This window comes from Aquibium carbonis (assembly GCF_003970795.1).
Classification (GTDB): domain Bacteria; phylum Pseudomonadota; class Alphaproteobacteria; order Rhizobiales; family Rhizobiaceae; genus Aquibium; species Aquibium carbonis.
In genome coordinates this window covers 53,440-108,735 of record NZ_RWKW01000034.1, presented here as the reverse complement: position 1 = coordinate 108,735, position 55,296 = coordinate 53,440, and the positions used below count along the sequence as shown (strand labels likewise).

Here is a 55,296-nt window from a genome sequence, read left to right as displayed (position 1 = left end):
TGTGTCAGAACTGGACATCCATCTCCTGATGAACCATTCGCTGCCCGGCGTGAATGCGGGCTACATCACGCGCGATAGCCTGCTGCGCGATCATCTGCGCAAGCAGCAGGAGCGTATATCCAATGTCATCATCGACAGCGCCAAGGGCAAGGCCGATGGACCGGATGTGGGATGGCTCCATCAGGCAAAGGTGGCGCCCCTGCCGGTACCGCCCGAGCAAGAGCTGAAGGCCGCCGCCTGAGCAGTCGACGATTGCGTCGAGGATTGCAGGCAAGATCGGCCAAAGGACCGGCCAAATCCGGCATCCATAACTGCTCGGCGTTAGCAGCCGGCCTTCTTCTTTGTGTCGGCCGGATAGCCGAACGGCAGAAAGAAGTGCGACACCCGGATATGACCATGTGTGGGCGCGAGGGCTGTATCACGCTCGTGCTCGGTATCGAAGTCCGCGCCTGCAAACAGCAGCGATGGCCGATCGAAGGGCGAACCAGTGGCGTTGGGCCGTAGACGGAGAACCGTCGCCAGCGCCTTGTCACTCAGCGCCCTCCGGATCGGTGGAACAACCTCGGGTTCGGGGTCGAGCAGGACGCCGACCATCGCGGCGACGGCTTGGCGGCGGCTGTAGATACCTGTTACGAAGCGCGCGAGGCCGCGATCGCGCAAATAATGGTCTCGATGGCTCTTCTGTTTTCCGAGGCGCTTGAACTCGAACACCAGCTTCATATCCCGAGCTTGGTCGTTCCAGCCGTAGGCGATGTCTGTTCGGCGCTCTTCGAGCATCTCGCCAGTCTCGGGATCGATTTCCCCGATGATGTCTTCAGCCACCCACATGCCCAGCAGCCCGCGTTGCCGAGCCGTGTAGTTTTCGATGTAGACCTTGAGCCGCTTGGTGAGCGCCGGTTCCTTCGTCTTCGGATTGAAATTTGGACGAGGCCGGGCAGCAAGCTCGGACCAGGCTTGCCGGAGCGCCTCGACAGCTTCGGTGGCTGGTTGGATCGGGAAGGCAGCTAACCAATCGGAACTCGTCGTCACGCAGGCACCCCTTGTGTCCTGGGTGCCGCTCGGGACTGGACTGTCCTCACGATGTGTTCTGCGTCGCGTAATGCTTGGCGGACAGTCCAGCTTCGTTGCGTTAGCGGCCGAACCAAATAGAGGGAGCCATCGATCCACAGATGCGCATCAGGGACGAGCGTCAGCGAATCTCCGCTGGGGATTGCCCGAAGCCCTGAGGCGCGAAGTTGTCCCAAGGTCTGAAGAACCAAATCGTCGTTCACCTTGGTGTTGACGACAGGTCCCGCAGTCGGTTTTTCTGCATAGGTGATGCGCACGATGCCGGCCGGCCCGGCGCGGTTCGGATCGCTCGCAACCACATTGACGCTGAAGCGGCCTTTGCCGCCGGTTCGCGTTCGCCAGGAGGTCAGAGATTCGGCGAGGGCATGAGCATATGTGCTGAAGTCATTACCGTCCGCAGCCTGTTGGGCCGGTGTATCCAGGCTCTTGAAGCTTCTTGGCCGGATGGACGGCATAAGGATGGCGACCGTCTCCTCGACGAGGACTTTCTCTTCCGGGGTCAGCCCGAAATAACGGAACACCGCCTGGTCGAGGTCCGATCGAAGCTCGTTGTATCGTGTCGTCTGGCTAAGCTCGGGCAGGCCCGCAATTGTTGCGATGTGGCGCGCAACGGTTGCCAAAGCCTCCGCAGCGGCGTCCGAGTCCGGCGCGTCCTCTGGGACGAAGAAGGGGAACGCCTCAACATCCTTTAGGTGGACGCCGTTGCGTTCGCAAAGCATCTTCCAGCCTCGCATCATCAGGAAATAGCGAGCCAGTGTCGAACGTAGATAGACAGCGACAAACTGGAGGAGCGTAGCGTCCTCATCCTTCTTGCCAGCAATGACGCCGACACTGTGTGTGAACGTCGCAGATTTGTCGTAATAGACAGCGCGGATGTTCTGCTCCTCTTTCGAGAAGCCGTCCGGAAACAGGACGCGCGGGCCGTCGAATACCGCAAGCACAGCGTCATTCAAGCCAACGACCGTGTCCTCGTCTTCAGGCCATTTCTTTAGGAGGTCCCCGTGAAGGACTGGAGAGCCCGCGCTCAATGCGGCAATTGGCACGAAGGGCGTATCGCGCAGCGGCGCGGCACTCACCGCCTCGCGGCTCCTGTCGTGCAGATGGATGCCCTTGCGGTAGACCCATCGGCGAAACTCGCGGGGACCTTTCCAGAAGTCCGCGAAGGTTCCACGAGCCGAGAGTCGCGTCCACAGCGCGAGGTCGTTTGCATCACCCCACATCATCGTGACGAGGAGCTGCGGGTCTTCGGAGACAGAACGGGTCTGGAGGCGATGCTTGTCGGCCGACTGCATGGTGAGTCGTCCGAGCGCCAAGCTCATGTCCGCTTTCGGCACGCAATATTCGAATGTCTCGTCAAAAGGAATTTTGCCAGGCAGGCGTTCCGGCCGACGCTCTCCGAGAAAGACATGGCAGGTGTTTTCGGCGCTGGGGAACAGAAGACCCTGCAGGTCGCCGAAATTGATGAGACGCGATGGCCGGTAGTCCTCGAGGAGATACGAAACGAAATCGGAGCTCGATGGGCCAAGGAATTGCCCGATGGGCAGAATGAGGCAGATGCGCCCACCGTCGGCGAGGAAGTCACAGGCGCGAAGTGCGTAGGCGCCGGCGATCTGGCGCCGCACGAACGGAACTCCCGCGCGCTCCGCCCAGTCATCGGCCGACGTGCGCGTTTCCCCTTCCGGTTCGGCCCAGGGCGGATTGGAAATAATCAGAGAAAAACGCCTGCCATTGAAGGCATGCTCGTTTCGGAAGAAGTCCGCCCTGTCCTCACCGTGGACGAGGTTGGTGTCGTTGAGGGGAGGCAGCTTGGCGTTCTCTTTTTCCTGGGCCTCCATGATGTCGGCCGGATCGAGACCTTCCAGCAGCGAGAGATAGAGGCTGAAAGCGGTGACGCGGCAGGCCATGAAGTTGATGTCGCCGCCAAAAATGCGCTCCTTCAGAAGCTCTCCGCGTTCGCGGAAACCGAGCTTGCGCCGAGCGCCGGCTTCCGACAACGCAATGAGGCGGCGATAGGCGGTTGTCAGCAGGATTCCCGACCCGCACGCACCATCGAAGATCGTCTCGGCGAGCGGATCGGAAGAGCTTGCGAATGCCTGATCGACAGCAAGCATCGCGAGGTGACGAGGCGTATAATAAGCGCCTTCCTTCGCTTGCTGCTCGGGCGAAAGGAATGACTCGTACAAGCCGGACAGAAGCTCGACAGGGATAAAGCTGAAGTCATAGTTCCAGAAGTCACCCTGTCCCGTTCGCATGTCAGTACGGCGCAGGAACCGACTGAGCAGGTCGAAGCCATCACTGCTAAGGGCGGTCCAGGGATCATGCCGATCGTCGCCCAGGAAGTCGCCGTTGAAGTCGGACCGAAGCCGGTCGATCAGCGTGCGCATTCCGGCCCGATCGGTGCGTGCGATCAGGCCGTGCAGGTCTTGGACCCCTCGGCGTTGACGATAGGTAGAACCGACAATTTCCCGGTGTTCGAGGTAGGAAAGGAACAGCACCTGGCCCATGAGGAGTTCGGCCAAGCGCCTTGATTTCTTCTTGTCGGATATGCCGGCGAAACCCTCCTCCGACAGTGCCGCTACGACGGTGGAAAGATTGGCGAGAAGCTTGCGGTCGACCCGCGCCTTGACATCGAACCAGCTTGGCGTGCGACGCGAGAGATTGGCCGAGACCACATCCAAGGCAGAGAACGGCCCGTCTGCACGAGCCTCTTGCAGCGACAGATGTTCCCCCGCATCGCGGAGTCTGCGAGCGGGCAAAGCCACGGCGCGGTCGCCCTTCACCTCGATGACCACAGTGGCGAGATTCTGGTTCCAGATGCGCTTCCGGGCCTCGTCGAGGGCCTGCGACGTCAGCGGCTCGTCATCATCGCCGACGAAGACGACGGTCGGAACGCCTTCCACGTCGAACACCGCCTGAGCGCGTATCGCGCCATCGGGTTTCAGCAGAGTCCTGATCTCAAGCGCATATGGATGCGACTCAGGCACCGCCTCGTCACGGCGGTGCAACACGGCCGGCTCGGCCGCGTAGCCGAGCTTTTCCAGCCAGTCTTGTGTCGCCATTGTCGTCACTGACGCGATCCTGCCGCTTCGCCATCCAATGAGAACATATCGGGAACATATGGCAAGAGCCATTCTCTTGATGTGGCGGGCGCTTTCATGCCGAGCGCCTTTGCCGGGCTTGGGCCATCTCGCCTGTACCTGCGCCGTGTTTCGCGCCGTGAAGGTTCGGGAGGGAAAAAAGCTCAAGCTGGCTGCGACCTGAGAGGGTGTCCGCAAGAGCGAAGCCGTCGCGCAAAATCTCTAGGTGCGGGTCGAGCCGAACGAGAAGAATATCGTCTTGCGGGAGCGGCGAGCTATCTTCGGTGAGGGTCCACCCCTCGGCGCTGAGGGAGAGACGCTGCCCCCAAAGGCTAATGAACGACTTCCTGTGAAGCTCGCGACGGAGGCGGGCGAACGATGCCTTGTGGGCTTGCAGTTCAAGCTTGAACTGGTCGCGCAGAAGCGCCGCAATTCTCAGGATTAGCACCGTCTGCCAACTGAACTTGGCCGGAGAACCCTTTCCCTTTGGACGAACGTCAGCAGGCACCAGCGCCCGTCTGCTGGTCCATTCACGGAGCTTCTCCGTCGAAAGCCCGGTCAGTTGTGAGGCCACGGGGGTCGTAACGAAGCGCAGATCAACTCCTCCTTCAAGAACGGGTATAGCACCCGATCTTGCACAGAAAACGGGTATCATACCCTACCTGTCGGGTAAAGGAGCCAGCGGGATTTGAGGCTGTTTCGCGCCATTGCTTCGCTGCTCTTCGCGCGCGCTTGGCCGCCTGTAGGCGGTTCACACTTTCGCTCTCGACGAAGTTGAGATACCTGCTTGCCTCTCTTTCCGGAACCCCTTGTCGGTTGCCATGAAGCGCTGGAGCATTGGCGCGACAAGCTTGGCTGGATCGGCCGGTGCGGCGTCGCCGGAGGTCCGTGCAAGGATCTCCGCATAGGCGACGAGATCGCGATGGACGGCGGCCGGCAGCTCGACGGTGATCTTGACCGGCCGGTCGTCGGGAATGGCGGAGAGCTTCAGCTTCGTCATGATGGTTCCCTCGGCGCACCGTAGGGCTGCATCACAAGATCGCGCTGGACGACCACGCGGACGGGGAAGCCCGGCCGGACGGTGAGCGTCGGCTGGATGTTGAGCTGGCGGCGCACGATCTGCTGGCCGATGTCGGAGGCGCTGTCCTGGGCGCTTTCGCGGATGGCGCGAGCGATGTCGCTCTCGTCGCCGATGGCGAGTTGGGTGCCGACGCCGAGAAGGGTGGACAGCGCGGCCGCGCGGAAGAGTTGGCCCCAATGATAGTCGACCTGATCCTCAAGGCCGGAGAAGCCCTGCGGGTCGGTGCCTTGCAGGCGTTCCAGCACGATGGAGGTTCCGTCCGGCATGACGATGCGGTTCCAGACCAGCAGCACGCGGCGCTGCCCGAAGGCGACCTGACTGTCGTACTGGCCAATGAGACGCGCGCCCTGCGGGATCAGGAGATGCGATCCGGTCGGGCTGTCGTAGACGTGTTCCGTCACCTGTGCCGTGACCTGCCCCGGCAGATCGGAGCGAATGCCGGTGATGAGAGCGGCCGGGATCACAGCGCCGGCCTGCACGACATAGGGCGACGCCTTGTCCTGCACGCGGTCTGCGCTGACGGTGCGGCGGTCGGTCTCGGCGTTGACGAAGGCGAGCTTGCGGTCCTGCATGTTCTGCGCGGAGCCGGAATCGAGCGGCGGCGGCTCGGCCGGGAGGGTGAGCGCGCCCGTATCGAGGCCGGGAACGGTCGCGCCCGCGATCCGCTGGCCGGTGCGTTCGCCTCGGCTGTCGGTGAACAGCCTCGCGGTGCGGGCGGCCTCGATCTCTGCAAGGCGGCGCTGCTCCTCCGGATCGGCCTGCGGGGTCTGGATGGTCGGCGGCGCGACCGGCTGGCCGCGCTCCTGCGCGCGGCGGATCGGACGGCCGAGGTCGCCGGGCAGAGCCGGCCCCAGCTCCGGCACGTCGGGGCGCGGTAGGCCGGTATAGTCGCGGGGAAGGTTCTGCAAGCCGTCCGCCGTCGAGCGGTTCTCGGTGCTGTAGAGTTCGGACGGCTGCTGGCCGCCGCGCCGGTTCGTGTCGAGTGCCCAGACCAGCGCGCCGAGGACCGCGACCGCGCCGACGCCGCCAAGGCCGATCAGCACCTTCCGCGAGAGCCGCGTGACGCGCGGCGGCTCCGGCCGCAGGCGCAGCTCGGCGCGGATGTCGCCGCCGGGAGGGGTCTGGGCGTCGGTCATCGCCCTTCTCCCCTGGCGAAGATCGCCGGACGGCGCGCCGGCTGCCGGCCGTCCGTTCGCACGATGCGGACGCGGCGCTGCGCGTCCTTGTCGCCCATGCGCAGCTCGGCGGCCGCGAACAGCCGATCGACGACATAGTAGTTCTGGCGGGCGCGGTAGTTGACCAGCTCGGAATTGCCCGAGGAGCCGATGACGAACAGCGGCGGCATCTCGCCCTGGGCGATGCCGGACGGGAACTCGATATAGACCTTGGAGCCGTCGTCGAAGGCGCGCAGCGGCTTCCACGGCGCGCTGGCGCCTTCGATCGAATAGCGGAAGTTGAGCTTCGAGATGTCGACGCCGCTCGCGACGGGCTGGACCTGGGCGGCCCGCGCGTTCTGGCGGCGCAGGGCGATGAGCTGGTCCTGCGGATACTGCCACGACACGGACGCCATATAGGTCGAGGGCGTTGAGCGCAGCTCCATGTGATAGGTGCGCCGGTCGGTGTTGATGACGAGGTTGGTCTGAAGGTCCGGCCGCGTCGGCTTGACGAGGATGTGGACCTGCCGCCTGTCACCGGCCCCGCTCTCGGTGTCGCCGATGATCCAGCGCACGGTGTCGCCGGCGGCGACCGGGCCTGAGCCGACGAGCTGCTCTCCGGGCTGGAGCGCGATGTCCGTGACCTGGCCGGGTGCCGTGTAGACCTGATAGAGCGCGCCGGCGGACCAGGGATAGACCTGCACGGCGTTGATGAAGCCGTCGCGGACCGGCTGCATGCGGGCTGCCTCGTTCGCCTGGATGATGCGCTGGCGGGGATCGGCCGGCTCGGGCTTCGCCGCCGCGCCGTCGACCGGCTTCAGCTGGCCGGGCAGCGGCAACGGCTTCGGGGTCTCGACAATGCGGACCGGACCCGGCGGATCGGCAGTCAGCACGGCGGGCGCTGCGTCGTCATAGTCGATCTCCGGCGGGATGTATTTCCGGGCGCAGCCGGCGAGTGCCGCCGCCGACACCAGCACGACCAGCGGTAGCGAAGTCCTTGTCCTGTAGGCCCCCTTCATGATCCCATCTCCCTCGACCAGTTGATTGCGTTGACATAGACGCCGAGCGGGTTGGCCCGCAGGCGTTCGGCGGTGCGCGGCTGCTGGATCACCACGGTCAGGATAGCGGTCCAGCGCTCGGTGGCGGCAAGCTGGCCGTTCTCGTAGCGGCGCTCCGTCCAGGCGATGCGGAAGGAATCCGGCGAGGCACGGATAACGGACGAGATCTCGACGGCGACCTGCTGGCGGCCGACGCGCGTGAACGGGTCGTTCGATCTCGCATAGTCGTTGAGCGCGACCGCGCCGCGATCGGTGGTGTATTCGTAGGCGCGCAGCCAGTTCTGGCGCACGATGATCGGATCGGCCGGCAGGCTCCTGACCTGCTCGACGAAGCGGCCGAGATGCCATGCGATCTGCGGGTCGGTGGGCCGGTAGTCGGCGACGGCCGAGGCCACGGCCTGCGCCTCGCCGAAGCGGTCGATCTGCACCACCCAGGGCACGACGGTCCCGCGCGTCGACTGCCAGACGAGCGCGGCGGCAAAGCCGCCGGCGAGCAGCAGAGAGCCGAAGGCCATCAGGCGCCAGTTCTTCGCCTGCGCGCGGGCCGAGCCGAGCCGCTCGTCCCAGACTTGTGCGGCCTTCTGGTAGGGGGTTTCGGGTTCGGGCGTGCGCGCGTAGCGCACGGTCGGTCTTTTGAAGGGGTTCATCCGCGGTCGTCCTGATTGAGAGAGACATTCATGGAGCCGCCGCCGGAATCGCCGGAGCGGACGGCATGGGCGGCGGCGGTGGCGCCGTGGCTCATGGTCTGGCCGCGCTTCATGCGTGCGGCCCATGCAGGCTGTCCGGAGGGCGCGGCGGATGCGGCGGTGCTGCCGGCCCCGGCGGCCGCCATGCCTGCGACTTGCGACTGGCCGCCGGTGGCGGTCCATGCTCCTGCCTGGCCGGAGCGGTAGCTGGAGCTAACCGACGCGGCCGCGCGCGACATGGCCTGGCGGACGGGCTGTGCAGCGGCCGATGCCCCGGCCTTGGCGACGCCGCTTAAGCCCGCGGCAACCGCGCCCGCGCCGGTCTGCCCGGACGTGGAGGCGGCGAGGCCATAGGCGGCCGAGGTGCTGCCTGCGATATTCGCGCCACCACGCGCAGCAGCCGCTGACATGCGGCCACCGGCTCCGACCGCTCCGACAGCGCCTCCCGCTGCGGAGCGCGAGCCCATGTAGCCCGCCGCTCCCATTCCGGCCACCGCGAGGCCGGTGCCGACCGCCGCGCCCGCGCCGAGCTGCGGAGCGCCGGAGACGAGGCCGGTGGCGATGCCGGGACCGAAGATCGACAGGCCCATCAGCGCCAGCGCCCCGAGCGCCAGCGACATGGCGTCGGTGACGGTCGGCTCGTCCGGGAAGCCGGAAGTGAACTCGCCGAACAGGCCGGAGCCGATGCCGACGATGACCGCCAGCACGAGGATCTTGACGCCGGAGGCGACGATGTTACCGAGAACCTTTTCTGCGAGGAAAGCGGTCTTGCCGAACAGCGCGAACGGGATCAGCACGAACCCGGCGAGCGTCGTCAGCTTGAACTCGATCAGCGTGACGAAGATCTGGACGGCGAGGACGAAGAAGGCGATCAGCACGATCGCCCAGGCCGTCATGAGCACGACGATCTGGATCAGGTTCTCGAAGAAAGACAGGTAGCCCATGAGATCGCCGGCCGCCTCGAGTATCGGGTTGCCGGCGTCGATGCCGACCTGGGCGACGCGGCCGGGCTGGAGAAGCTCGGCACCGGAGAGCGACGATCCGCCGGCCTGAAGGCCGAGACCGGAAAAGCTCTCGAAGACGATGCCGGCGAGCCAGTTGAAGTTGCCGATGATGAAGGCGAAGAAGCCGATATAGAGGGTCTTCTTCACGAGCCGCTGCAGCACGTCCTCGTCGGCGCCCCAGGCCCAGAACAGGCCGGCGAGCGTGATGTCTATGACGATCAGCGTGGTGGTGAGGAACGCGATCTCGCCGCCGAGCAGGCCGAAACCAGAGTCGATGTAGCTGGTGAAAACGCTGAGGAAGCGGTCGATGACGCCGACATCGTTCATGGTAATGGCGCCTCGTCACTCTCGGTGTCGGTCGGCGTCGCCGGGCCGGGCTTCTCCGTATCGTCCGCCGTGGAAGGATCGGCGGGCGGCGTGACGGAAGGCGCCGAGCCGCCGAAGCGCTCCGGCTTCGGATCGGCAGGCCGCCTCGGCTCGCGGGTCTGGAAAAAGCGCCGGCGATGCTCGGCCCATACCTTCTTGCAGGCTGCATCGTCGGCGGCCGCCATGCCGAGGTCGCGGCAGTGGACCAGCTCGGCATTGCCAAAGGGGGCAAGGACAGGCTCGCCGCCCGGATCACGGAGGCGAGTGGCGGGCGCGGTATCCTCCGAGCCTGCCTCGCGCAGCGCAGCGACGGCAGCAATCATGACTGCGCCGAAGGCGAGGACGGCGATCATCCGGGCGGCGATCTTCAGGTCCATCGCGCGCGTGTCCTCAGTCGTTGAACATGCGAACGGTGGACGGGCTGTAGTCGCGGCCGGACATGAAGCGGCCGAACTGCTCGCGGGCCTGTTCCTGCGCGGCCGCGCGACGGGACTGCTCCAGCGCCTCGGCGCGTCCCTGCGCGGCGAGCATGGCGGTGAGGTCGGCGATCTGGCTCGCCTGCACGGCGAGCAACTCGTTGCCGGCCTGTGTCGCCTGAAGGATGCCGACCGCCGACTGGCTGGCGCCGACCAGCGAACGGGTCTGCGCCTGCGTTCCGTCGATATTGCCCACGGCCGTCGCGCCGGCCTTCAGCGAATGCTCATAGGCCGAAAGCGACTGCTGCCAGCGCTCGCGGGCGGCGGCGACAAGCTGCTCCGCGGTCTTGTCGCCGACGAAGTCGCGATAGGTCGAGGCGAACTGACTCTCGATGTCCTGCACGCTGTAGGCGAGCCGCTCGGCCTCGCCGAGCAGGCTCTTCATCTCGGAGAAGTTGCCTTCGATCTCGGAGATCATGGAGGTCGGCAGGCTGGTCAGGTTCCGCGCCTGGTTGAGCAACATTTGCGCTTCGTTGGCGAGCGACGTCACCTGATTGTTGATCTGCTCCAGCGCGCGGGCGGCCGAGAGCAAATTCTGGCTGTAGTTGGTCGGATCGTAGACGATGCGGCCGCCGAAGAACTGCGCGTGGGCCGGCACGGGGACGCCGACGAGGACCGGCGGGACGATCGACAGCGCGAGCGCGCCGGCTGCAACAGCGTGGCGAAGGCGGATATGTCGGGGCATGGTCAAATCTCCTCTTCGGATGACGGATGGTCGGGATCGGAATCGGGCGCCGGGGCGGATTTGTCGGACGCACCGGCGGCGGCCGCCGCGCCGGGCATCCCCGGCACATCGGCGGGCGCGGACTGGTCGATGACATTCGTGAGGTCGGGAACGAGATCGGCCGCCCAGGCGAGGCCGTTGGCGTGAAGCCAGGCTTCGAGGAAGTAAGGCCGCGAACCGTCCCGCAGCAACTCGTCGATCAGTGCATGCGCGGGTTTGTCGGACGACGCGCATAGCGCCAACGCGATGTGGCCCAGGCCAAGCTCGAACAGGCGGTTGCCACGCCGGGACTGGCAGTAGTAGTCGCGCTTCGGCGTAGCGCGGGCGACGATCTCGATCTGGCGGTCGTTGAGGCCGAACTGTCGGTAGACGGCCGCGATCTGCGGCTCGATGGCGCGCTCGTTGGCGAGAAAGATGCGGGTCGGGCAGCTCTCGACCAGCACCGGCGCGATGGGCGACGCCTCGATGTCGGCCAGAGACTGCGAGGAGAACACGACGCTGACATTCTTCTTGCGCAGCGTCTTCAGCCATTCCTTGATCTTGTCGGCGAAGCCGCCATCGTCGAGCGCGCGCCACCCTTCGTCGATGATGAGAAGGCTTGGCCGTCCGTCGAAGCGGGCCTCGATCCGGTGGAAAAGGTAGGAGAGCACGGCAGGCGCGGCTCTCGTGCCCACCAGCCCCTCGGTCTCGAACGCCTGAACATCAGCCGAGCCGAGATGTTCGTGCTCGGCGTCAAGCAGGCGGCCGTGAGCGCCGCCGATGCAATAGGGTCGCAACGCCTGCTTCAAGGCCGAAGACTGCAACAGCACCGTGAGGCCGGTGATGGTGCGCTCCTCGACCGGAGCGGAGGCAAGCGAGGTCAGCGCGGTCCAGAGATGCTCCTTCACCTCCGGCGTGATGGTCACGCCCTCGCGCGCGAGGATGTCGACCAGCCAGTCGGCCGCCCATGCCCGTTCCGGCGTGTGCTGGATGTGGGCGAGCGGCTGGAGCGAGACCGAGGACGAGACGGCGTCGTCGGAGAACGAACCGCCCAGATCCTGCCAGTCGCCGTCCATCGCCAGTGTGGCGGCGCGGATCGAGCCGCCGAAATCGAAGACGAAGACTTGGGCTTCGGGATAGCGGCGGAACTGGAGCGCCATCAGCGCCAGCAGCACGCTCTTGCCCGCGCCGGTCGGGCCGACCAGCATGAGATGGCCGACGTCTCCGACATGGAGCGCGAAGCGGAACGGGGTCGCACCTTCGGTCCTGGCGTAGAACAGAGGCGGCGCGTCGAGATGCTCGTCCTTCGCCGGACCGGCCCACACCGCGGAAAGCGGAATCATATGGGCGAGATTCAGCGTAGAGATCGGCGGCTGGCGGACGTTGGCATAGAGCTGTCCTGGGAGGGAGCCGAGCCAGGCTTCGATCGCGTTGACGCCCTCGACGATGCAGGTAAAGTCGCGGGACTGGATCACCTTCTCGACCAGCCGCAGCTTCTCGTCGGCGATGCTCGCGTCGGCATCCCAGACCGTCACCGTGGCGGTGACGTATGCCTCGCCGACCTGATCGGAGCCGAGATCCTGAAGCGCTGCGTCGGCGTCGGCCGCCTTGTTGGCCGCGTCGGTGTCCATCAGCACCGACGCCTCGTTGGTTATCACCTCCTTGACGATCGCTGCAATCGACTTGCGCTTGGCGAACCATTGCCGCCTGATCTTCGTGACCAGCCGCGTGGCGTCGGTCTTGTCGAGCATGATCGCGCGTGTCGACCAGCGGTAGAGGAAGGCAAGCCGGTTGAGGTCGTCGAGGATTCCAGGAAACGTCGAGGTCGGGAATCCGATAATCGTCAGCGTGCGCAGATGGAAATCGCCGAGGCGCGGCTCCAGCCCGCCGGCGAGCGGCTGATCTGCGAGCAGAGCATCGAGATACATCGGGGTTTCCGGCACGCGCACGCGATGGCGCGACACCGAGATCGTCGAATGCAGGTATGTCAGCGTCTCGCCGTCATCGAGCCATTCGGCCTCCGGCACGAAGCCCTCGACCAGATTGAGCACGCGGTCGGTGCGATCGACGAAGCCCTTCAGCAGTTCCCACGGATCGACGCCGGAGCGCTCGCGGCCTTCGTAGAGCCAGCTTTCCATGCGCGAGGCTTCCTCGGCTGGCGGAAGCCAGACGAAGGTGAGGAAGTAGCTAGACTCGAACAGCACGCCGCTGTCCTCGAACTGCTCGCGGCGCTCCACGTCGACCAGCCCGGATGCCGAGTCCGAAAAGTGGCTCTCGGGATAGTCGGTGGCGGGATTGCGCTGCGCCTCGACAAAGATCGCCCAGCCGGAGCCGAGCCGACGCAGCGCGTTGTTGAGGCGCGCGGTGGTGCCGACCAGCTCGGCCGGCGTGGCGCTGTCGAGGTCCGGCCCGCGAAAGCGGGCCGTGCGCTGGAACGAGCCGTCCTTGTTGAGCACGACGCCGGGCGCGACGAGTGCCGCCCAGGGCAGGAAGTCTGCGAGGTTGGCGGAACGCTTGCGGTATTCGGAGAGATTGAGCATGACGACCTCACACGCCGAGATGGGTCGGGTAGCGGAGATGCCGGCGCACCACATCGACGAACAGCGGGTCGCGCTTCGCCGCCCAGACGGCGGCGAAATGGCCGATCGCCCAGATGGCGAGGCCGGCGAGCCAGAGCCGCAGGCCAAGGCCGACCGCGCCGGCCAGCGTGCCGTTGAGAATCGCGACGGCGCGGGGCGCGCCGCCGAGCAGGATCGGCTCGGTCAGCGCGCGATGCACCGGCGCGAAGAAGCCGCGAACGTCCTCGTCCTGCATCAGACCAGCGCTCCGCCGCCGAAGGAGAAGAAGCTGAGGAAGAAGGAGCTGGCGGCGAAGGCGATCGACAGGCCGAAGACGATCTGGATCAGCTTGCGGAAGCCGCCGCCGGTATCGCCGAATGCCAGGGTGAGGCCGGTGACGATGATGATGATGACGGCGACGATCTTGGCGACCGGCCCCTCGATGGATTCGAGGATCTGCTGCAACGGCTCCTCCCAGGGCATCGAGGAACCAGCAGCATGAGCCGGCATCGCCGTCACCATGACGACGGAAGCCAGCATTGCGGTGCGGGAAAGCCGGTCGCGGGCGTGGCGGACAGGCAGGGTCATTCTTCTTCTCCTTTCGAGAGAGGTTGGGGATCGGTTTCGAGCTTGGCGTTAAGCGTGCGGTAGTCGCCGGTGGCGGGATCGAGCCCGTCGACAAGGGCGATCTCGGCAAGGCGGCGGACGGAGCCGCGTCCGGAGAGGACGGCGATGATGTCGATCGTCTCGGCGATCAACGCGCGCGGGACCGTAACCACGGCCTCCTGCACGAGCTGCTCCAGACGCCGGAGCGCGCCGATCGCTGTGTTGGCGTGAATGGTACCCATGCCACCGGGATGGCCGGTGCCCCATGCCTTCAAAAGATCAAGGGCCTCGGCGCCGCGCACCTCGCCGATCGGGATGCGGTCGGGTCGAAGCCGGAGCGAGGATTTCACCAGATCGGACAGCGAGGCCACGCCGTCCTTGGTGCGCAGGGCGACGAGATTGGGCGCCGCGCATTGCAGCTCACGCGTATCCTCGATCAGCACCACGCGATCGGAGGTCTTGGCGACTTCCGCCAGCAGCGCGTTGGTCAGCGTAGTCTTACCGGTCGAGGTGCCGCCGGCGACAAGGATGTTCTTCCGCCTTTCGACGGCGAGCCGCAGCACCTCGGCCTGGGTGTCGGTCATGATGCCGGCGGCGACGTAATCGGCGAGTGTGAATACGGCGACGGCCGGCTTGCGGATGGTGAAGGCGGGTGCAGCGACGACTGGGGGAAGCAGGCCCTCGAAGCGCTCGCCGGTCTCCGGCAGCTCGGCCGAGACGCGCGGGTTGCCGGGATGAACCTCGGCGCCGACATGGTGCGCGACGAGCCGGACGATACGCTCGCCGTCGGCCGGGATCAGCACGTCACCGGTCGCGACGAGACCCTCCCGCAGCCGATCGACCCAGATGCGGCCGTCCGGGTTCAGCATCACCTCGACGATGGATGGATCTTCGAGATAGCGGGCGATGGCCGGACCGAGCGCGGTGCGCAGCATGCGCGCCCCACGCGACAGACCTTCATTCTCGTGACGATTTGCCGGCATCCCGTCCCCGCTTCCGGCCATCCGCGAGACGGGCGGGTGGCAACGGGGACAATCAAGAAAGGCACAGATCGCGTGCCGGCAACAAGATTATTCGGCATTTCGTAGCCGCTCGTAGTGGAGCGAAAAAATACTTGAAATCTTCGGCGGCCGATCGGCCCCCTATTGTGCCCTTTCTATCGCCAAAACCGAATCAGCCCCTTTGCTCCACGGCGTCGAGAAAAGTCTGCAGCGTCGGATTCGTGTTCTCCGGCCTCCAGCATGCAATATAGCCGAGGCGTGTCGCGCCGTTTCCGTCATGCAGCGGGCGGAACGCCACGCCAAGGCTGGTGAGGCCAACCGCGGATTGGCATTGCAGCGCGATGCCCTGACCGCTTCCAACTTCCAAAAGGATGCTTTCGCGACTCAGGTGCCGCATAACAATCTCGGGATGGTCCGACGGCGCTGCAAGGTGGCGGAGCAGGATATTGCGGATATCAGGGCCGGGATCGTGATGGCTTATCAGGAAGCGCTCGCCCTTGAGTTCGGGCCAATAGACGACCGATTTCTCAGCAAGATGATGGCCCTCCGGAAGCGCGACGACAAGAAGCTCCGTCCAGAGCGCCAAGGAATTGAGGCTCTCGCATTTGCCCGCATCGCCAAGGATGACGGCAATGTCGATCGTGCCGGCAAGCACACCAGCCGTCAGCTCGATGAACGGCGACTCGATCAGCTCCACTTCTATCTTGGGATATCGCTGGCGGAAACTGCGCAATGCGGCGCGCAGTCCCCCGGAAGAAAGCGACTTGTAAAAGCCCACAACGATGCGGCCAAGCTCTCCCTCACTGCGGGCCTTTGCGCGTTCTGCCAGCCGCTCGACATCTTCGACTATGCGACGGCACGATATTACGAACTCCTCGCCAGCCAGCGTCAGCCGTGCACCGGCAGTAGAACGGTCGAACAGTTGCGTGCCCAACTCATCCTCCACCTCCTTGATGCGTTTGCTGACGATTGGCTGTCTAACATTTAGTTCATGAGCTGCTGCGCTGAAGCTACCGTTGCGCGCGCTGGCAATGATGTAGCGAAGATGGCGCAGTTCCAACGATTCCTCCTTTTAAAACATCCTCCCATCTGTCTTTCGCTCCTTCGTCTGGCAGGACAAGCATTCCGCTTTGGGAGCCTTAGGGCTCGTAACACCTCAAGCCCCTTGAGATTCAAGCCTCAAGGCTCAGAACTCGCTCGAAATGCTCGGAAGCAGCGCATTCGAGGCCCCGGTGTCAGGCCATTCAGGTTCGAGTTTGGAGAAACGATGCGAAGATCAGCAACAGGGCGCCAGACACAACGGCCACATCAGCGATATTGAAGGCAGGCCAGTGCCATGAGCCGATATGGAAATCTATGAAGTCTGTGACGCGGCCCCTCTCGATTCGATCGTATATGTTTCCGGCGGCACCTCCCGCCAACAACCCAAGTGCTGCGGTCTCAACGCGGTGCGTGGCTAAAATCATCCAGATTAGCATTGTCAGTGCAATCGCAGATGATAGATATATTAGTAGAAAAGGCCTCTGTCGAAAGGTCTCAGAAAATAATCCGAAGCTGATTCCCTCATTGTAACCCAGTGTTATGTTGAGGAAGTTCGTGATGTATATGACCCGAGGCGGTTGCATGATGATCTCGACAATCAGTGTCTTAGTAATTTGATCGAGCGAGAATGCGGCGAGCACGCAGAGCGCACCTAGCACAATGCGAGCGCTGCGGGAGTTTTGCTTCATGGAAAGTATTCCTCAGGTCAAAGAACGTTGATCCTCCTCCCTCTAGTGGGGTGAGCTTCAAGGCCTCGGTTTGCTCGTACTGTGAAATTTTGTGCGGCCGAAAGCTCACGACCACACGGAAGTGTTGCGGCCTTGCAATAGACCGCGAGCGAAGGAGTTGTTAGGGTTTCGGTAACAAGTGTTAACAGGGCGCGTTCGGGGGACCACATGCTGAAGCGTTTGCTGAACCTTTTTGCGGTCATTTCGACGGTTGCCATGTCGGGATTTGCGGCGCAGGCACACCCTTCAACGATGGTCACAGGCAGTTTGACGTCTCAACCGATTGGCCATTACGAATTCTGCAAACGAAAGCCGGCTGAGTGTTCAGTCCGTTCGCGTGATCTGACGCCGTTGAATATGTCGGATGCACTTGTGCAGCGACTGGAAGAACTCACCGTATCCATTAACAAGGCCGTGAAACCCAAGAGCGATCAAGAACTGTACGGTCAGGCGGAGTATTGGACCTATCCGGTTGATGCCGGTGATTGTGAAGATTATGTGCTGGCCAAGCGCCGGACACTCATGAAGGATGGAGTTTCGGCATCAAATCTGTTGCTGACGGTTCTGCGTCGACCAAATGGCGAGGGTCACGCGGTTCTCACCGTTCGCACCGATCTCGGCGATGTTATCCTGGACAATCTCACGGACCGTGTTCTGAATTGGGATGAAACTGGATACATCTATCTCAAACGGCAAGCGACCAATCATACCGGGCGCTGGGTGTCTATACGAGAAGGAGATGCGCCGTTGGTTGGATCGCTTCATTAGCGCAAGTTCACGGAACGCAAGCATCGCTTGCGCGATCCGATGTCGTTCGCCGAGCGTCGACGCAGCAGAAGCGCAGCCAGCCTAGACATATTGCCGGCTCAGACGGTGTCGGATTGGCGTCGAGTTCAACCGATGTAGCCAAGTCCGGGGAAGCGTTCCAGCAACCAGAATGCGATCAGCGTCAGGCGTCCTGTCATCATCAGCAGGCCCATGGCAATCATCACGCAGCCCGCGACCATGTTGAGGATATGCCCGGCATATCGGGCGCGCTTTAGATATGCAGCGATGCTACCGAACGCGAGCGCTACTGCAAGGAAGGGGATTCCCAGGCCAAGCCCATAGGCGGCCAGCAGAATTGTCCCGCTTCCCGCCGACACTGCAGTCACAGTTAGGATCGAGCCCAAAACCGGACCAATGCACGGCGTCCAACCGAAGGCAAATGCCAGCCCCAAGGTATATGCACCTGCTGGACCGGCTACGACCTGTGGTCCCGCCATGCGAAAATCCCGCATGAGAAGAGGCAAACGAAACACGCCTGTCATTATCAGGCCGAAGCCAATCAGCAATGCTCCGCCCAATATGTTCGCCTCGAAGCTATAACGTAGGAGGATTCCTCCGAGTACTTGAGCACCGAGCCCAAGGAGCACGAAAATTGTTGTAAACCCGGCAATGAAGAACATTGCCGACCAGACGATACGAACGCGGTCGGCAAGGCGTGTTGACGCGGGATCGACGCCACTGGATACGAAAGAGAGATAGCCTGGCACCAAAGGCAGCACGCACGGCGATATGAAAGATACGGCGCCCGCCACCATTGCGGTCAAGAGTCCGATTGCCGATACGTCGATCACTATTCTGGTTCCCGCTTCGCGAGTCGAGTTGGTGAAGTAGCGTCATTGGAGCTTGCTCATACCCGCCGCACCAACTGGAGGTTCAATGGCCGATCGCACCATTGCACCGTGTCATTTCGACGCGTTACTGGGGTATGCCATTAACGCTCCATCAAGGTTAACAATTCATTCTGATTCCTTGTGAGGTTCCCTTAAAGAGGTCGGATTTTGATGGCGAAACTGAAGTCCGGTGGACACAACCCATCCACCTCTCATCGAGGAAAAGTGCTGGCGCTGCTCTGTGCTTGCTGGTTCAGTTTCGGCTTCGCTTCGCCCATTGCTGTTCAAGATATTGTCTCGGATTCCATAGTCGCGGCTACAGCCGAAGAATGGACCATGCAGCCGAAAGGCGCAGATGCGTGTTCCCATTTACAAGAACTCCGGTTGGCGCTCAGCACCGCTTCAGATGGTTTGGGGACTATCTCTGCGGGTAAGCGCTCTGCGCTTCGAGCTAGCGTGGAGCACAGTGCAGGGCGACAGCGCGTAGTCGCTGAAGACAAAGGTTCTAGGCTCGTGAGGCGTGTGGCGCTTAGCGGATCGAGGTTCGCCGACGATGGACCCGAACTTGCGGCTTGGCTTTTTGCGTCACAATCCGACGCTCCCAACTCTCTGGCGGGGTTTACGGTAGGTTCAGATCCTGAAATTCTCTCCGCGGTTTCAACATTCCACCGCCCGGAGGATGATCGTTTGGTGGGCGTGCCAGCCATTCTCGCGGATTTGGTCAACAACAACGGCGCCGATATTCTCGCCACCGCTTATGTCCCGGATGATCCCTTACATGCCATGAAGGCGCCATTCGATGCGCTGCTAGGTTCCGCAGAAAGTTCCGGTCGATTTGTGCCCCCGACGGTTGAAGGCGATCATCCGTGGATGAGGGAACCGCTGCCGGCAAGTGTTTTTTCCACCGCGCAGCAGGAGTGTTTGGCAACCGCGATCTATTTTGAGGCTCGGGGTGAAAAAGTCGAAGGGCAGGCAGCCGTTGCGCAGGTAATCCTGAACCGCGTGAGAAATCCAGCGTATCCGGAAAGCGTATGCGGCGTCGTCTATCAGAACCAGGATTGGCTCAACAAATGCCAGTTCTCATTTGCCTGCGACGGAATTCCCGACATCGTTGCAGATCGCCGCGCGTTTGAGATCGCCAAGGATGTGGCAATGGCAGTCAGTGGCGGAAAAATTTTCCTGTCGGAGGTAGCTTCGTCAACGCACTACAATGCCACCTATGTTAGCCCGGTGTGGGCGCGTTCAATGGAGCGGATGACCCAGATTGGGTCGCATATTTTCTATCGCACGTTCGGCGGTGGCTGGAGCTAGATTTTCTCAATCCATGTAGCCAAAGGGGCGAAACATTGTCCAACTCCCAGATCGTGCGCTTCGGCTGCTTCAGTATCGGGCTGTTGCTGGCGTCGTCGACCGCTCTCGCTCAGTCGGTCGATCGCAATGAAGTCGAGAAGATCGTCCGTGAATACATCTTGCAGAATCCCGAAATTATCGGGGATGCGCTGACTGAACTCCAAAATCGGTCTGAAGCGGCACAGGCCGAAGCCAGGACTGCAGTTGTTGCGGCTGAGACAGACGCGTTGCTTCGGTCCGACAACGATGTATTCCTGGGCAATCCGGATGGGGACGTCACCCTCGTCGAGTTCTTCGACTTCAATTGCGGGTACTGCAAACGTGCAGCTCCCGATGTCAAAGCCCTCGTCGCTGAAGATGCGGGCCTCCGTGTCGTTCTGAAGGACTTTCCGATACTAGGACCCGCGTCGGTTGAAGCTGCGAAAGTTGCCCTTTCCGTGAAGCGATTGGAAGGAGAGTCGGCTGCTCAGGAATTTCACACACGGCTGATTGGCGTGCAGGGACAGATCAATGCCGGTCGTGCCTTAGCGCTAGCAGAGGAAATGGGACTGGATCGGAAGCGGATCGAGGAAGAGATGAGGTCTGGGGAGATCGAGGCCATCATCTCTTCGAATCTCTCACTTGCGCAGCGGCTTGGCCTCACCGGCACGCCATCCTTCATTGTCGGAGATCAGGTCATCATGGGGGCGGTTGGGAAGGAGCCCTTGCAGGATGCGATTGAGAAGACCCGTAAGTGAGTTCCTCGGTCCCGATCAAATCGGAAATTGGGCTGTAGATAGCGCCCGGAAGCGCGGAAGCGATTTCTGCGTAGGAAAGACCCGAAAAGCTTGAGATGACCGCCGCGAGCAGGAAGCTCAGCCAAAACGCCATAGCCGGCAGCCCCGGCAGCAGGCGCGATCACGGAATAGATACCTGCCCCGATGATCGTGCCCACGCCATAGAGGGACAACCGGACAAGGCCCAAAAGACTTTGTCAGCCCTTTGATTTTTCATTCCCAACAGCCACTCGGGGGCTCCGTTCCGTTATCTAGCCGCCGCTTCTTGTCTGTGCCCGAGTAGTTGGGCAACGATCTGCTCGGCATCCGGTCCCGCGCCCATGATCAGCGCCGAAGCGCGGTTGCGCTGCCAAGGCCGTCCGACAAAGTAGAGCCCCTTCATGGGTGAGACCCCTTCCCTATGGAGGAACATTCCATTCTGATCAGTCGCTTCGGGCACCTTTAGCCATGAGCTGTCGTCCCGATAGCCAACCGCCCAGATAACGGTGCGGATGTTCGCCGAACTTCCATCTGCAAAACGCGCCTCATTGCCGGACGCATCCACGAGCCGGGGAACAATGCGTATGCCCCGTTTCTCCAGGCTCGCGTTGCCGTTAGCCCGATCCGGAAACGCATCTGCACGTTTCAGCCGCCGGCCGATCCATGAATCGGCCGGCGCTCTCAGCGCTCCGGTGAGGTCCAGCCACCACCAGATCGACTTCCCCAAAAGTCGTTCGGGGAACAGTTTGCGCGGCTTGCCCGCCGCCAGAATGACGGGTTGCAGCTTCCGGCATTCGATGGCGATATCGCGGCCGCTGGCGCCGTCTCCGACGATCAGAACAGGGCCGTCCGGCAGTTGTTGGGGGTTACGGTAGGTCGCACTGGTGAGCTGCAACACCGCGTTTCCAAACCGACCGACGAGGTCGGGAACGATTGGAACCTGAAACCCGCCGGTCGCCACGATCACATCGCATGCCTCAATCGTCTGACCATTCTGGAAGGTGGCTTCAAAGGCGCCACCATCAATCTGAACCAAGCGGGCGACGGCATGCCCAAGCCGGACGGGAAGCCCGAAGCGTCCAGCGTAGGTTTCCAGATAAGCGGCAAACTCGTCGCGGTCGGGATAGAGTTCACGATTGCCGATGAATTCGAGCCCCGGAAGCGAACTGAACTGGCGCGGGGTGAACAGGGTCAGCGCGTCGTATCGAGCGCGCCAGTTGTCCCCAATGCGGCGCCCGGCATCGACGATGACAAAAGTCACGCCGGCCTTCTGAAGGTGATAACCGGCAGCGAGTCCTGCCTGTCCAGCTCCGATGACCAGAACAGGCTGTAGCATCAGCCCGCCACCACGACCTGCGCTCCGACGGGCACACGTTCATAAAGATCCTCGACATGCTCATTCACCATGCGGATGCAGCCGTTGGAAACGGCCTTTCCGATCGTCCAGGGCTCAGTGGTGCCGTGGATCCGGTAAAGAGTGTCGCGGCCCTCGCGATAGAGATAAAGTGCTCGCGACCCGAGAGGATTGCCCGGTCCGCCGGGCACCCCTTTCGCGTATCTGGCATATTTTTTGGGATCGCGCCGGATCATGTTGTCGGTTGGGCGCCAACTCGGCCATTTGGCCTTGCGTCCGACGACCGCGGAGCCGGAAAAGGCCAAGCCGGCTCGCCCGACGCCTATGCCGTAACGTCTCGCCAGACCCTGACCCTCCATTAGGTAGAGAAAGCGGTCGTGCGGTGTGACGACGATTGTGCCGGACGGCTGGTCATAGGCTACGCCGACGATTTGCGGCAGGAAACGCGAATCCAACTCGAACGGCTTCGGGGCTTTTGCCGCGACAGAGAACCGGGATGATGACAGGAGTGTCAGCATCCCCAGACCGAAAGACCTGCGATCGATCATGGCGACACCTCGCTGGTGCCGCGAAGGTTGAGCCGCCTAGTGATCATGCCCGTCCTCCGTCTGGGGTGGCGACACATCAGGGACGAGCTTTTCGATTTCGGCGCTAGAGCGAATTTCCGAGATGATCCTCTGCTCCTCGGCAGCTTCCAAAGCTTGCCGAATTTGGGGTGCTATGGTCTCGAAGGGCGGAGCCGGTCTGTTGCGCTCTTCCTCAAGCATGACGACATGGAAGCCGAAGGCGCTGGCGACAGGTTCCTGCGTGAATTCGCCCGGTTTCAGGGCGGCGGCTGCCGCGTCGACCTCCGGCAGGGTTTGTCCCTCCGCTACGAAGCCCAGGTCGCCTCCGTTGGCTTTCGAGACGTCGTCGGTCGAGCGCTCTGCGGCCAATTCCGCGAACGAGCGGCCTGCTTTGAGTGCCTCGATGACGTCCTTCGCCTCGTTTTCGTTTTGAAGAAGAATGTGCCGAAGTCTGCGCTCTCGAACGACGGGAATCCTACCTGCCTGCTCGTCATAAGCTGCCCTTACTGCTGCGTCGGTCACCGCAGAGGCGACCCGCTGCTCGAGGAAGACCGAACGCAACGTCTGTGCCTCGAAGAACGCCATCTGCCGTTTATATGCATCCTGGTCTGTGGCGCCCGCTGCTCGGGCGGCATCGGAGATGATCCGCAGTTCGATCAGGGCATCGACGAGAACAGAGCGCTTTGCATCCTCGGGCATCTGGCCCAGTTGCTGCGCGTACATCTCTTCGGCGAGGGCAAGGTCTGCTGCCGTGATCTCGTTGCCGTTGACACGGGCAAGGACCTCGCTGTCCTGACTGTAGGCCAACGGTGCGAGCGTCAAAATCGTGGTTGCTACGGTCGCAAGAGCCAGCAGCCGAACGGTGAGTTTGGTTTTGAAGTTGTGTGCGCCCATGGCAGCCTCCCTTACTGATTGCCTTCAGCGACCAACGGATCGATGATCTCGCTGAACTGTTCGAGACTGAGCGCGCCCTTTCGCATTTCGCCGTTGACGAAGAACGTCGGCGTCGAATCCACGCCGAAGGACTTTCCGGCTTCCGCAACTGCCGCGACCTGTTCGAGCAGCGCCTGATCCTGCAGGCAACTCTCGAAGCGAGCCGTGTCCATTCCGGTCATGCCCATCAGGGATTTCAGCGCCGCCGTTCCGTCCGGAACGCGCGCCCAATTGTCCTGGGACCGGTAGAGCAGGTCGATGGTGGCGTACCACTTGTCGTCGCCCGAGCACCTGGCGAGCATGAAGCCGGCCGACGATCGCGGATCGAACGGAAATTCCCGCATGATGAACCGGACCTGGCCGGTATCGACATATTTCTTCTTGAACTCGGGCCAGACGTTGACGTGAAAGGTCCGGCAGTGAGGACAGGTCAGCGACGCATACTCGATCACTGTCACGGGAGCGTTTTCCGGCCCGAAGCTCTTTTCGGGAAGGGCGCCGGGATCAAGTAGCCGCTCCGAGATCGGCTGCGCGGCAAGCAGAGTGGGAAATTGGATGGCCTCGGCGAGCGCCGGAAGACCAAGGATAAAGTGACGACGCTTCATCTTCAGATTCCTTATGTAAGCTTGAATTCTGCAAGCTCTAGCCCCTATAGAGGCAAGCTCATTCTTCCACTCATGCGAAGACCCTGGAACCGCTGCGAACGACGATTGGAGTCGGCGTTGCAACGCGGTCGTAGAGGTCGATGATGTCCTGATTCATCAGACGCACGCAGCCGCTGGAGACCGCCTGTCCGATGGTCCAGAATTCAGGCGTGCCATGCAGGCGATAGAGCGTGTCCTCGCCATTCTGGAAAATGTAGAGCGCCCTGGCGCCGAGCGGGTTTTCCAGCCCCGGCGGCTGGCCGCCATTTTCCGCGCTGTATTTTTCGAGTTCAGGCTGGCGCGCGATCATCTCGGCGGGAGGCGTCCATTTGGGCCAGCGCTGCTTCCATTGGATGACGCCCTCGCCCGACCACGTAAATCCCTGGCGGCCGAGACCGACGCCGTACCTCATGGCCTTGCCATCGGGTCGGACGAGATAGAGGAAGTACGATCTCGTATCGACCACGACGGTGCCCGGACGTTCGCCCGTGGGGTCGTCGACGAGTTGCCGGTAGAAGCGACTGTCGACCCTCGTAAGATCGACGGCCGGTATCGGAAAATCCTCCTCCGGCATGGCCCGATACATGGAAAGATATGAAGGATCGATCGCGGGCTTGATCGGTGCAGGCGCGATGGCCTGCGTGTCGACAGTCGTGCAGCCCGGCAGGGCCAAAGCGCCGGCCGACGCCGCGGCAAGGGTCAGGAACTGCCGTCTGGACGGACTTTTCTCGCGTGATGTCTGTGTCAATGCTTCGCTCGCAATTGGATCTGGATTCATCGCTTCCGCGGGAAGCGACTGTTGGGGCGAGCTACGACTGTTTCCGGTGGACTCCGAAAATTTCGGGGATCATTCCCGAGATGCGGAGCGCTTGGTCCGTCGTGTTCGCCTACGCGATCCGTTGAGGCGGTGGGACGACGATGGAAATGAATACGCGTGAAACATTGGGAAGGCGGACATCGATTGGCAACGGCCGTATCTGCACAAGGCCGTGGGTGTATAAGGGCGTGAAGCCTTGGCACTGGTCATGGCACTTCGTCCCGGCATGCGAGGAGACTGGCGTCGGCTCGTCGCTGCTTCCGTCAGCGCTGCCGTCAATCTCGAACAATGTCTCCAGCGTGGGAAGCGATTGAAGTTCGTTTTCCATGCTGGCGGCAGATGGCGCCAGCATATGGATGGAGAAGACGATGGCCATCAGAAGAGCGACGAACGTCCTTGCCATCGTTCTCATTCCCGCGGCGAATGCTGGTCGGCGAGCGCTGCTTCCGGGCGGCTGATCGGCACCGATGTCCGCGACGTGCGCTTGGCCAGCGCCTTCTCGCCATTGCGTTCCAGCAACGTCCTGAACATGGGATGCATGCCTCCGTCGGCATAGGCATGTGCGGTGAGGACGGAGCCGTTCGCCAACAGTACTTCCGTTGCAAGGCGATCCGCTTCGATTCTGCTGGCAACGGCGGGATCTGGCGGGTTTAGCGCCGGAGGGCAAGCCGCAAGCGGACTGCGAGGCTCGCCGCCCTCAAACTCGGTATCGAAGACGTATCGGCCGCCGCAATGCGAGACCTTGGGCTGCCGTCGGCTTACCTCGAAGATATCGTATCCTCGCTTCAGGTCGGTCCAGAAGGCGACGTTCGGATCGTTCCGGTTCTTCGCCATGTTCTGCGGAGTCATCCGGAATGGAAACGCCTGAACCTGGAACGCCGCCTGTCCGCCCCTGAGCGCTTCACGGGCGACAGCGTAGATCTCAGCGACGCCTTCGTCCGTCAGCGCGTAGCAGCCGGAGGACGAACACGCTCCATGCACCATCAGTGCCTCGCCCGAATAGCCGAGCGCCGCCTCGAGCCGGTTCGGATAGCCCAGGTTGAACGACAGATAATACTGGGAATTCGGATTCAGCATGCCGGCGTTGACATGATAGAAGCCTTCCGGCGCCTGACGGTCTCCATTCCGGGTCTTCGGCCCGAGCTTTCCCGACCAGCGGCACATCGGGTAGGTTTTCAGAAGGGCGAACTGGCCTTTGCGGTCGCGCTTCCAGATCTCCAACTCGCTTTCCTGCTTGAAAATTCTGATCAGGATCGGCGCGGAGGGCGACATCGATTTTCGCGACATCTCGGCGACGAGCGCCGCCGGAATGGGCTGTGTCGCCTTGCCGTCAACGTCGAGTACGGTCGAAACACATGCGCTCAGCATGAGTGCGAGCACACCGATTCCGACCATCTTGATCGCCTGCAGCATTCTTCTCGATCCAGTGTGTTCTGTGGCGCGGCTTCCAGCCACTTGCCAGGTTTTCTCAGTTTCGACTTATCATAGTTAAGATGAGGTTGCCGCCAAACTGTTCGCGGGCGGCAAAGAACCGCAGCAATCAGGGCTCCTTGTCCTCGTGAAGATCAGCTACACGCTGGACTCTGCATCAAGCTCGTGGATTTCGAGGCAAACCATGCCCCATGCATTGGACCGGATCAGCGCCGAAGACACGCGACTCCTCATGCGCAAGAGGGCGCGATGGAATGTTGTGATCGCCTTGTCGCTGGCCGCTTTCGTCGTCGCGGTGTTCGTGGTCAGCTTTGCCCATATCCAAAGCGAGGACGGACCGCCCGCACCAGCCCAACGCCAGACTTCGGAGTGATCACCGAGGCTTGAGTGGCGTCAGAGAACGCGCGATGGGAGAGTAGGCCGCAGTTTGATTTCGTCATGGTCCACTCAAAATGATCTTGCGCATAGGGGCCTTCCTGGCTGCCGGCTCGACAGCCTACGTGGCTCTCGCCACCGTCTTCTGGTTCGTCTGCGTACTGCTCGGACACAACAACATGGAGATGCTGTACGGAAGCACCGCAGTCTATCTGTTCACGCTTGTTGCAGCAGCGGAAGGAGCCTGCTTCCTGCCTGACGATGCCAGGAGGTTGTTTTCGTCTATGAGACTTACCCAGACGTTCAGGTCGCGCTGGGACTGACGCTTCAGATAATAAATCTCCGCTTCGCGCCACAAGAGAACCTTCTGCTCGATGTTGTCGAGGATGAAATCGCCCAGATCAGTGACGACGGTCAGCACCGCGTGACCGCCGCCGTTGGAGTCTCTGGCTACGGTCATAAGGAGCGCGCCCAACGGATAGCCCATCTCATTAAGGCGCTTTCGCTTCAAAAGGGCGTAGTCCTCGCAGTCACCGACCGCAGTCGGATAGTCCCAGCGTTCCTCGACGCCGTAGATTTCCATGTCCGTCAAAGGTGCGACCGCCGCGTTTACCTCTGCATTGACGGATACGATCTCTCGCCAGCGTGGTTCCGTAAGCTGGATACCTGTTCCCTCCGGCTCGCGAGCGCAGCGATCCGCATAGCGGCGGCAATATTCATAGTATCCAACAGGCATGCTGGTCACGCCGAACGTCTGCATGTTGCGCGCCAGGGCGGGCTGTGTGGGATTGAAATGGAGGGCGTTCGCGGCCGCAGCCGTGCAGGAAATCCCAAGCGCAAGCGCGCCGACCAAGAAACGGATCATCTGTATGGTCTCCCCGAAGTTGTTGGGGAGACCATAGGAGAAGGACGTCAAAATGCTGAAAAATCAACAGGTTAGATTAGATTCAAAGTATCGTAGAATTAATGTGGTCGTTGCAATACTGGATTAACCACGTAAGATGCCCGCTCGCTGACAATCCTAGTTCGAACGCCGATCGACTTCACCATGACGATGATCAGTCAGCATCTCGCTGGAACGGTGTATGCTGGCTCGCACCTCCAATTCGGTGCCGTCGTCGAATATCAGAGTCAGCCCAGCGCTCTCCATCTGCGCCGTGGGTGATACTGGATTCCTGAGTGCAAGCCGAATACCGTCACCGCGCATCTTCAATTCCGCGTGCCCTGGGATCGGGACGATTCCTTCGACGGGTTCCGATTGAGCCGAATCGGACAGGAAGCGACTTCTCAGCATGACCACCTCGTCGAACGCATCGCTTGTGATCGAAGCGATGCTCGCATGGTTCTTGGTCCCGTTCCAGATCGTCAGATAACCTTCGGCGTTGCCATTCGGCCCTGGCATCAAGATTTCCGCGTGCTCGACCATCAGTAGCTGCGGAGGATTGATGTGATCGGTCGGCTCGCCGGATGCGCTCGCTGGTGCGCTGGCGAGGCCGAGGAACATCACGTGGACCGGAAGCGAGCGTAAAAACGCGGTATACTTCGTCATGCTCATCCGCCCCTTTTGGTGAGCGTGTCAGGATCATCCATGATCTGGGCCGCTTGATGATTGGCGTGCATGCCAGCATGCGGCAAATCGGCACGATTGCAAATGGGCTGTGCTCTGCCAATGTCTATAGGGACTGGAGGTAGCCATGCTAACAATTGGAGAGTTGTCGCGTCGGACGGGGGTGAAGGTTCCTACGATCCGCTACTATGAACAGATGGGGTTGATGACGGCTGCCGAGCGCTCGGAGGGCAATCAGCGTCGATACGAACCGCGGGATCGAGATCGCCTGTCCTTCATCAAGCACGCTCGCGATCTTGGCTTCACGATCGAAGCCATTCGCGAGCTGCTCGACCTTAGCGCGCATCCTGAACTCCCTTGCGCCAACGCGGATAACATCGCCGTTCGCCAATTGGAGGCCGTCCGCGACAAGATCGCGAAGCTTCGGTTGCTTGAGCAGGAGCTGCACCGCATCGCGACGCGCTGCCACGGGGACCAGATCAAGGATTGCTACGTCATCCAGTCTTTGGCGAACCACGATCTGTGCAAGACGGAGCACTAAACCGCTACGACCCAATCAGTCCCAAGGTCGCTGCGGCCAGCACGAGGTATCTGCCCGCCTTGGCGATTGCAACGAGCACGATAAAGCTCCAAAGCGGTTCCCGTAGGATGCCGGCCGCGACTGTCAGTGCATCGCCGCCAATCGGCGCCCAGCTTAGAAGCAGGCTCCAGCGACCCCATCGACGGTACCACCCGGTGGCGCAGTCAAGAACTGCCGGACCAACCGGAAACCAGCGTCTGTCATGGAAGCGTTCGACTCCGCGGCCGAGTACCCAATTGACCACTGCGCCGAGCACATTGCCAAGACGGGCCACGACGACGAGCAGCATAGGTGAGTGCAGGTTGGCGACCAGCAGAGCAACGAGCGCGGCTTCCGACTGAGCTGGTAGAATCGTGGCCGCGATGCATGCGACAGCGAATAGCCCGCCAAGAATGGCAATATCATCCATCGCAGATGCCGCAGGGGCGCATCGCCGCGTTAGCGCGCATGCGGCCAAGTGGCATGCAGTTCATCGATGACGATGATGTGGGTATGACAGCTAGCGCCGTCGAGTACCTTTCCTTGATGGCCAGCGCCGTGCCCAACATGGCGTCTGCGTTCTCGCCAGCCAAGTCGCAGGCGCGCCAGTGCCACCTTGGCAAGCCCTGTGCCGATCAATGCGATCATCTGCGCGCGGAACAGATGGCGGTAGATACGATGAGCGAGGATATCGAGCACGATGTTTTCTTGTTCTACCGCTTCAGGAACGCGCGGAACGCTTCGAGCGTCTCGGCGCTGACATGGTGCTCGATCCCCTCAGCATCGATGCGCGCGGTCTCTGGGCTGATACCGAGCGCGCATAGGAACGATTCCACAACCTGATGTCGTTCGCGGCTGACGCGTGCGAGTTCCTTTCCCTCTTCCGTCAGAAACACGCCTCGGTAGCGGCGCTGCTGAATCAATCCTTCCGCGGCAAGACGCTTCAGCATCTTGGCGACCGTTGGCTGCGCGACGCCGAGCCTCTGGGCAATGTCGACCTGACGGGCCTCGCCGTCGTGATCGATCAAATCGGCGATGAGTTCCACATAGTCCTCAAGAAGTTCCGTTCGCCGGTTGCTGCGGGTCTGGCGGAAGCTCTCGACATGCGTGTCGGCATCCACCAGTCCGACCTGAATCTCGTCACCTTTCGCCTGATCGTTCATCCACCTCCCCTTCGTTCCTGAGCGTTCCGCAGTTAGGAAATATCTTAGCCGAGGCTATAGATTATTCCAAGCGTAGAAGCCTTAACGACCCGGTTATCTCGCTGCCTATAGCCATTGCTATATTTCAGGTGCTATGCTTCTCTTGATTGCAAGAGCTAAGCGATAGAGAGTCGAGTTTCCATGATCGATCCCGAGCGGGATGCTCAAGGGTGGAAAAGCAAGCCAAGTTCGCCGTCGATGGCCGATGTTCACCGGTCCATTAATGTCAGCAGAGACGGACCGTCCTGGCGCCGCGCCGCCGCATTTTTTGGACCAGGCTACCTCGTGGCCGTTGGCTATATGGACCCAGGCAACTGGGCAACATCGATCGCTGGTGGCTCACGTTTCGGATACGCGCTGCTCGTCGTCGCGTTGGTATCCAACATCATGGCTATCGTCCTTCAATCGCTTTGCGCGCGGCTGGCGATCGCCTCGGGTCGGGATCTCGCGCAAGCTTGCAGGGATGCCTATTCGAAGCCGGTCTCGCGCGCGCTATGGGTGCTAGCGGAGATCGCGATAATTGCCACCGACATAGCCGAGGTCATTGGGACAGCCATCGGGCTCAACCTCATTTTCGGCATTCCGCTTGAGATCGGTGTCGTGATAACCGCCCTCGACGTTTTTCTTATCCTGTATTTGCAAAGGCTTGGCTTTCGATGGGTAGAAGCGCTCGTGATCGCACTTCTGGCCGTGATCGCGGTTTGCTTCGTAGTGCAGATAGCGCTCGCCGATCCCGACTGGGGCGCTGTGATCCGTGGGTTTGCACCAACTACCGAGATCGTCACCAATCCCGAAATGCTCTACCTGGCGCTGGGTATCCTAGGGGCCACCGTGATGCCCCATAACCTCTACCTTCACTCAGGGATCATTCAGACAAGGAACTTTGGTGACAGCCTGTACGAGCGGCGCGAGGCTTTGAAATTCGCGACCATCGATTCCACGGTCGCGCTGATGTTCGCCCTATGCGTCAACGCGTCGATCCTGATCCTCGCCGCTGCAACGTTCAACGTGGCCGGGCGGACGGAGATTGCAGAGCTTGGCGAAGCCCATAGCCTGCTCGCGCCCATGCTGGGGCTCGCCATAGCGCCTCTCCTGTTCGGAATTGCCCTTCTTTGCTGTGGCATCAATTCGACCGTGACGGCAACGCTCGCCGGTCAGATCGTGATGGAGGGTTTTCTCGACATCAAGCTCCCGCCATGGCTCCGCCGGCTCATAACCCGAGCGATCGCTATCGTCCCCGCTGCCGCGATTACAATCTGGTATGGCGAAAGCGGCACCGCACAACTCCTCATCCTGACCCAGGTCATTCTCAGCCTTCAGCTATCATTTGCCGTGTTCCCGCTCGTCATGTTCACGGCGGACAAGCGCAAGATGGGCGACCTCGTCGCTCCGCGCTGGCTGGTGGTCTTTGCATTCACGATCGCTTTCATCATTGCCGCTCTCAACGTCAAACTGCTCTTCGACTTCATTGTTTTGTAAGTCTACGCTGGCGTCTTAGGTGGCATAGTTGAAAGCAGACGCTGGAGGGCAAACACCCGGAACGCGAGCAAAAGAGGCGACGGCATCAAGCCTCGGTCTCAACTTCGGCGAACCGGCAGTAGTAAGTCACCCTGTCGGCCGGCGCATCGACTGACGGCACGTCGCGCAGCACCACGGTCAGGACGGGACTGCTCTTTGGTGCGATGATCGACCCTCTTATCGCGACTGTCGGATGATCGTCGGGAATCAAATCGAAGGCGGTCTCGTCGCCGACCGTGCTGCCCAGCCTCAGCTCGCCGGTGTCATAGTCCCCCTCAGCGGAGAAGGTCGGCTCCATCCTGTCTTTCGAGAGAAAGAGATAGAATTCCAGCTCGGTCCCTTGCGGGACGCGGCCCCAAAACCATGCCTCTGCCTTCTCACGAGAGGGGTTCACGCGGCTGACCAAAGCTTCGCAGTCCTCGGATGACGGCGGCTCCGCCTGATCCGGATACCACAGGAAAATGCCGGTCGGGGCGCTCGCCGCAGCATTGTCCGCTGCCGATATCCCGACCACGGCGAGAATGATGCATGCTGCTTGTCTGAGCCCCATCATCTCCCTAACTCCATGCGGGCCGAAAGAAGCCAAACTCGTTTCACCTCGGCCGGCGACAAACTATCGGAATTTCACCGCGGGATCGACAGTCGCGCTACGACCGGCAGATGGTTCGAACCGAACGTCGGACCCATGAGCAGTTCGCTAAGTCCCACATTCGGGGATATGACAATGCGGTCGATCGGCGTACCGATCTGGGTCAGTGACCATAGGCGGATGCTGAAGCGGGTCGGTGACGGCCACCAGCGCGCCTCTGTCGTCCGGTATCCGCTCGAGGATAACAAATCCCTGAAAAAGGGCGACCAGGGCGGCGTGTTCCAGTCCCCTGCAACGATGACCGACGCATCGGTCGGCTCGGCTCCCAGTGCCCGTTCCAGGTCGCGAAGATACGCCGCTCGCTGCCGCCACATGCGCGTGCTTCTTGGCGTCTGTGGATGGACCGCATAGACAATGACCGAGCGTTCGTTCACGAGCAGCTCGAATCGAACGGCATATCTGCCACCAGTATCCCTACTCTCGGGCGAAATGGTTCGAGCGTCCAGAATGGGGAAGCGGCTGAACAGCTTCATGTCGGTGTTGGCTTCGAGGTCGCGACTGCTCTCGAAGGCCCATCTGCCACTGGCCAGCAGCGCGTCCTGCCAGCGCGGCGTCACTTCCTGCAGCACGAGGATGTCCGCGCTCGCGACAGCGGGGATCGCCAGGAAGTCCGCCGGGTCTGGATTATCGACGTAGACGTTGGCGGCGACAAGGCTGACCGGCATTCCCGCAGCAGATGGTGCCGGCGGCGGCAGGAATAGAAAGGGGACGGCCGCCACCAAGAGCGCGATCGCCCCAGCGATCTTTGTCGATAGTCGCGGCAGTGCCCAGCCGACCACGAAAAGCATAATGCCGGCCACCAAGAGGTGAGGTCTTATGAAATTGGCAAGAGCGGCGACCCACAGGTAACGGGAAAGCCCCATAGAAATCAGCAGCGCGACGCTAAAGCCGAGCTGGATGGTGACGACAACAATGAAACAGAGCCCGTAAATCTGACGGCCAAACGAAAAAGAGAACAAATTCCATCTCTGACAATAGCTATTCGGGACCGGGACTATTCTGGAGAAGCCTTGTTTTGCCAATGAGCCAATCTGGCGCATGGTTAGGGGGAGATTGATGAACAAAGGTCTTGACCCTCTAGCTGCTAGAGGTCGTATGGGTCTGCTCCTGAGAGACAGGAGTAAGACGGATGACCGTTGCAGAACGCCAGACCCGCTTCAGGGTGGAGGGCATGGATTGCGCGAGTTGCGCCGCCAAGATCGACAGGGCGGTCCGACGCATTCCCGATGTGGCCGATGTCAATGTTTCGGTCGTCGCAGGTACGATGACGGTGAAGCATGGCGACACGGTCGACCTCGACGCGCTCGCGCGCAAGGTCGGCAGCCTGGGATACAAGGCGGCGCCGATCGCGCCCGCTGCGGCAAAAGCTGGGGCGGTCGGAGAGACTGACCACCGCGACCACGCTCATGGTCCGGGCTGCAGCCATGACCATGGCGCACACGACCACAAGCACGGCCAAAAAGACCATCACGACCACGAAGAAAATGCCCGCATTGATGCGAACAGGACAGCGCCGAAGAAAACACCTGACGCACTGGAAGGCATGCACGGCCACGATCACGGTCCCCAGGACGGCCCCTGGTGGAGCACCTCGAAGGCAAGGCTGACAATTGCCTGCGCCATCGCGCTGGCGGTCGCCTTCGGAATTGGCCAGCTCTATCCGCAGACGCAGCCCTGGGGCTTCATCGTCGCCATGGCGGTTGGCCTTATTCCCATCGCCCGGCGCGCGCTGTCCGGCGCCATGAACGGCAGCCCGTTCTCCATCGAGACCCTGATGACAGTCGCGGCCGTGGGCGCCGTCATCATCGATGCGGCCGAGGAAGCGGCCGTTGTCGTCGTCCTGTTCTTGATCGGCGAGTTACTCGAAGGCATCGCGACCGGACGCGCGCGCGCCTCGATCCGCGCGCTGGCGACGCTGATGCCCCGGACCGCGCTTCTCGAACGCGACGGAACAACGCAATCCGTTCCAGCGGACAGCCTGACGGTGGATTCGCTGGTGCTCGTTCGCCCGGGCGACCGCGTGCCGGCGGACGGCATAGTCGAATCCGGCGAGAGCGCGGTCGACGAAGCGCCAGTGACGGGTGAGTCCGTGCCGAAGCGCAAGGAAGTCGGGGACAAGGTATTCGCGGGCACTGTGAACCAGGAGGGCGTGCTGCGGGTTCGTGTCACCGCAGCGGCGGCCGACAACACCATTTCGCGCATCATCGCACTGGTCGAGGAGGCGCAAGAATCGAAGGCGCCGACAGAGCGGTTCATCGACCGCTTCTCAAGATATTATACGCCCGGCGTCATGGTCGTCGCGGCGCTGATCGCGATCCTGCCGCCGCTCATTGGCGGCGCGGAATGGAACACCTGGATCTATCGCGGCCTTGCCGTGCTGCTGATCGGTTGCCCCTGCGCGCTCGTCATCTCGACGCCGGCCGCGATTGCCGCGGCACTTTCGGCCGGCGCGCGCCGCGGCCTCCTGATGAAGGGCGGCGCGGTTCTGGAAAACCTGGGCAAGGTCGACCGTGTCGCTTTCGACAAGACGGGCACGCTCACCGAGGGCAAGCCGAAGGTCACGGACATCATCGGCGTCGCGCACGACGAGAAAGAGGTGCTGCGGCTTGCTGCGGCGCTGGAAGGCGGTTCGAGCCACCCGCTTGCAGTGGCCATCCTGGCAAGGGCGGCGACCGACAACGTACCGGTGGGGAGCGCCACCGCTGCAGGGGCTGTCGGCGGCAAGGGTGTCGTCGGCACGGTCGACGGTATCGAACTCTTCCTCGCATCGCCGCGCGCTGCGGCGGAGAAGGTAACGCTCGACGACACGCTTTCGGCACGGATCGCCGCCCTCAACGACGACGGCAAGACCGTGTCGGTGCTGCTTGCGGGTAGCGAGATAGCCGGGCTGATCGCCATGCGCGACGAGCCGCGCGAGGACGCGAAGGAGGGCATCGCCGCGTTGGAGAAGCTCGGTATCGACGCCGTCATGTTGACCGGTGACAATACGCGCACCGCCAACGCCATCGCCGCCTCGCTCGGAATGGAGGCGCAAGCCGAACTCATGCCGCAGGACAAGCAGCGAATCGTCGGCGAGATGCGGGCGTCCGGCAAGTTCGTCGCCAAGGTCGGCGATGGTATCAACGACGCGCCGGCACTCGCAGCGGCCGATATCGGGATTGCGATGGGCAGCGGAACCGATGTGGCGCTGGAAACGGCTGATGCGGCCGTGCTGCATGGCCGTGTAAAGGACGTGGCGAACATGGTCGCGCTCTCGCGCGCCACGATGCGCAACATCTTCCAGAACATCACCATCTCGCTCGGGCTCAAGGCGGTGTTCCTCGTCACCACGGTGCTCGGCGTGACTGGGCTCTGGCCGGCGATCCTGGCCGACACCGGCGCCACGGTTCTGGTGACGGCAAATGCGATGCGGCTGCTCGCATGGAAGGGCATTCGCGAGACCTGATCGGGAAAGATGTGCGGCGATGTGCGGACTGTGCCGGGAGGCGTTCTGGATGCACAAGGCCCACCAGCAAAGAGAACATATGGAGGAAGCGGCTTGTCTTATTCTAACAAAGTCGCCATCGCACTAAGCCTTGCGTCGATTACGATACTGTCTTCCTCGGCCGCATCGGCGCACGATTTCTCGGCGGGCGATATCAGGATCGGCCATCCGTGGTCGCGCGCCGCCCCGGCCGCCGCCCCGGTCATGGGTGCATATCTCACTTTGACCAACGCGGGACCGGAAGCCGACACCCTGGTCGGTGGATCGACACCTTTGGCCGAACGGATCGAGATCCATCAAATGAGCATCGAGGATGGCGTGGCGCGAATGCGCCCGCTCCCTGACGGGCTGGAAGTCGCGCCGGGTTCGTCCGTGGCCCTCGCGCCGGGAGGCATCCACCTGATGTTCATCAAGCCTGCTCGTCCCTTTGCCGAAGGCGATCGCATCGAGGCAACCCTGGAGTTCGCCCGCGCCGGCTCCGTTAGGGTCGAGTTTGTGGTTCAAAGGAACGCCGAGGGTAAGCCGGACACGGCGACGGACCATGGCGGCCACACGCCATGAACCGGGTGAGGCTCTTCCGCATCTGTGTTTGGGGCGCAGTCGTTTTGCTTGCGGGCTTCCTGCTCGTCTCAACCATGCTGCCAGAACCGCAAGCTCCCGCCGAAGCCTCGACCGGAACGGCGCGGGTCGGCGGGCCATTTTCCCTGACATCGCATGAGGGAGAGCGGATCGACAATCAGTCGCTCACGGGACGGCCCTATCTCGTGTTCTTCGGGTTTACCCATTGTCCCGAAATCTGCCCGACGACATTGTTCGAGCTGACCGACCTGATGTCGGAACTGGGTGCGGACGCAGAGAAGTTCGAGGCGCTGTTCGTCACCGTGGACCCGGAACGCGACACGCAGGCGCTGCTGGCGAGCTACATGACCTCCTTCGATAGCCGCATCACCGCTTTACGGGGATCGTCGGAGGAGACGGAGACAACGCTCAGGGCATTTTCAGCCTATGCGGCGAAGGTTCCCCTGGAGGATGGCCAGTATACGATGGACCACACCACCGGCGTCTATCTCGTCAGGGGCGATGGAAGCTTCGGCGGCACTCTGGACATGCACGAGCCGCGCGACATCAGGCTGCAGAAGCTCCGCCGCCTTGCCGGTTCGTAGAGAGGACTGATGCTGTGCAGATGCTGAACAAGGTCTCAAATCAGGCAGTCGACGATCGCAATTCCTGGTGCCTGTTCCTGGCGTGGCTGATCGCGGTCGCGGCCACATTTGCCGCGCTGTTCATCGGCGAGATCATGGGCCAGGCACCCTGCAACCTCTGCTGGTTCCAGCGCATCTTCATGTTCCCCCTTGCCGTCATTCTTGGAATTGCGGCGTTCAGGATCGATCCCGCGATCAAACTCTATGCCCTGCCACTTGCAGGCTTCGGCATGGCGGTCGCCGGGTTCCATACCCTGCTGTATTTCGGCCTCATCGAAGAGGCCATATCCCCTTGTGCCCGCAACGGCCCGTCCTGCTCGGGCGAGGCGATGACGATCATGGGCGGTCTGCCGCTGCCTCTGATCTCGCTGCTCTGTTTCACAGCCATAGCCGGGCTTCTCGCCCTGTGCCGTCCTGGAGTTTTCCGATGAACCGTCGACAGACTATCGTCATCTCAGCCGCGGCCGCCGCTGCCGCCATTTTCGGTGCGTCAGCATTCTATTACGACAGAAGTGGTCGCAACGTTCAGGCGGGCGTCGGCCCGGACAGTAGCGACGTCTATGTGCGCCCGCACTCGCCCGTGATCGGGGAGGCGGATGCTCCGGTCACTATCGTCGAATTCTTCGATCCGTCCTGTGAAGCCTGTCGGGCCTTCTACCCGATCGTCAAGAACATCCTCGCGCAGTATCCCAAGGATGTCAGGCTCGTGCTGCGCTACGCAGCCTTCCACGAGGGGTCGGATCAGGCGGTCGGCATCCTTGAAGCAGCCCGCAGGCAGGATCTCTTCGAGCCCGTGCTGGAGGCTCTGCTGGCCGCCCAGCCCGAATGGGCGTTGCACGGCAGCCCCAATCTCGACCGCGCCTGGCAGGCAGCGGCTTCGGCTGGCCTGGATGTGGAGCGCGCCCGCGGCGATCTGTCGTCCGCCGATATTGCGGCAGCACTCGACCAGGACACAAAGGATGTGAAGACGCTTGGAGTCGAGCAAACGCCGACCTTTTTCGTCAACGGCAAGAGCTTGGAGTCGTTCGGTCCGCAGCAACTGCTCAGCCTCGTCGAAAGCGAAATCGACCTTGTGCGTCGCCTGACCCGCTAATCAGCCGGCATGCCGCGCGATTATTTTGGTTCCGCAAGAAATCCTCCCGTTTGCACTGCGGCAGATAGCGCTCCTCAACCAGCAGTTCCGTTATGTCCCGGAAGACAGGCAATGCCATCTCCAGCCGATTCATATAAATTTATACGCGCTTGGCTTGCCCACCCTCTTCGCGTCGGCTCAGTGATTCCTTCGAGCAACCGGCTGGCTTGTTTGATCACAGTTGATGTTAATAGCGAGACAGGTCCGGTACTCGAATTTGGACCGGGCACCGGCGTCTTTACTAAGGCGCTGATACAGCGCGGCGTTCAGCCGCAGGACCTGACTCTAGTCGAGATCGGCTCCGAATTTGCAGATGCTCTGGCAGAACAATACCCCCGCGCGACGATCATACGAGCGGATGCGGCACGCCTTTCGCCCCGTCAGTTTGAATTGCCACGTTTGCATGGGCTCGCAATCAGCGGATTGCCGCTTTTGGCGATGCCCTCCGGCAAAGTGATGAGGATACTGAAGGAGGCTTTTGGTTTGCTTGATGCGGATGCGGGTTTCTATCAATTCACGTATGGTTGGCGCTGCCCGGTGCCGGATGCTGTTCTCAACCGCCTTGCCCTCAAGGCCGATAAGATCGGCATAGTGCTGTCCAATTTTCCCCCCGCCACAGTCTACAGGATCACGAGGCGAAAGAACCCAGCCAATAGTTGGTTCCGGCAGATGACAGAGGCGACGGAGTGACCGTTTTCAGGACCGCACTGGGGTCGTATAAGATGGATGATGCTATAGCAAAAAGCTGAAAGCCACGGACGCGAATCCCGCATTTTGAGAAATTGGAGCGACGAATTGTCAAAGTTGGTTGCGCTTTTGCGTGGCGGCTAGGCACGCGTTAGATTCTCATCCTTGGTTCGCCTACCAGCTTCATTCAGCTTTCCGCTCGCTGCCGGTGAGAGCACCGCTTCAGTTATGGAGTTGGGAATGCGACGGGGCTTTTCGATCAGCCCTAGCAGCGGCATGACGATTAAGAAAAAGGCGAAGTAGAAGAATGTTGAAACCTGCATCATAGGGATGTAGATACCCTCCGCGGGCATGGCTCCCAGCCACCCGAGAAAGATCGCATTCGCGGCGAATAGCCAGAAGAACAGCTTGTACCATGGGCGGTAGACAGCGGATCTGACCCTCGAAGTGTCGAGCCAAGGCACAAAGAATAGAACCGCGATTGCACCGAACATCGCGAGGACGCCTCCAAGTTTGGCGTCGATAGGGCCGATGTTGAAAGTGATTGCCCTGAGAATCGCGTAAAATGGAAGGAAGTACCATTCGGGAACGATCTTGGCGGGAGTCCGGAGCGGGTCGGCTTCCACATAGTTGTCGGCGTGGCCAAGATAGTTCGGAATGTAGAAAACGAAATAGGCAAAAACGATCAGAAAAATGATCATACCGAACGCATCTTTGACAGTCGCATAGGGCGTAAATGGCAGAGTGTCGGTCTTGTGCTTGACTTCGATCCCAGTGGGGTTTGTCTGCCCGGTTACGTGCAACGCCCAGACATGCAGGACAACCACCCCTGCAATCATAAAGGGCAAGAGATAGTGAAGTGCGAAGAACCTGTTCAAGGTCGGATTGTCAACGGCGAACCCCCCAAGCAGAAGCTGCTGCAACCATTCGCCAATCAGCGGTATCGCAGTGAAGAAGCCTGTTATCACCGTTGCGCCCCAAAAGCTCATCTGCCCCCATGGCAGGACGTAGCCCATAAATCCGGTCGCCATCATCAGCAGGTAGATGATGCATCCAAGTATCCAGAGCAGCTCACGCGGTGCCTTGTACGACCCGTAATAGAGTCCCCGGAAGATGTGCAGATACACGGCGATGAAGAAAAACGACGCTCCATTGGAATGGAGATATCGTAGTAGCCAACCGGAATTGACATCCCGCATGATCTTCTCAACGGAACCGAACGCTGTTGCCGTACTTGCGGAGTAATGCATAGCGAGCACGACTCCGGTGGCGATCTGAAGGATAAGCATCAAGGTGAGGATGCCGCCAAATGTATATGCATAATTCAGATTTCGAGGGACCGGATATGACACAAAGGAATCGTGCATGAGCCTCGGGAGCGGCATCCGGGCATCAAACCATCGGCCAACACTTGTCCTAGGGCTGTAGCTGGATGGAGACCCCGACATTCCATTCTCCCCTCTCATGACGGTATTTTGGAAGCGCACACTACTGAATCGGTAACACCTCAAGCAGCTTGAGCTTCAAGAACTGCGTGGAAATCATCATGCGACAAATAGGCTCGTCCGTTCCAATGCTGGGCCGAGAAGCAGGGCAAATGCAGGAGATCGCCGCATTCTCGAACAGAGCGCTCATAGCTGTACTGGCCTCTGTGCATTATCGGGACATAGATTCACGGTAGCTATCGGGGATTCGAAGGGGCATGAGTCCGTCGGCATCGAGTTCAATGCCGTCTGACCAGACATAATCGCCGGTGAGGTTGATCCGGTCCCAGCCCAAAGGTGAAAGCTGCGAGAGTAGAGCGGGATCAATTTTCACTCCGCGACTTCCAAGTTCACTCACGGCGCGGTCGAGATAGCGGCAGTTGAACAGGATGATTGCGGCGGTGACGAGATTGAGTGCTGCCGCTCGCATTTGCTGATTTTCGATACCGCGATCCCGGAAGCGGCCGAGCCGGTGGAACGCAACCGCGCGCGCCAGACTGTTTCGCGCTTCGCCCTTATTGAGTTCACCCGTGACAAGCTGGCGAAGCGCCGGATCCTTGAACCATCGCAATGTGAAGAGTGTGCGCTCGATACGGCCGACCTCGCGAAGGGCAGCGGCAAGGCTGTTTTGTTGCCGGTAGGCTGAGAGCTTTTTCAGGATCAGCGATGGGGTGATGGTTCGGTCGCGCATCGCCCTAATGACGCGATGAATGTCGGGCCAGTGATTGACGATCAGATCGCGGTTGAGCCTGTTCCCGAACAGCGGCGCGAGGCGTCCGTAACGCTTGGGCGGCTCGAAGGAATAGAGGCGGCGATCGGAGAGGCGCGGAATACGTGGCTCAAAATCAAGCCCGAGCAGGTCCATGACCGCAAACACGATATCGGAGACGCCGCCGCCATCGACGTGCAGCGCGGAAAGGTTGGCGTTGCTTTCGTGGCCGAGAATGCCGTCGAGGGCATGGATCGCTTCGCCGGCAGTGCCCGCGATCACGGTTTGATGGAGCGGTGCGTAGCGGTCGGTGATGGTGGTGTAGATTTTGACGATCGGGTCGCGGCCGTAATGCGCGTTGACCTGACCGCCAGCCTCCCCGGCGCCACCAAGATAATAAGCCTGCCCATCGGCAGAGGCGCGCCAGCCCTCACCGAACCAGGCCGCCATTGGTTCGGCCTGTATGGCGTCGGTCAGACAGCCGAGCGCGGCGCGAAACGTCTCTTCACGCATGTGCCACGTCTGCATGCGCAGGAGCGTGCGCCGCGATGCCACGCCGCAGACCTCAGCCATCCGTGACAGGCCGAGGTTCGTCGCTTCCGCAATCATAGCTGCGAGAAAGGATCGTTCATCGCTGGGCGGCAACCCGGTCGAGACATGACCGAAATGGCTGGTGAAACCGGTCCAACGTTCGACCTGAGACAAAACATCGGTGATGCGCGTCGTCGGCACGAGATTGTAGCAGGTCCGGACGAACTGTCTGCCATCGTCGCGTTCGGCAAGATCGGTTTTCGGCTCTTTCGGAAACCGCAGTCGGTCACCGGAAAACAGCGCGGGATCGCCGCTGGTCAGCCCCCCTGATACCTTGAGCAGCGCAGTATCCAGTTCGGCCGCGCGGGCATCGAGCCACACATGAGGATCAGGAATATCGGAGACCTGTGCCGGGACCGGATCCGTACTCGGTGAAAGCAGCGTTTCCAGAGAGCGGTGCAGTCGGGAGGTTGGCACCCAGATGTCGCCCGCCGCCAGTGCTCCAGCCAACGCGGAATAGGTCGCCAGCTCCCAATGGGTTCGGTCGATCTTGTCGTCCGTGACGACATAGCGCTGCCATCGCCGCTCGATATGCCCGAGCGGCAAGCCATCAGGGAGCGCCGTGCGCCAGTCGCCATCGAGTTCGGCCAGGATCGCCATCGCTGCACGGAGCGGCGCGGTACCCTTGCGACCCTCGAACGTGAACGCTTTCAGGAAGCGCGGCCCCGCCCGCTTGAACGTCCGATATTCTGGCCCGATTTCACTGATGGCATTATCTCGTCCCGGCCTCGTGGTTCGCCGGAGAAGAGCAGCGTCGGCATCGATCGTATCGAGCGAGGCGACCGCTGCGACCGCTGCTGCAATATCGCCGCCGGCGCGTGCGGCTTTGCTGACCGCCTCAAGCACGTCGGCGACACGGATTAATCGGTCGCGGCCCTGGTCGGCAGAAGCGGCAACCGTCTGTTCAAGGCGTTTGCGGGCACGCAGATGCGCTCGCCCGATGAGCGAGTCGAACATACCGATAGCTGTGTCAGTCAGCGTGGCCTCAAACTCGCGCAGCGTCGCCACAAGAATAACATGCCGCCGCGCCGACCCCATCTGCTGGAATGCCTGCGCGGTGTAGCGGACCCCTTCGCGCGCAAATTGCTCCATTCGGGGTTCGTATCGTCTATCGATGGCGGGCGTCCTGATGCCGCGAACCAGTGCGATCTTGTCAAGAATACCGACGAGCGAGGCAGAGGCGACGCGCGGGGTGGGTTCCCGTAGCCAGGAAAATCGGCTTTGCCTATCGTGCGTTTTCTCGGCGATAAGCGCGTCAAGTCGGCTATGGGTGGCCGGATCGAGACGATTGTCGATGTCGGCGATGATCCGGTTTTCGGCCGCGTGCATCGCTTCGGCGGCCATGCGCTCGACCACGGTGATTCCGGAAATGACTATCTTACGGAAGCGCAGTTCGTCGAGGAAGTTGCCCAACAAGACGCGTCCGTTGGTCAGGCCGACAGCTTCGGCTTCCAGCCACGCTCGAAGCGTTGCGCGCATCGGCTTGGTGAGGTCGGTGAACCCGAAACGCGCCTTGATCGCGAGAAGCTGATCGTAGCGTGTGGGCGTCCGTCGTGCGAAACCGCCGATCACTTCTGCATCGATCCCGATCTGCTCAGCGATATGGTCGAGCATGACAGCGGGCAGCAATTCGCCGCGTCGGAGATGCCTCCCCGGATAACGCAGACAGCAAAGCTGCAAAGCATAGCCAAGCCGGGTCTCAGGCGTGCGGGCGCTGTTGATGGCAGCTAGGTCGTTTACGTCCAGACTGTGATGGCGGACGACCGTCGTCTCGTCTTCGGGCAGCGCCAACAAAGCGTCGCGCTGAGGGCCGGTCATGTAAATGCGTGCTGGCATCGGTTATCCCTTTCAAAAATCACTTGCCTTTTGATACAGTTTTGCAAGAGGATTGTGAAAGGCATTGAGCCTTGATTTGCGGTCATGGTCATCCTGCTTCCGTAGACGGCCGTTTGTGAAAGGATCGAATTGAGCACCGCACCTTATTTGATCGGCTATGCTCGCGTGTCGAAGGGGGACGACCAGTCGAACGCAGCACAGTTGCGCGCGCTGACGGCAGCGGGTTGTAAACGCGTCTTCGAAGAATCCGCCAGCGGCGGGCGATGGGACCGGCCGAGGCTCCAGGAGATGATCGGCCAGCTACGGGATGGCGATGTCGTTGTTGTCTGGAAGCTCGACCGGCTTTCGCGAAGCCTGAAAGACCTGCTGCACTTGATGGAAAAGATCGAAGCGGCGGGGGCCGGCTTCCGGTCGCTGACCGAAGCGATCGACACGACGACACCGGCAGGCCGCATGATGATGCAGATGGTCGGCTCATTCGCCGAGTTCGAGCGCGCCATGATCCGCGAGCGGACTAGCGCAGGGCTAGCGCAGGCGCGGTTGGAAGGGCGGCTCGGTGGTCGGCGGCGCAAACTTGACGATAAGAAACGGCGTGAGATCGCCGAATCCGTTGTTGCGGGGCGCAAGTCCGGCGCCGAGATGGCGCGGCTCTATGACGTGAGCGAGCCAACCGTCTCAAGAATCGTTGCCGAATATCGTCAGCGGGAAGCCCATGAGGCCTTGGCATGACTTGGATCCGATGACCTCCATGGGGTGGGAGAACGAACCCGCTCGCGCGGGATGGGCGGCAGCTTCACGGTATGCGGTATGATACGAGCGCGGTGCGCTGATTGAGCGTCGCCCTATGCGGGCGGAAGATCCTGGCTCCTTTCACCGAACGGAGCTCTGTGATGAACCCCCTGCCTATTCCCGCCACATCGATCAGCCCTCTGCGCCAGCGCCTGATCGAGAACATGACCATGCGCCGGTTCTCGGCCGAGACGCAGCGCAACTATATGCGCGACATCGGCCGCCTGGCATCGTTTTTGGGGAGGTCGCCCGACACGGCGACCGTCGATGATCTGCATCGCTTCCAGATGGCCCAACAGGAAGCGGGCCTCGGTGTGCCGACGATGAACGCCATCGTTTCGGCGCTGCGCTTCTTCTTCGTTCATACGATTGACCGGCCTGATCTCGCCCGTAAGCTGGTGCGGCTGCGTTATCCCCGTAGCCTGCCTGACGTCCTGAGCCCGGAGGAAGTGCGCCGTCTGCTTGGCGCCGCGGTCTGCCTCAAGCATCTGGCGGCGCTGTCGGTCGCTTATGGCGCGGGCCTTCGCGTCGCCGAGGTCGCAGCGCTGAAGGTCGCCCACGTCGATTCCACCCGCATGCTGCTGCGCATCGAGCGCGGCAAGGGCGGCCGCGATCGCAACGCCATGCTGTCCGCCGATCTTCTGGCCCTGCTGCGGCAGTGGTGGATCGAGGGCCACCGGCAGGGCGTTCTTCATCGCGAGGGCTGGCTGTTTCCCGGCCAGAGCTGGACCCGACCGATCTCGACGCGACAGCTTCACCGCATCGTAGTGGAGGCAGCGCGGGCAGCCGACATCCCCAAGAGGGTCGGACCCCACACGTTGCGCCATTCCTTCGCCACCCATCTCCTGGAGGACGGCGTCGACATTCGCGTTATCCAGGTTCTCCTGGGGCACGCCAAGCTCGACACCACGGCGCTCTACGCCAAGGTCGCCACGCGCACGGTGCGTGCTGTCGTTAGCCCGCTCGACCGGCTCGCCCTGTTCCACGGTGACGAGGCCTCGCCCGGCTGAGACGATGCGGGCCTCGATCGAGGTCGCCGACATCTTCCGCTTCACCGGGCCGACTTACCGCGCATGCCGAGCCGGGCATCTGAGCCTGGCCGAACTGAAGGTCATGTCGGCGATCGAGCACTGTCGCACCGCAGCCCTTGGCGGCCATGTCGAAGCCTGCGACGAATGCGGCCATCTGCGCGTCGCCTATAACTCCTGTCGCAACCGGCACTGCCCACGGTGCCAGGGTGCGGCGGCGCGCGACTGGCTTGCCGAGCGCGAGGCCGACCTCCTGCCGGTCGGATACTTCCACGTCGTCTTCACGCTGCCAGCCGAGATCGCGACAATCGCCTTCCAGAACAAGGCTGCTGTCTACAACCTCTTGTTCAAGGCGGCTGCCGAGACAATGACGAAGATCTCCGCTGACCCGAAGCATCTCGGCGCCCGCATAGGCCTCACCGCCGTCCTTCACACCTGGGGCTCGGCGATGACCCACCATCCTCACCTCCACATGATCGTGCCTGGCGGTGGCCTCTCGCCGGACGGAACGCACTGGGTCTCCACGCGTCCCGCCTTCCTGCTACCAGTGCGGGTGCTCGGCGCGCTGTTCCGGCGCCTGTTCCTCGAAGGGCTCGCCGCTCTGCGCGACGCTGGCAGGCTCGCCTTCTTCGGCACCCTGGCCCATCTCGCCGAGCCCAAAGCCTTTGCCCGCCATCTCGCCCCGGTACGCAAGAAGCGCTGGGTGGTCTACGCCAAGCCGCCCTTTGCCGGGCCGAAGGCCGTGCTCGCCTATCTGTCGCGCTACACCCACCGGGTCGCCATCTCCTCCCGGCGCATCACAGCCTTCGATGGGGCCAGTGTCACCTTCCGCGTCAAAGATTACCACCACGAAGGCAGCGCGCGCCATCGCACCCTGACGCTTGAAGTCGGCGAGTTCATCCGGCGCTTCCTTCTCCACATCCTGCCACGCGGCTTTCATCGCATCCGGCACTACGGCTTCCTCACCGGGCCGAACCGCAAGGCCGGTCTCGAGCACATTCGTGAACTCCTTGGAGCGCCGCCCACACAGCCCGGCACCGAGGAGCCGGAAGCGCCGGCGCCGCCCGACACCCTTCCGCCTTGTCCGTGCTGCGGCGGGCACATGAGCATTGTCGGCATTGTCCTGCGCTGGCCGCAGCCACGTGGACCGCCGCGCTCCTGGCCCAACCGGAAGTGTTCGCCATGAACCGGCATGGCACGATCAAACCGACCGTCCGGGACGATGTGCTCAGGGCTAGCATCCGCGTGCCGAACACTGGCGTCGGCTTCACGGACCAAGCCAGAAGCGGCTCCGGGGCTTCATCGGGCCAGGCGTCAGAGCCTCAACATCCGTGCCGCAGCACGAGATCGGCAGCGATCATGAGCTGTAACCCCGTGAGCCGGCACGGCCGTCAGCCGCAAACCCCATAGCGCACCGCCTGCCATCCCGCGGGTTCGGTCTTCCGCGACTTTCGTACGCCTCCCGGCGCCCGAAACTCTTCAGGAAAGCGGAAAGGCCGCTTTCAGCAGCCAACCCTTCCAAGCGGAAGATGTCGAACGACCTACCAATTGCAGTCGATCAAGACATGGATCGTCGGCAAAGCTGCATGGACCTCCGATCATTTCGGCGACAGGGTTTCAATGATCCGGCAATCGTCGACGATGCCGCACTCGCACTGGTCGATCATTCTGTCGAGTTCGGCCTTGAGCGCCATGAGATCAGTGATCTTCTTTTCGACCTCTGCACGATGTTCGCTAGCGATGGCATCAACTGCTGCGCAGGATTGTCCGCGATTGTCGGATAGCGTGAGAAGCGCTCTGATCTGGTCGAGCGAGAAGCCCAGGTCACGTGCCCGGCGGATAAAGCTCAGCCGGTTCAGATGGTCTGGCTCGTACGCCCGATAATTGCCTTCGGTACGCGAGGGCTCGGGCAGTAGACCGTTCTTCTCGTAAAAGCGGATCGTTTCGACCTTGGTACCGGTTTGCCTTGCAAGATGACCGATCGTCAGAATTGAAGAGTTCATTTTATGACCCTATAGCGTATACAGGGTCATGTAGGTTCTATTTGGACGTTTGTCGATCTCGATGGCTCGCCTAGTGCGCCGCTCTGGCGCTCTCCACCTCTTCACGCACCAGGTCGTGGAGTTGCTGCGGTCCGAAGGATTCCAGCGGCCTGCCATTCACGAAAAAGGTCGGTGTCTGGCGCACATTATTGCTCTGAACATCGGCCATATCCTGCTCAAGAACGGCGTCAATCTCGGCCGAGGACATCTCACGCCGTGCCTGCTCAACATCCAACCCAGCCGCCGCCACGATTTCCCAGGCTTTCTCGAGATCGGGTGCACCATGCACGGCCCATTCCGGCTGTCGCGCCAGCAGGGCTTCCAGTATCGGTTCGTATCTGTCCTGAAGACGGGCTGTTTCCAGAATCCTGACGGCTTCGTCAGATCCGTCATGGAAGGGCGCGTATCGGATGACCAGGCGCGTCTCGGCAGGGAAATTCGCCATGATCTGCTTAACGGCTGGATAGAAAGCTCGGCACGCCTCGCAGGACGGATCAAAGAATTCCACGATCGTCACCGGCGCATCCGCTGGGCCGATTACGGGTGAATGCGCCCTGACCAACGCATCACCTTGCGCCGGTGCAACGGGCTGTGCCGAGAGGCCGCCGTACCGGTCGTAGATAAAGGCACCGCCTGCAAAGACAATCAGTGCGACAAGGCCAGTGAGAAGTACGATGGACCGTCTGGTCATGTTGAACGTCTCCGGTGCGCGAGAACGAGAAGAAGAGCGATGCTCCCAAAGGCGGCGAGCGATAGGTAAGGGAGCGGCAAAATGCCAAGGACCGTCATCTCGACGCCAGAACATGACGGGCCGTCTTGTGTACAAGGCTCGATGGCTGCTGGAAGGATCCTCGCATAAAGGAGGGAGTGGAATGCAGCGATGGCGGCACCTAGGGCAGCCAGTGGAAGTCCGTACCGGGAAACGCTGGCATCACCTCGAAAGCTAGCGACAGCCAGAATGACCGCCAGCGGAAACATGAAAGCGCGCTGATGCCAGCACAGATTGCACGGCGTCTGTCCCATGACCTCACCAATGAAGAGAGCGCTGAGCGAGGCGGCAAGCGCAATGAGCCATGCCGAGAAGACGAACGCCCAGGTATTTGCAGTCGTGCCCGCCCCGGTGGTCATAGCACTCCCTTTCGCCATCGTTTCGCTTCGCTCCATTTACCTTTGCATTCAACTATTTCTGCACCCTGTACCCACTACAGGGTCAAGGCTCCTTAATGAAGTTGTACCGCGAATTTGCACGTGGATCGCAGCGCGAAATCAAATAAACGAAGTCCACTCTTGACCCTATAGTTGCTACAGGGTCTATCTGCGGTGTCACATTAAACCATCGAGGTGACACCATGGCGGCAGCGAGCCCTTACAGACTGCGTATAGAAGGCATGGACTGCGCCTCGTGCGCATTGAAAATCGAGACGGCGATGCAACGCCTGCCGGGCGTTAGCGACATCAATGTCAGCTACGCCAACGAGACGCTAGCATTGCAACTCGATGAAGACCGGACGGCCCTCGGCACTATTGAGCAAAAGATCCGAGCGCTCGGGTACACGCCAGTGATCGAGCAGGCTGAGACGAAGGGGGGTCCGCCTCGGAAGCGCATCACAGAGGCGTGGTGGAAAGGCAGCAAGGGTCGGCTTGTACTGCTGACCGGCGCACTGTTCATGCTTGCCTTCGCCATTGCGCGTATCCTGCCGGATTGGGAGCAATGGCTCTATTCAGGTGCGGCCCTGATCAGCGTTATCCCGTTCGCGCGGCGGGCGGTCGCCGGTGCGATGTCCGGCTCACCCTTCACCATCGAGACGTTGATGACGGTCGCGGCACTCGGCGCGGTCGCCATCGGCGAGGCCGAAGAAGCTGCTGTCGTGATCTTCCTGTTCGCAGTGGGCGAGCTGCTTGAAACCGTGGCGGCAGGCCGTGCGCGGGCAGGCATTGAAGCGCTGATCGATCTCGTGCCCCGGGTCGCGTTCCGCGAGCGTGATGGTGTCATTGAGCAGGTCGCTGCCGAAGAGTTGGCTATTGGTGATGTCGTCGTTGTTCGGCCTGGGGACCGTGTGCCGTCTGACGGCACGGTGATTGATGGTGCATCTGAGGTCGATGAGGCGCCCGTGACAGGCGAATCCATGCCCGTGCTTAAAGAAGCCGGCGCAAACGTCTATGCCGGCAGCATCAATGCAAATGGCGAGTTGCGAGTGTCGATCAGTCATGTCGCGGCCGACAATACCATTGCCCGCATCATCCACATGGTCGAGGAAGCTCAGGAATCAAAGGCCCCGACGGCGCGTATGATCGACCGTTTCAGCCGCTGGTATACGCCTGGCGCTATGGTCGTCGCGGCTCTGATCGTCGTGGTGCCGCCGCTCGCCTTCGGCGGTGACTGGATGACATGGGTATATCGGGGTCTTGCGACGTTGCTGATTGCTTGCCCCTGCGCGCTCGTGATTTCCACGCCGGCGGCTATTGCCTCGGGTCTTGCCGCCGGCGCGCGTCAGGGATTGCTGATTAAGGGGGGCGCGGCACTGGAAATACTCGGTAAGGTCGTAACTGTTGCCTTCGACAAGACAGGAACGCTGACGCGTGGCCATCCCCAGGTGACGGACATTGTGCCGATCAATGGGGACGAGAACGCCGTCCTTGCCATTGCAGCGGCCGTCGAGCGCAGCACCAGCCATCCTCTCGGGGTTGCAATCGTGGAGGCGGCAAAAGTGCGGGGGCTCGAACTGCCCGTCACCTTCGGGGGCGGCGTTGCCACACCCGGCAAAGCGGTCACAGCGCGGTTGAAGGACGGCTTCGCTTCGGTCGGGTCTCCCCGTCATGCCGCCGAACAGGCTGCCCTCGAAGAGAACATTGCCGAGACGATCACCACACTGGAGAGCCAGGGCAAGACGGTCGTCGTGCTTATAAAGGGCAAGACCATCGAGGGATTGATCGCGTTGCGCGACGAACCGCGCGACGACGCTATCGAAGGTGTGAAGCGGCTGACAGATCGAGGTGTGCGGCCACTGATGCTGACCGGCGACAACAAGCGCACGGCCGACGCCATTGCGGCCCATCTTGGCCTTGAGGCAAGCGCCGAATTGTTGCCCGACGCCAAGCTCGCCGAGATCGGTCGCCTCAAAGCTAATGGCCCGATCGCCATGGTGGGAGACGGTATCAGTGACGCGCCGGCGCTCGCAGCCGCTTCCGTTGGCGTTGCCATGGGTGCAGGCACCGACGTTGCTCTGGAGACCGCAGATGCCGCGCTGCTCAGAAACCGGGTGACGGGTGTTGCCGATCTCATCGGGTTGTCACAGGCGACACTCGGCAATATTTGGCAAAATATCGCCATAGCGCTTGGTCTGAAGGCCGTCTTCCTCGTGACGACTCTATTCGGCATTACCACGCTCTGGATGGCGATTCTCGCCGATACGGGCGCTACGGTCCTCGTTACAGCCAATGCGCTGCGCCTGCTGACCTGGCGCGGCACCCGCGACAAATGAGCCCAAGCAGTGCGCGAAGGCAGGTCGCGGCTTCCACTTCTCGCCAAGAAAGCCGAGGTGTAATTTATGAGTAATCAGTCCAAGGGCAGTGCCACTTCATCCGAGAAGAGCGAACAATGGGCGCTCGCATGGGTGCTTGCGATCAATACGGCCCAGGCAGCCATTGTGGGGGGATTAGGGTGGTGGGCTCAGTCAACAGGATTGATGGGCTCTGCACTCGATAATCTTGGCGATGCCGGTGTCTACGCTATTAGCCTTTTCGTCGTAGGTCGCGGTTTGGCGGCGAAGGTTCGAGTTGCCCGGCTGTCGGGTATCCTTCTGATGGTTTTCGCTGGTCTTCTTCTATTTGAAGTCGGTCGTCGCTTCTTCACTGGCTCCGATCCGATAGGGCCGGTCATGATTGCCGTGGCAATCGCGAGCGCGCTTACGAATATGATCTGCATGTGGTTCCTGAATTCTCATCGGGAAGGCGGCGTGCATCTGCAAGCCTCATGGATTTTCACGACAAACGACATGCTCGTGAACTCAGCCATCGCGCTTTCGGGTCTGGCCGTAATCCTTTTCAATTCGCCCTACCCGGATCTGATCATCGGCCTGGGCGTGGTTGTTGTCGTTGTCAGAAGCGGCTTGGAAATTCTTGAAAAGGCCGGGGAAGCTGGAGAGAAAGTTAATCAACATGATTAGTTCACGAGCCCTATCCGCCGCCTTCCTTACCCTTGCGGTATTGATCTCTCCTGCCGTTGGTCACGACTTCCAAGCCGGTTCGATCACCATCAATCATCCGTGGTCGCGCGCGACTCCGCCGGTCGCGCCGGTAGCCGGCGGCTATCTGACGCTAACGAACGATGGCGGTATGGCCGACCGTCTGGTTTCGATCTCATCACCTCTGTCAGAACGGGCGGAAATCCACGAGTCGACCGTGATCGACGGGGTTGCCAGCATGAGGCCGGTGCAAAATGGCATCGAAATTGGGGCTGGCAAGACGGTCGAACTTCAACCTGGCGGTATACACATCATGTTTTTGAAGCCATCGCGTCCTTTGAAGGAAGGGGAGCGGTTTGCCGCAACACTGGTGTTCGAGCAGGCCGGTACCATCGACGTTGAGTTCGCTGTGCAGAACATGGGTGCTCGTCCGGAATTTGCGAACGAACATGACGGGCACGGAGAGGCTGTCCAATGAGCGGCGTCAAACTTTTCCGTCTTGTTGCATGGGTTGCCGTCGCCGCTGTCGGTGGGCTTTTCATCGGCTTGTCAGTGTCCAAGCCTTGGCAGCAGCAAAATGCGGCGGTCGCGTCTTCGACAGGCATCGCAGCTATCGGCGGCCCGTTCCAGCTCACATCGCATCAAGGCGGGACGATCGACAATGCCGCGCTTGCTGGAAAGCCTTATCTCGCCTTCTTCGGCTTCACCCATTGTCCCGATGTGTGTCCGACGACGCTCTACGAACTCAGCGATCTCATGAACGAGCTCGGGCCGGTGGCCGACCAGTTCAACGTACTGTTCTTCACCGTCGATCCCGAACGAGACAGCCAAGAGCTGCTGGCTCAATACATGACAGCCTTTGATGATCGCATCCTCGCATTGCGGGGAAATCGACAGGAAACGGACGCCGTGGTGAAGGCCTTTGCGGCCTACGCGCGAAAAGTGCCTCTGGAGGGGGGCGAATACACGATGGATCACACCGCAGGCGTCTACATGATGGATGCCGAGAGCCAATTCGTCGGCACGCTCGACATGCACGAGCCGCGTGAGATTCGCTTGCAGAAGCTCCGCCGTCTAGTGGGCGAGATTGGCTGATGGAGTTCTCCAGTATCGGAATGGCGACGGCTTTCGCCGCTGGCGTTATATCCTTCCTGTCGCCCTGCGTTCTGCCGCTGGTGCCGGGCTATATTTCCTACGTTGCAGGCCGCACGATTAGCCCGGACGGAATTGCGGCCGATACAGAATTCAGGGCAGCGGGCCGAACTCTCGGCCTCAGCCTCTGCTTCGTGCTCGGCTTCACGACCGTGTTTGTCATCCTTGGGGCCAGCGCCACCGTGTTGAGCCGGCTCTTGCGCATGTATCTTTTCGAAGCGAACCTGATTGGCGGAGGGATCGTTATCGTCTTCGGCCTATTCACGACCGGCCTCGTACCAATGCCCTGGCTCAATCGTGAAGCCCGGTTCCATGCCAATCCGGGCAGCGGAAGCGCTGGGGCCGCTTATCTCCTGGGTCTCGCTTTTGCGTTCGGCTGGACTCCCTGCATCGGACCAGTGCTAGGTGCGATTCTGACCCTCTCCGCTGCCAACGCCACGGTTGCAAGCGGAACGACGCTGCTCGCCGTCTATTCCCTGGGCCTTGGCCTCCCTTTCATCTTGGCGGCTTTATTCATGCGCGGGTTCATGGCGCGGATGATGTCGATGCGCCGCACCGGCCGGGTGCTCAAAATCGTCGCTGGTGGGGTGATGGTGGTGATGGGCATCGCCATGATCACCGGCCATCTCTCTAGCTTTGCAATATGGCTGCTCCAGACGTTCCCGGCCCTCGGTCGGATCGGCTAAGCCGGAGTTTAAAGGACATTCGGACATGCTCAGGCTCGGCCTTCCACTCGCCCTTGGCGGGTTTTTCATTGATCAGGCGACGAAGTGGTGGGTCATGGACCATGTTATGAATCCACCTCAGGTCATTCCCGTCACCGGCTTCTTTAATCTCGTGCTCGGCTTTAACACCGGCGTGAGCTTCGGATTGTTCGGCCAGGCGCCGGTTTGGCTCCTGATGGCGTTCCCGCTCGCTATAGTCGCCGGCCTCCTTATCTGGATCCATCGAAGCGACAGCCGCCTGACGGCATCCGCCCTCGGGCTCGTGGTTGGGGGGGCGCTCGGCAATCTGCTCGACCGGCTCCGGCAGGGTGCCGTGACGGATTTCCTGGATTTTTACATCGGCAGCTATCATTGGCCCGCCTTCAATCTTGCCGACGTGGCGATTGTCTGTGGGGTAGGGCTTTTGCTGATGGAGAGCATTCTGGTAAAAGGCAAAGCAAAGGCTGCATGAACAGAAGCCCTCGCCAGCTATCCGTGAGCCATGGTTCGGAGGAAATAGACGTTCTAGTGATCGGCGCGGGTCAAGCGGGACTCGCAGCCGGCTATTATCTTGCCCGACCAGAGCTTTCATTCCAAATCGTCGATCGCCATGCCCGCGTCGGCGACAGTTGGCGCCATCGCTACGATTCCCTGACCCTGTTCACTCCGCGCGCATTTAGTTCGCTGCCTGGTCTTGCGCTCGATGGGGACCCAGAAGGCTATCCAACGCGAGACGAGTTTGCGAATTATCTCGAAACCTACGCCAGCCATTTCGACCTACCGGTGCATTCCGGAAATGGTGTGGCTCGGCTCGAACGCCGGGCCGATGAGCGGTTCGCCGCGCAACTCGACGATGGCAGGTACATAGTAGCGAAGGCAGTGATCGTCGCGACGGGTGCGTTTCAGAAACCGATAATCCCAACGATTGCTGCCGGCTTCGACAGCGCAGTCAAGCAACTAACACCGGAAAGTTATCACAATCCCAGTGATCTCCCGCTTGGCATGGTCCTTATTGTCGGAGATGGAGCAAGCGGACGCGACATCGCAGCCGAGCTGGCTTTGACCCATGAAGTGGTGCTTGCGGCTGGACGCAGCCGCCGTCTGTTTCCCGAGCGCATTCTGGGCCAGAGTACATGGTGGTGGCTGCACACATTGTGTCAATCGGCGCGCAAAGTTGACCCCGGATCGGCGTCCAACATTGGCTCTGACGCAGTTTTGGTGGTGCCGCGGTTCACTGTGCGCCGATCACTCGCGCCTGCAGTAGGTCGATCTTCCCGCGGCCATACATCTGACGCTTGACGAGCTTGAGCTTGGTAATCTGGCCCTCCGTCTGGCCATTCGACCACGGCAGGCGGACGGCAGCACTTACGGCTTCGCGATCCTTCAGCACCCCGGCGGCGAACGACGCGACAAGACTGGAGCGTGCATGCTCAAGCCACGGCTCGAGATCGGCCAAGGTCTTCTTGCGCACCATGGTCTGGAACCTGCCAACCACGTCCCGGGCTTCGACCAGGAGCGGCACGTTCTCTTCGATGGTCGCGACTGTGATCGTCTCGGACTTGGATAGGTTGTCGCGCGCCGCCGTCATCAGGCGCGCGATGGTCCTGGCCGAGGGCGCGCGGCGAAGCGCATCGGCACTGACCTTATCAGCCCGGCGGCGACGGGTGGCCCACTCGGTGACGACGCGCAAGCTTCCCCTGAAGCCTTGGCCTTTCAGCCTTCGCCATAGCGCCGCGCCATTGCGTTCGCCCGCCGCCCACTGGGCATCGAGCCACGGCAGATAGATCTCGAGAGAGCTTTCGCGGCTGCGGAAGATATCCGAACGCTGACCACGCAGCACCCTGCGGACAACGCCACGGCTATGTCCGGTTCGGCGGACGATCTCCTTGATGGCAACGCCCTCACTGGCAAGGCGGAGGATGGCAGCGTTGGCTTCTTCCCGGCGCGCATAACCCTCATATTGCAGGCGTTCTGCAGCAGTCAGCAGGTCGGGATCAATTCTGGTGGCACCCAGGACCTCGCGGATCTGGCGCATCGACTTCCTTACAGCGTCGAGGAAGGCACGGCTGGCATTCTCCATGAGATGCCAGCGGTCGGCGACCTGCACCGCGCTTGGCAATGCCTTTGCAGCAGCCAGCGCATAGCCGCCTCCGCGGTCTCGGGCGATGATGCTGATCTGCTGCTGCGACTGAAGCCATGCCTCGGCAGTCGCCGGCTCTCGATCGGGCAGGAGAGCAATAGTCTTTCGGCGTTCGAGGTCGCAGATGATCGTCCCGTATCGCTGGTT

The 55,296-nt window shown here is 61.5% G+C and carries 60 protein-coding genes (2 of these 60 cut by a window edge); 23 read left to right on the top strand and 37 right to left on the bottom strand.

Annotation, left to right across the window (positions count from 1 at the left end; genetic code table 11):
• Window positions 1-241: the end of an integrase arm-type DNA-binding domain-containing protein gene (locus EJC49_RS10150; RefSeq protein WP_126699806.1), read on the top strand. The gene continues 1,049 nt to the left of window position 1, outside the view; 241 of the gene's 1,290 nt are visible here — the last part of the coding sequence; the start codon falls outside the window, past its left edge; it ends in the stop codon at window positions 239-241.
• A gap of 80 nt (window positions 242-321) precedes the next feature.
• On the opposite strand, the gene EJC49_RS10145 is transcribed toward EJC49_RS10150, so the two are convergent.
• From EJC49_RS10145 to lspA (EJC49_RS10070), 16 genes are all read right to left on the bottom strand, one after another.
• On the bottom strand, window positions 322-1,029 hold the full coding sequence (locus EJC49_RS10145; protein ID WP_126699805.1) for a Fis family transcriptional regulator: 708 nt from the start codon (window positions 1,027-1,029) through the stop codon (window positions 322-324).
• A complete protein-coding gene (locus tag EJC49_RS10140; protein ID WP_126699815.1) occupies window positions 1,026-4,127 on the bottom strand; it encodes an HsdM family class I SAM-dependent methyltransferase in 3,102 nt (1,033 codons plus the stop codon). Before EJC49_RS10140 ends, EJC49_RS10145 begins: the two co-directional genes overlap by 4 nt.
• A gap of 94 nt (window positions 4,128-4,221) precedes the next feature.
• Window positions 4,222-4,719 (bottom strand): hypothetical protein, encoded by a 498-nt coding sequence (locus EJC49_RS10135; protein ID WP_210211784.1) that lies wholly within the window; start codon window positions 4,717-4,719, stop codon window positions 4,222-4,224.
• 177 nt (window positions 4,720-4,896) lie between these two features.
• The gene (locus EJC49_RS10130; protein ID WP_126699804.1) at window positions 4,897-5,145 is read right to left on the bottom strand and encodes a DUF2274 domain-containing protein; all 249 of its coding nucleotides are present in this window, start codon (window positions 5,143-5,145) and stop codon (window positions 4,897-4,899) included.
• On the bottom strand, window positions 5,142-6,362 hold the full coding sequence (locus EJC49_RS10125; RefSeq protein ID WP_126699803.1) for a TraB/TrbI/VirB10 family type IV secretion system protein: 1,221 nt from the start codon (window positions 6,360-6,362) through the stop codon (window positions 5,142-5,144). Before EJC49_RS10125 ends, EJC49_RS10130 begins: the two co-directional genes overlap by 4 nt.
• Complete coding sequence (gene trbG / locus EJC49_RS10120) at window positions 6,359-7,399, bottom strand: P-type conjugative transfer protein TrbG (protein ID WP_126699802.1); 1,041 nt, start codon at window positions 7,397-7,399, stop codon at window positions 6,359-6,361. Before trbG ends, EJC49_RS10125 begins: the two co-directional genes overlap by 4 nt.
• Window positions 7,396-8,085 (bottom strand): conjugal transfer protein TrbF, encoded by a 690-nt coding sequence (trbF, locus tag EJC49_RS10115; RefSeq protein WP_126699801.1) that lies wholly within the window; start codon window positions 8,083-8,085, stop codon window positions 7,396-7,398. Before trbF ends, trbG begins: the two co-directional genes overlap by 4 nt.
• The gene (gene trbL, locus EJC49_RS10110) at window positions 8,082-9,455 is read right to left on the bottom strand and encodes a P-type conjugative transfer protein TrbL (protein WP_126699800.1); all 1,374 of its coding nucleotides are present in this window, start codon (window positions 9,453-9,455) and stop codon (window positions 8,082-8,084) included. Before trbL ends, trbF begins: the two co-directional genes overlap by 4 nt.
• Entirely contained in the window at window positions 9,452-9,871 is a 420-nt protein-coding gene (gene trbK-alt / locus EJC49_RS10105) for a putative entry exclusion protein TrbK-alt (RefSeq protein ID WP_126699799.1), read from the bottom strand. Before trbK-alt ends, trbL begins: the two co-directional genes overlap by 4 nt.
• A gap of 13 nt (window positions 9,872-9,884) precedes the next feature.
• Window positions 9,885-10,655 carry a P-type conjugative transfer protein TrbJ gene (trbJ, locus tag EJC49_RS10100; RefSeq protein ID WP_126699798.1) on the bottom strand — a complete coding sequence of 257 codons (771 nt, stop codon included), beginning with the start codon at window positions 10,653-10,655 and terminating at the stop codon, window positions 9,885-9,887.
• 2 nt (window positions 10,656-10,657) lie between these two features.
• Window positions 10,658-13,213: a conjugal transfer protein TrbE gene (trbE, locus tag EJC49_RS10095; RefSeq protein ID WP_126699797.1), complete on the bottom strand. Its 2,556-nt coding sequence runs from the start codon at window positions 13,211-13,213 to the stop codon at window positions 10,658-10,660.
• 7 nt (window positions 13,214-13,220) lie between these two features.
• On the bottom strand, window positions 13,221-13,487 hold the full coding sequence (locus EJC49_RS10090) for a VirB3 family type IV secretion system protein (RefSeq protein WP_126699796.1): 267 nt from the start codon (window positions 13,485-13,487) through the stop codon (window positions 13,221-13,223).
• Window positions 13,487-13,771: a TrbC/VirB2 family type IV secretion system protein gene (locus EJC49_RS10085; protein WP_280960022.1), complete on the bottom strand. Its 285-nt coding sequence runs from the start codon at window positions 13,769-13,771 to the stop codon at window positions 13,487-13,489. Before EJC49_RS10085 ends, EJC49_RS10090 begins: the two co-directional genes overlap by 1 nt.
• 44 nt (window positions 13,772-13,815) lie before the next feature.
• Window positions 13,816-14,820, bottom strand: a complete 1,005-nt coding sequence (gene trbB / locus EJC49_RS10080; RefSeq protein WP_126699794.1) for a P-type conjugative transfer ATPase TrbB — start codon at window positions 14,818-14,820, stop codon at window positions 13,816-13,818.
• Between the two features lie 190 nt (window positions 14,821-15,010).
• Window positions 15,011-15,898, bottom strand: a complete 888-nt coding sequence (locus tag EJC49_RS10075; RefSeq protein WP_126699793.1) for a LysR family transcriptional regulator — start codon at window positions 15,896-15,898, stop codon at window positions 15,011-15,013.
• 184 nt (window positions 15,899-16,082) lie between these two features.
• Window positions 16,083-16,568, bottom strand: a complete 486-nt coding sequence (gene lspA / locus EJC49_RS10070) for a signal peptidase II (RefSeq protein WP_126699792.1) — start codon at window positions 16,566-16,568, stop codon at window positions 16,083-16,085.
• Window positions 16,569-16,775: 207 nt separating this feature from the next.
• Between lspA (EJC49_RS10070) and EJC49_RS10065 the strand changes: the two genes are divergently transcribed.
• Window positions 16,776-17,375 carry a transglutaminase-like cysteine peptidase gene (locus EJC49_RS10065; RefSeq protein ID WP_126699791.1) on the top strand — a complete coding sequence of 200 codons (600 nt, stop codon included), beginning with the start codon at window positions 16,776-16,778 and terminating at the stop codon, window positions 17,373-17,375.
• A 125-nt stretch (window positions 17,376-17,500) separates the two neighbouring features.
• Here the strand turns inward: EJC49_RS10065 and EJC49_RS10060 are convergent, their stop codons facing one another.
• A complete protein-coding gene (locus EJC49_RS10060) occupies window positions 17,501-18,229 on the bottom strand; it encodes a cytochrome c biogenesis CcdA family protein (RefSeq protein WP_245453343.1) in 729 nt (242 codons plus the stop codon).
• A 207-nt stretch (window positions 18,230-18,436) separates the two neighbouring features.
• On the opposite strand from EJC49_RS10060, the gene EJC49_RS10055 reads away from it, so the two are divergent.
• Window positions 18,437-19,576: a cell wall hydrolase gene (locus EJC49_RS10055; RefSeq protein ID WP_126699790.1), complete on the top strand. Its 1,140-nt coding sequence runs from the start codon at window positions 18,437-18,439 to the stop codon at window positions 19,574-19,576.
• A gap of 35 nt (window positions 19,577-19,611) precedes the next feature.
• Entirely contained in the window at window positions 19,612-20,352 is a 741-nt protein-coding gene (locus EJC49_RS10050; RefSeq protein ID WP_126699789.1) for a DsbA family protein, read from the top strand.
• A 286-nt stretch (window positions 20,353-20,638) separates the two neighbouring features.
• On the opposite strand, the gene EJC49_RS10040 is transcribed toward EJC49_RS10050, so the two are convergent.
• The 7 genes from EJC49_RS10040 to EJC49_RS10010 form a co-directional block, all read right to left on the bottom strand.
• Window positions 20,639-21,706, bottom strand: coding sequence for a flavin-containing monooxygenase (locus EJC49_RS10040; protein WP_126699788.1), 1,068 nt, complete (start codon window positions 21,704-21,706; stop codon window positions 20,639-20,641).
• On the bottom strand, window positions 21,706-22,272 hold the full coding sequence (locus tag EJC49_RS10035) for a L,D-transpeptidase (RefSeq protein ID WP_126699787.1): 567 nt from the start codon (window positions 22,270-22,272) through the stop codon (window positions 21,706-21,708). Before EJC49_RS10035 ends, EJC49_RS10040 begins: the two co-directional genes overlap by 1 nt.
• A gap of 36 nt (window positions 22,273-22,308) precedes the next feature.
• A complete protein-coding gene (locus EJC49_RS10030) occupies window positions 22,309-23,184 on the bottom strand; it encodes a peptidylprolyl isomerase (protein ID WP_126699786.1) in 876 nt (291 codons plus the stop codon).
• A gap of 11 nt (window positions 23,185-23,195) precedes the next feature.
• Window positions 23,196-23,828: a DsbA family protein gene (locus tag EJC49_RS10025; protein ID WP_126699785.1), complete on the bottom strand. Its 633-nt coding sequence runs from the start codon at window positions 23,826-23,828 to the stop codon at window positions 23,196-23,198.
• A 70-nt stretch (window positions 23,829-23,898) separates the two neighbouring features.
• Window positions 23,899-24,615 (bottom strand): L,D-transpeptidase, encoded by a 717-nt coding sequence (locus tag EJC49_RS10020; protein ID WP_245453342.1) that lies wholly within the window; start codon window positions 24,613-24,615, stop codon window positions 23,899-23,901.
• 139 nt (window positions 24,616-24,754) lie between these two features.
• Window positions 24,755-25,087, bottom strand: a complete 333-nt coding sequence (locus EJC49_RS10015) for a hypothetical protein (RefSeq protein ID WP_126699783.1) — start codon at window positions 25,085-25,087, stop codon at window positions 24,755-24,757.
• A gap of 5 nt (window positions 25,088-25,092) precedes the next feature.
• Window positions 25,093-26,079: a L,D-transpeptidase family protein gene (locus tag EJC49_RS10010; protein ID WP_126699812.1), complete on the bottom strand. Its 987-nt coding sequence runs from the start codon at window positions 26,077-26,079 to the stop codon at window positions 25,093-25,095.
• A 163-nt stretch (window positions 26,080-26,242) separates the two neighbouring features.
• On the opposite strand from EJC49_RS10010, the gene EJC49_RS10005 reads away from it, so the two are divergent.
• A complete protein-coding gene (locus EJC49_RS10005) occupies window positions 26,243-26,488 on the top strand; it encodes a hypothetical protein (RefSeq protein WP_126699782.1) in 246 nt (81 codons plus the stop codon).
• Between the two features lie 210 nt (window positions 26,489-26,698).
• Here the strand turns inward: EJC49_RS10005 and EJC49_RS10000 are convergent, their stop codons facing one another.
• A complete protein-coding gene (locus EJC49_RS10000; RefSeq protein WP_126699781.1) occupies window positions 26,699-27,355 on the bottom strand; it encodes a transglutaminase-like cysteine peptidase in 657 nt (218 codons plus the stop codon).
• Between the two features lie 156 nt (window positions 27,356-27,511).
• Window positions 27,512-28,039 carry a copper chaperone PCu(A)C gene (locus EJC49_RS09995; RefSeq protein WP_170314673.1) on the bottom strand — a complete coding sequence of 176 codons (528 nt, stop codon included), beginning with the start codon at window positions 28,037-28,039 and terminating at the stop codon, window positions 27,512-27,514.
• A 145-nt stretch (window positions 28,040-28,184) separates the two neighbouring features.
• Here EJC49_RS09995 and EJC49_RS09990 point away from each other — a divergent pair, with 145 nt between their 5' ends.
• The gene (locus EJC49_RS09990) at window positions 28,185-28,598 is read left to right on the top strand and encodes a MerR family transcriptional regulator (protein WP_126699779.1); all 414 of its coding nucleotides are present in this window, start codon (window positions 28,185-28,187) and stop codon (window positions 28,596-28,598) included.
• A 4-nt stretch (window positions 28,599-28,602) separates the two neighbouring features.
• Here the strand turns inward: EJC49_RS09990 and EJC49_RS09985 are convergent, their stop codons facing one another.
• Genes EJC49_RS09985 through mntR form a run of 3 tightly spaced genes read right to left on the bottom strand, consistent with a single transcriptional unit; the run spans window position 28,603 to window position 29,779 of the window.
• Window positions 28,603-29,046 (bottom strand): YqaA family protein, encoded by a 444-nt coding sequence (locus EJC49_RS09985; RefSeq protein WP_126699778.1) that lies wholly within the window; start codon window positions 29,044-29,046, stop codon window positions 28,603-28,605.
• Between the two features lie 29 nt (window positions 29,047-29,075).
• Window positions 29,076-29,315, bottom strand: a complete 240-nt coding sequence (locus tag EJC49_RS09980) for a hypothetical protein (RefSeq protein ID WP_126699777.1) — start codon at window positions 29,313-29,315, stop codon at window positions 29,076-29,078.
• Between the two features lie 14 nt (window positions 29,316-29,329).
• Window positions 29,330-29,779: a manganese-binding transcriptional regulator MntR gene (gene mntR, locus EJC49_RS09975; RefSeq protein ID WP_126699776.1), complete on the bottom strand. Its 450-nt coding sequence runs from the start codon at window positions 29,777-29,779 to the stop codon at window positions 29,330-29,332.
• A gap of 180 nt (window positions 29,780-29,959) precedes the next feature.
• On the opposite strand from mntR, the gene EJC49_RS09970 reads away from it, so the two are divergent.
• Window positions 29,960-31,297: an Nramp family divalent metal transporter gene (locus EJC49_RS09970; protein WP_126699775.1), complete on the top strand. Its 1,338-nt coding sequence runs from the start codon at window positions 29,960-29,962 to the stop codon at window positions 31,295-31,297.
• 85 nt (window positions 31,298-31,382) lie between these two features.
• Here EJC49_RS09970 and EJC49_RS09965 read toward each other — a convergent pair whose 3' ends face one another.
• Entirely contained in the window at window positions 31,383-31,889 is a 507-nt protein-coding gene (locus EJC49_RS09965) for a hypothetical protein (protein WP_245453341.1), read from the bottom strand.
• A gap of 71 nt (window positions 31,890-31,960) precedes the next feature.
• A complete protein-coding gene (locus tag EJC49_RS09960; RefSeq protein WP_245453340.1) occupies window positions 31,961-32,944 on the bottom strand; it encodes an endonuclease/exonuclease/phosphatase family protein in 984 nt (327 codons plus the stop codon).
• A 170-nt stretch (window positions 32,945-33,114) separates the two neighbouring features.
• Here EJC49_RS09960 and EJC49_RS09955 point away from each other — a divergent pair, with 170 nt between their 5' ends.
• The 6 genes from EJC49_RS09955 (at window position 33,115) to EJC49_RS09930 (ending at window position 38,493) form a co-directional block, all read left to right on the top strand.
• Entirely contained in the window at window positions 33,115-35,430 is a 2,316-nt protein-coding gene (locus EJC49_RS09955; RefSeq protein WP_126699774.1) for a heavy metal translocating P-type ATPase, read from the top strand.
• 9 nt (window positions 35,431-35,439) lie between these two features.
• Window positions 35,440-36,030, top strand: coding sequence for a copper chaperone PCu(A)C (locus EJC49_RS09950; RefSeq protein WP_126699773.1), 591 nt, complete (start codon window positions 35,440-35,442; stop codon window positions 36,028-36,030).
• Window positions 36,027-36,632: an SCO family protein gene (locus tag EJC49_RS09945; protein WP_126699772.1), complete on the top strand. Its 606-nt coding sequence runs from the start codon at window positions 36,027-36,029 to the stop codon at window positions 36,630-36,632. The genes EJC49_RS09950 and EJC49_RS09945 overlap by 4 nt, the downstream gene beginning before the upstream one ends.
• A 20-nt stretch (window positions 36,633-36,652) precedes the next feature.
• Complete coding sequence (locus EJC49_RS09940) at window positions 36,653-37,102, top strand: disulfide bond formation protein B (protein WP_126699809.1); 450 nt, start codon at window positions 36,653-36,655, stop codon at window positions 37,100-37,102.
• Window positions 37,099-37,764, top strand: a complete 666-nt coding sequence (locus EJC49_RS09935) for a DsbA family protein (RefSeq protein ID WP_126699771.1) — start codon at window positions 37,099-37,101, stop codon at window positions 37,762-37,764. The genes EJC49_RS09940 and EJC49_RS09935 overlap by 4 nt, the downstream gene beginning before the upstream one ends.
• A 111-nt stretch (window positions 37,765-37,875) precedes the next feature.
• Window positions 37,876-38,493: a class I SAM-dependent methyltransferase gene (locus EJC49_RS09930; protein WP_126699770.1), complete on the top strand. Its 618-nt coding sequence runs from the start codon at window positions 37,876-37,878 to the stop codon at window positions 38,491-38,493.
• Window positions 38,494-38,630: 137 nt separating this feature from the next.
• On the opposite strand, the gene EJC49_RS09925 is transcribed toward EJC49_RS09930, so the two are convergent.
• The gene (locus tag EJC49_RS09925) at window positions 38,631-39,938 is read right to left on the bottom strand and encodes a cytochrome b (RefSeq protein ID WP_126699769.1); all 1,308 of its coding nucleotides are present in this window, start codon (window positions 39,936-39,938) and stop codon (window positions 38,631-38,633) included.
• 208 nt (window positions 39,939-40,146) lie between these two features.
• Window positions 40,147-43,110: a Tn3 family transposase gene (locus EJC49_RS09920; RefSeq protein WP_009452621.1), complete on the bottom strand. Its 2,964-nt coding sequence runs from the start codon at window positions 43,108-43,110 to the stop codon at window positions 40,147-40,149.
• 129 nt (window positions 43,111-43,239) lie between these two features.
• On the opposite strand from EJC49_RS09920, the gene EJC49_RS09915 reads away from it, so the two are divergent.
• From EJC49_RS09915 to EJC49_RS09905, 3 genes are all read left to right on the top strand, one after another.
• A complete protein-coding gene (locus EJC49_RS09915; RefSeq protein ID WP_009452622.1) occupies window positions 43,240-43,839 on the top strand; it encodes a recombinase family protein in 600 nt (199 codons plus the stop codon).
• Between the two features lie 161 nt (window positions 43,840-44,000).
• The gene (locus tag EJC49_RS09910; protein WP_126699768.1) at window positions 44,001-44,909 is read left to right on the top strand and encodes a tyrosine-type recombinase/integrase; all 909 of its coding nucleotides are present in this window, start codon (window positions 44,001-44,003) and stop codon (window positions 44,907-44,909) included.
• A gap of 4 nt (window positions 44,910-44,913) precedes the next feature.
• Window positions 44,914-46,113 carry an IS91 family transposase gene (locus EJC49_RS09905; protein WP_126699767.1) on the top strand — a complete coding sequence of 400 codons (1,200 nt, stop codon included), beginning with the start codon at window positions 44,914-44,916 and terminating at the stop codon, window positions 46,111-46,113.
• A gap of 412 nt (window positions 46,114-46,525) precedes the next feature.
• Here EJC49_RS09905 and EJC49_RS09900 read toward each other — a convergent pair whose 3' ends face one another.
• From EJC49_RS09900 to EJC49_RS09890, 3 genes are all read right to left on the bottom strand, one after another.
• Window positions 46,526-46,930, bottom strand: coding sequence for a MerR family transcriptional regulator (locus EJC49_RS09900; RefSeq protein ID WP_009452623.1), 405 nt, complete (start codon window positions 46,928-46,930; stop codon window positions 46,526-46,528).
• Between the two features lie 70 nt (window positions 46,931-47,000).
• On the bottom strand, window positions 47,001-47,660 hold the full coding sequence (locus EJC49_RS09895; protein WP_028793180.1) for a DsbA family protein: 660 nt from the start codon (window positions 47,658-47,660) through the stop codon (window positions 47,001-47,003).
• Window positions 47,657-48,097 carry a disulfide bond formation protein B gene (locus tag EJC49_RS09890; protein WP_024706423.1) on the bottom strand — a complete coding sequence of 147 codons (441 nt, stop codon included), beginning with the start codon at window positions 48,095-48,097 and terminating at the stop codon, window positions 47,657-47,659. The genes EJC49_RS09895 and EJC49_RS09890 overlap by 4 nt, the downstream gene beginning before the upstream one ends.
• A gap of 221 nt (window positions 48,098-48,318) precedes the next feature.
• Between EJC49_RS09890 and EJC49_RS09885 the strand changes: the two genes are divergently transcribed.
• The 7 genes from EJC49_RS09885 to EJC49_RS09855 all read left to right on the top strand — a co-directional run bounded on the left by EJC49_RS09885 (window position 48,319) and on the right by EJC49_RS09855 (window position 54,308).
• Window positions 48,319-50,451, top strand: coding sequence for a heavy metal translocating P-type ATPase (locus EJC49_RS09885; RefSeq protein WP_126699766.1), 2,133 nt, complete (start codon window positions 48,319-48,321; stop codon window positions 50,449-50,451).
• 66 nt (window positions 50,452-50,517) lie between these two features.
• Window positions 50,518-51,135: a cation efflux transmembrane domain-containing protein gene (locus tag EJC49_RS09880; RefSeq protein ID WP_018065776.1), complete on the top strand. Its 618-nt coding sequence runs from the start codon at window positions 50,518-50,520 to the stop codon at window positions 51,133-51,135.
• Window positions 51,128-51,631 carry a copper chaperone PCu(A)C gene (locus tag EJC49_RS09875; protein ID WP_009452628.1) on the top strand — a complete coding sequence of 168 codons (504 nt, stop codon included), beginning with the start codon at window positions 51,128-51,130 and terminating at the stop codon, window positions 51,629-51,631. Before EJC49_RS09880 ends, EJC49_RS09875 begins: the two co-directional genes overlap by 8 nt.
• Entirely contained in the window at window positions 51,628-52,248 is a 621-nt protein-coding gene (locus EJC49_RS09870) for an SCO family protein (RefSeq protein ID WP_009452629.1), read from the top strand. Before EJC49_RS09875 ends, EJC49_RS09870 begins: the two co-directional genes overlap by 4 nt.
• The gene (locus EJC49_RS09865; RefSeq protein WP_009452630.1) at window positions 52,248-52,991 is read left to right on the top strand and encodes a cytochrome c biogenesis CcdA family protein; all 744 of its coding nucleotides are present in this window, start codon (window positions 52,248-52,250) and stop codon (window positions 52,989-52,991) included. The genes EJC49_RS09870 and EJC49_RS09865 overlap by 1 nt, the downstream gene beginning before the upstream one ends.
• Window positions 52,992-53,016: 25 nt before the next feature.
• Complete coding sequence (lspA, locus tag EJC49_RS09860; RefSeq protein WP_009452631.1) at window positions 53,017-53,481, top strand: signal peptidase II; 465 nt, start codon at window positions 53,017-53,019, stop codon at window positions 53,479-53,481.
• On the top strand, window positions 53,478-54,308 hold the full coding sequence (locus EJC49_RS09855; protein WP_126699765.1) for an NAD(P)-binding domain-containing protein: 831 nt from the start codon (window positions 53,478-53,480) through the stop codon (window positions 54,306-54,308). Before lspA (EJC49_RS09860) ends, EJC49_RS09855 begins: the two co-directional genes overlap by 4 nt.
• Here the strand turns inward: EJC49_RS09855 and EJC49_RS09850 are convergent.
• Window positions 54,241-55,296 carry the 3' portion of an ISL3 family transposase gene (locus tag EJC49_RS09850; protein WP_126699764.1) on the bottom strand. The gene runs 501 nt beyond the window's last position, so only the last 1,056 of its 1,557 coding nucleotides appear in the window; its start codon lies beyond the right edge, outside the window; its stop codon occupies window positions 54,241-54,243. The two genes, EJC49_RS09855 and EJC49_RS09850, sit on opposite strands and share 68 nt — an antisense overlap.

Bases quoted from the DNA above. Each gene is read 5' to 3' on its own strand.
- EJC49_RS09865 (WP_009452630.1), top strand. From the start codon at position 52,248: ATGGAGTTCTCCAGTATCGGAATGGCGACGGCTTTCGCCGCTGGCGTT.
- EJC49_RS09995 (WP_170314673.1), bottom strand. From the start codon at position 28,039: ATGACGAAGTATACCGCGTTTTTACGCTCGCTTCCGGTCCACGTGATG.
- EJC49_RS09955 (WP_126699774.1), top strand. From the start codon at position 33,115: ATGACCGTTGCAGAACGCCAGACCCGCTTCAGGGTGGAGGGCATGGAT.
- EJC49_RS10065 (WP_126699791.1), top strand. From the start codon at position 16,776: ATGCTGAAGCGTTTGCTGAACCTTTTTGCGGTCATTTCGACGGTTGCC.
- trbL (WP_126699800.1), bottom strand. From the start codon at position 9,455: ATGAACGATGTCGGCGTCATCGACCGCTTCCTCAGCGTTTTCACCAGC.
- EJC49_RS09935 (WP_126699771.1), top strand. From the start codon at position 37,099: ATGAACCGTCGACAGACTATCGTCATCTCAGCCGCGGCCGCCGCTGCC.
- EJC49_RS09885 (WP_126699766.1), top strand. From the start codon at position 48,319: ATGGCGGCAGCGAGCCCTTACAGACTGCGTATAGAAGGCATGGACTGC.
- EJC49_RS10010 (WP_126699812.1), bottom strand. From the start codon at position 26,079: ATGGTCGGAATCGGTGTGCTCGCACTCATGCTGAGCGCATGTGTTTCG.
- EJC49_RS09940 (WP_126699809.1), top strand. From the start codon at position 36,653: ATGCTGAACAAGGTCTCAAATCAGGCAGTCGACGATCGCAATTCCTGG.
- EJC49_RS10030 (WP_126699786.1), bottom strand. From the start codon at position 23,184: ATGGGCGCACACAACTTCAAAACCAAACTCACCGTTCGGCTGCTGGCT.
- mntR (WP_126699776.1), bottom strand. From the start codon at position 29,779: ATGAACGATCAGGCGAAAGGTGACGAGATTCAGGTCGGACTGGTGGAT.
- trbB (WP_126699794.1), bottom strand. From the start codon at position 14,820: ATGCCGGCAAATCGTCACGAGAATGAAGGTCTGTCGCGTGGGGCGCGC.
- trbJ (WP_126699798.1), bottom strand. From the start codon at position 10,655: ATGCCCCGACATATCCGCCTTCGCCACGCTGTTGCAGCCGGCGCGCTC.
- EJC49_RS10055 (WP_126699790.1), top strand. From the start codon at position 18,437: ATGGCGAAACTGAAGTCCGGTGGACACAACCCATCCACCTCTCATCGA.
- trbG (WP_126699802.1), bottom strand. From the start codon at position 7,399: ATGAAGGGGGCCTACAGGACAAGGACTTCGCTACCGCTGGTCGTGCTG.
- EJC49_RS09930 (WP_126699770.1), top strand. From the start codon at position 37,876: ATGCCATCTCCAGCCGATTCATATAAATTTATACGCGCTTGGCTTGCC.
- EJC49_RS09945 (WP_126699772.1), top strand. From the start codon at position 36,027: ATGAACCGGGTGAGGCTCTTCCGCATCTGTGTTTGGGGCGCAGTCGTT.
- EJC49_RS09900 (WP_009452623.1), bottom strand. From the start codon at position 46,930: ATGAACTCTTCAATTCTGACGATCGGTCATCTTGCAAGGCAAACCGGT.
- trbK-alt (WP_126699799.1), bottom strand. From the start codon at position 9,871: ATGGACCTGAAGATCGCCGCCCGGATGATCGCCGTCCTCGCCTTCGGC.
- EJC49_RS09970 (WP_126699775.1), top strand. From the start codon at position 29,960: ATGATCGATCCCGAGCGGGATGCTCAAGGGTGGAAAAGCAAGCCAAGT.
- EJC49_RS09925 (WP_126699769.1), bottom strand. From the start codon at position 39,938: ATGTCGGGGTCTCCATCCAGCTACAGCCCTAGGACAAGTGTTGGCCGA.
- EJC49_RS10015 (WP_126699783.1), bottom strand. From the start codon at position 25,087: ATGGCAAGGACGTTCGTCGCTCTTCTGATGGCCATCGTCTTCTCCATC.
- EJC49_RS09910 (WP_126699768.1), top strand. From the start codon at position 44,001: ATGAACCCCCTGCCTATTCCCGCCACATCGATCAGCCCTCTGCGCCAG.
- EJC49_RS10140 (WP_126699815.1), bottom strand. From the start codon at position 4,127: ATGGCGACACAAGACTGGCTGGAAAAGCTCGGCTACGCGGCCGAGCCG.
- EJC49_RS10035 (WP_126699787.1), bottom strand. From the start codon at position 22,272: ATGATCGATCGCAGGTCTTTCGGTCTGGGGATGCTGACACTCCTGTCA.
- lspA (WP_126699792.1), bottom strand. From the start codon at position 16,568: ATGAAGCAAAACTCCCGCAGCGCTCGCATTGTGCTAGGTGCGCTCTGC.
- EJC49_RS09895 (WP_028793180.1), bottom strand. From the start codon at position 47,660: ATGACCAGACGGTCCATCGTACTTCTCACTGGCCTTGTCGCACTGATT.
- EJC49_RS09950 (WP_126699773.1), top strand. From the start codon at position 35,440: ATGTGCGGCGATGTGCGGACTGTGCCGGGAGGCGTTCTGGATGCACAA.
- EJC49_RS10130 (WP_126699804.1), bottom strand. From the start codon at position 5,145: ATGACGAAGCTGAAGCTCTCCGCCATTCCCGACGACCGGCCGGTCAAG.
- EJC49_RS10000 (WP_126699781.1), bottom strand. From the start codon at position 27,355: ATGATCCGTTTCTTGGTCGGCGCGCTTGCGCTTGGGATTTCCTGCACG.
- EJC49_RS09875 (WP_009452628.1), top strand. From the start codon at position 51,128: ATGATTAGTTCACGAGCCCTATCCGCCGCCTTCCTTACCCTTGCGGTA.
- EJC49_RS10040 (WP_126699788.1), bottom strand. From the start codon at position 21,706: ATGCTACAGCCTGTTCTGGTCATCGGAGCTGGACAGGCAGGACTCGCT.
- EJC49_RS09965 (WP_245453341.1), bottom strand. From the start codon at position 31,889: ATGATGGGGCTCAGACAAGCAGCATGCATCATTCTCGCCGTGGTCGGG.
- trbE (WP_126699797.1), bottom strand. From the start codon at position 13,213: ATGCTCAATCTCTCCGAATACCGCAAGCGTTCCGCCAACCTCGCAGAC.
- lspA (WP_009452631.1), top strand. From the start codon at position 53,017: ATGCTCAGGCTCGGCCTTCCACTCGCCCTTGGCGGGTTTTTCATTGAT.
- EJC49_RS09880 (WP_018065776.1), top strand. From the start codon at position 50,518: ATGAGTAATCAGTCCAAGGGCAGTGCCACTTCATCCGAGAAGAGCGAA.
- EJC49_RS10025 (WP_126699785.1), bottom strand. From the start codon at position 23,828: ATGAAGCGTCGTCACTTTATCCTTGGTCTTCCGGCGCTCGCCGAGGCC.
- trbF (WP_126699801.1), bottom strand. From the start codon at position 8,085: ATGAACCCCTTCAAAAGACCGACCGTGCGCTACGCGCGCACGCCCGAA.
- EJC49_RS10090 (WP_126699796.1), bottom strand. From the start codon at position 13,487: ATGCAGGACGAGGACGTTCGCGGCTTCTTCGCGCCGGTGCATCGCGCG.
- EJC49_RS09890 (WP_024706423.1), bottom strand. From the start codon at position 48,097: ATGACCACCGGGGCGGGCACGACTGCAAATACCTGGGCGTTCGTCTTC.
- EJC49_RS09905 (WP_126699767.1), top strand. From the start codon at position 44,914: ATGCGGGCCTCGATCGAGGTCGCCGACATCTTCCGCTTCACCGGGCCG.
- EJC49_RS09985 (WP_126699778.1), bottom strand. From the start codon at position 29,046: ATGGATGATATTGCCATTCTTGGCGGGCTATTCGCTGTCGCATGCATC.
- EJC49_RS09855 (WP_126699765.1), top strand. From the start codon at position 53,478: ATGAACAGAAGCCCTCGCCAGCTATCCGTGAGCCATGGTTCGGAGGAA.
- EJC49_RS09990 (WP_126699779.1), top strand. From the start codon at position 28,185: ATGCTAACAATTGGAGAGTTGTCGCGTCGGACGGGGGTGAAGGTTCCT.
- EJC49_RS09920 (WP_009452621.1), bottom strand. From the start codon at position 43,110: ATGCCAGCACGCATTTACATGACCGGCCCTCAGCGCGACGCTTTGTTG.
- EJC49_RS10125 (WP_126699803.1), bottom strand. From the start codon at position 6,362: ATGACCGACGCCCAGACCCCTCCCGGCGGCGACATCCGCGCCGAGCTG.
- EJC49_RS09870 (WP_009452629.1), top strand. From the start codon at position 51,628: ATGAGCGGCGTCAAACTTTTCCGTCTTGTTGCATGGGTTGCCGTCGCC.
- EJC49_RS10085 (WP_280960022.1), bottom strand. From the start codon at position 13,771: ATGCTGGCTTCCGTCGTCATGGTGACGGCGATGCCGGCTCATGCTGCT.